52 protein-coding genes and 1 pseudogene (2 of these 53 cut by a window edge) are annotated in these 57671 nt (G+C 67.3%); 40 read left to right on the top strand and 13 right to left on the bottom strand.

Annotated features, from left to right (window positions below; translation table 11 throughout):
• From rpsC to ACPL7H_RS07960, 21 genes are all read left to right on the top strand, one after another.
• Positions 1-52 carry the final stretch of a 30S ribosomal protein S3 gene (rpsC, locus tag ACPL7H_RS08060; protein ID WP_424786300.1) on the top strand. It extends 806 nt beyond the left edge of the window, so 52 of the gene's 858 nt are visible here — the last part of the coding sequence; its start codon lies beyond the left edge, outside the window; its stop codon occupies positions 50-52.
• 3 nt (positions 53-55) lie between these two features.
• A complete protein-coding gene (gene rplP / locus ACPL7H_RS08055) occupies positions 56-475 on the top strand; it encodes a 50S ribosomal protein L16 (RefSeq protein WP_424786299.1) in 420 nt (139 codons plus the stop codon).
• Positions 475-717 (top strand): 50S ribosomal protein L29, encoded by a 243-nt coding sequence (gene rpmC / locus ACPL7H_RS08050; protein WP_424786298.1) that lies wholly within the window; start codon positions 475-477, stop codon positions 715-717. The genes rplP and rpmC overlap by 1 nt, the downstream gene beginning before the upstream one ends.
• Before the next feature lie 14 nt (positions 718-731).
• A complete protein-coding gene (gene rpsQ, locus ACPL7H_RS08045; RefSeq protein ID WP_424796469.1) occupies positions 732-1040 on the top strand; it encodes a 30S ribosomal protein S17 in 309 nt (102 codons plus the stop codon).
• A 91-nt stretch (positions 1041-1131) separates the two neighbouring features.
• On the top strand, positions 1132-1500 hold the full coding sequence (gene rplN / locus ACPL7H_RS08040; RefSeq protein WP_424790410.1) for a 50S ribosomal protein L14: 369 nt from the start codon (positions 1132-1134) through the stop codon (positions 1498-1500).
• A gap of 3 nt (positions 1501-1503) precedes the next feature.
• Positions 1504-1851, top strand: a complete 348-nt coding sequence (rplX, locus tag ACPL7H_RS08035) for a 50S ribosomal protein L24 (protein WP_424796468.1) — start codon at positions 1504-1506, stop codon at positions 1849-1851.
• Complete coding sequence (gene rplE / locus ACPL7H_RS08030; protein ID WP_424796467.1) at positions 1848-2432, top strand: 50S ribosomal protein L5; 585 nt, start codon at positions 1848-1850, stop codon at positions 2430-2432. The genes rplX and rplE overlap by 4 nt, the downstream gene beginning before the upstream one ends.
• A gap of 1 nt (position 2433) precedes the next feature.
• Positions 2434-2619, top strand: a complete 186-nt coding sequence (locus tag ACPL7H_RS08025) for a type Z 30S ribosomal protein S14 (RefSeq protein WP_424790413.1) — start codon at positions 2434-2436, stop codon at positions 2617-2619.
• Between the two features lie 56 nt (positions 2620-2675).
• Positions 2676-3074 (top strand): 30S ribosomal protein S8, encoded by a 399-nt coding sequence (gene rpsH / locus ACPL7H_RS08020; protein WP_424786292.1) that lies wholly within the window; start codon positions 2676-2678, stop codon positions 3072-3074.
• A gap of 16 nt (positions 3075-3090) precedes the next feature.
• On the top strand, positions 3091-3630 hold the full coding sequence (rplF, locus tag ACPL7H_RS08015; protein ID WP_424796466.1) for a 50S ribosomal protein L6: 540 nt from the start codon (positions 3091-3093) through the stop codon (positions 3628-3630).
• A 3-nt stretch (positions 3631-3633) separates the two neighbouring features.
• A complete protein-coding gene (gene rplR, locus ACPL7H_RS08010; protein ID WP_424786290.1) occupies positions 3634-4005 on the top strand; it encodes a 50S ribosomal protein L18 in 372 nt (123 codons plus the stop codon).
• 37 nt (positions 4006-4042) lie between these two features.
• Complete coding sequence (gene rpsE, locus ACPL7H_RS08005) at positions 4043-4771, top strand: 30S ribosomal protein S5 (protein WP_424786289.1); 729 nt, start codon at positions 4043-4045, stop codon at positions 4769-4771.
• On the top strand, positions 4768-4950 hold the full coding sequence (gene rpmD, locus ACPL7H_RS08000) for a 50S ribosomal protein L30 (protein ID WP_424786288.1): 183 nt from the start codon (positions 4768-4770) through the stop codon (positions 4948-4950). Before rpsE ends, rpmD begins: the two co-directional genes overlap by 4 nt.
• A gap of 3 nt (positions 4951-4953) precedes the next feature.
• Positions 4954-5448 carry a 50S ribosomal protein L15 gene (gene rplO / locus ACPL7H_RS07995; RefSeq protein ID WP_424796465.1) on the top strand — a complete coding sequence of 165 codons (495 nt, stop codon included), beginning with the start codon at positions 4954-4956 and terminating at the stop codon, positions 5446-5448.
• Between the two features lie 182 nt (positions 5449-5630).
• Positions 5631-6935: a preprotein translocase subunit SecY gene (secY, locus tag ACPL7H_RS07990; RefSeq protein WP_424796464.1), complete on the top strand. Its 1305-nt coding sequence runs from the start codon at positions 5631-5633 to the stop codon at positions 6933-6935.
• Positions 6932-7546 (top strand): adenylate kinase, encoded by a 615-nt coding sequence (locus ACPL7H_RS07985; protein WP_424796463.1) that lies wholly within the window; start codon positions 6932-6934, stop codon positions 7544-7546. The genes secY and ACPL7H_RS07985 overlap by 4 nt, the downstream gene beginning before the upstream one ends.
• A gap of 11 nt (positions 7547-7557) precedes the next feature.
• The gene (map, locus tag ACPL7H_RS07980) at positions 7558-8400 is read left to right on the top strand and encodes a type I methionyl aminopeptidase (protein WP_424796462.1); all 843 of its coding nucleotides are present in this window, start codon (positions 7558-7560) and stop codon (positions 8398-8400) included.
• A 630-nt stretch (positions 8401-9030) separates the two neighbouring features.
• On the top strand, positions 9031-10467 hold the full coding sequence (locus ACPL7H_RS07975; RefSeq protein WP_424796461.1) for a sugar transferase: 1437 nt from the start codon (positions 9031-9033) through the stop codon (positions 10465-10467).
• A gap of 455 nt (positions 10468-10922) precedes the next feature.
• Positions 10923-12092, top strand: a complete 1170-nt coding sequence (locus ACPL7H_RS07970) for a glycosyltransferase (RefSeq protein ID WP_424796460.1) — start codon at positions 10923-10925, stop codon at positions 12090-12092.
• An 11-nt stretch (positions 12093-12103) separates the two neighbouring features.
• Positions 12104-13906: a hypothetical protein gene (locus ACPL7H_RS07965; protein ID WP_424796459.1), complete on the top strand. Its 1803-nt coding sequence runs from the start codon at positions 12104-12106 to the stop codon at positions 13904-13906.
• On the top strand, positions 13903-15090 hold the full coding sequence (locus tag ACPL7H_RS07960) for a glycosyltransferase family 4 protein (RefSeq protein ID WP_424796458.1): 1188 nt from the start codon (positions 13903-13905) through the stop codon (positions 15088-15090). Before ACPL7H_RS07965 ends, ACPL7H_RS07960 begins: the two co-directional genes overlap by 4 nt.
• Here ACPL7H_RS07960 and ACPL7H_RS07955 read toward each other — a convergent pair.
• Genes ACPL7H_RS07955 through ACPL7H_RS07945 form a run of 3 tightly spaced genes read right to left on the bottom strand, consistent with a single transcriptional unit; the run spans position 15050 to position 20618 of the window.
• On the bottom strand, positions 15050-17251 hold the full coding sequence (locus ACPL7H_RS07955; protein WP_424796457.1) for a glycosyltransferase family 4 protein: 2202 nt from the start codon (positions 17249-17251) through the stop codon (positions 15050-15052). The two genes, ACPL7H_RS07960 and ACPL7H_RS07955, sit on opposite strands and share 41 nt — an antisense overlap.
• Positions 17248-18555, bottom strand: a complete 1308-nt coding sequence (locus ACPL7H_RS07950; protein ID WP_424796456.1) for an O-antigen ligase family protein — start codon at positions 18553-18555, stop codon at positions 17248-17250. Before ACPL7H_RS07950 ends, ACPL7H_RS07955 begins: the two co-directional genes overlap by 4 nt.
• Positions 18556-18581: 26 nt before the next feature.
• Positions 18582-20618, bottom strand: coding sequence for a glycosyltransferase (locus tag ACPL7H_RS07945; protein WP_424796455.1), 2037 nt, complete (start codon positions 20616-20618; stop codon positions 18582-18584).
• A 186-nt stretch (positions 20619-20804) separates the two neighbouring features.
• Here ACPL7H_RS07945 and ACPL7H_RS07940 point away from each other — a divergent pair, with 186 nt between their 5' ends.
• Genes ACPL7H_RS07940 through ACPL7H_RS07925 form a run of 4 tightly spaced genes read left to right on the top strand, consistent with a single transcriptional unit; the run spans position 20805 to position 25149 of the window.
• Positions 20805-21839: an NAD-dependent epimerase/dehydratase family protein gene (locus tag ACPL7H_RS07940; protein ID WP_424796454.1), complete on the top strand. Its 1035-nt coding sequence runs from the start codon at positions 20805-20807 to the stop codon at positions 21837-21839.
• Positions 21839-23089: a class I SAM-dependent methyltransferase gene (locus tag ACPL7H_RS07935; protein ID WP_424796453.1), complete on the top strand. Its 1251-nt coding sequence runs from the start codon at positions 21839-21841 to the stop codon at positions 23087-23089. Before ACPL7H_RS07940 ends, ACPL7H_RS07935 begins: the two co-directional genes overlap by 1 nt.
• A gap of 27 nt (positions 23090-23116) precedes the next feature.
• Positions 23117-23959, top strand: coding sequence for a sugar phosphate nucleotidyltransferase (locus ACPL7H_RS07930; RefSeq protein WP_424796452.1), 843 nt, complete (start codon positions 23117-23119; stop codon positions 23957-23959).
• On the top strand, positions 23956-25149 hold the full coding sequence (locus ACPL7H_RS07925) for a polysaccharide pyruvyl transferase family protein (protein ID WP_424796451.1): 1194 nt from the start codon (positions 23956-23958) through the stop codon (positions 25147-25149). The genes ACPL7H_RS07930 and ACPL7H_RS07925 overlap by 4 nt, the downstream gene beginning before the upstream one ends.
• A gap of 44 nt (positions 25150-25193) precedes the next feature.
• Here the strand turns inward: ACPL7H_RS07925 and ACPL7H_RS07920 are convergent, their stop codons facing one another.
• The 5 genes from ACPL7H_RS07920 to ACPL7H_RS07900 all read right to left on the bottom strand — a co-directional run bounded on the left by ACPL7H_RS07920 (position 25194) and on the right by ACPL7H_RS07900 (position 30983).
• Positions 25194-26360 (bottom strand): class I SAM-dependent methyltransferase, encoded by a 1167-nt coding sequence (locus tag ACPL7H_RS07920; protein ID WP_424796450.1) that lies wholly within the window; start codon positions 26358-26360, stop codon positions 25194-25196.
• A 39-nt stretch (positions 26361-26399) separates the two neighbouring features.
• A complete protein-coding gene (locus ACPL7H_RS07915) occupies positions 26400-27350 on the bottom strand; it encodes a glycosyltransferase family 2 protein (protein ID WP_424796449.1) in 951 nt (316 codons plus the stop codon).
• Positions 27351-27992, bottom strand: coding sequence for a PIG-L deacetylase family protein (locus tag ACPL7H_RS07910; RefSeq protein ID WP_424796448.1), 642 nt, complete (start codon positions 27990-27992; stop codon positions 27351-27353).
• Positions 27993-28114: 122 nt separating this feature from the next.
• Positions 28115-29239, bottom strand: coding sequence for a glycosyltransferase family 4 protein (locus tag ACPL7H_RS07905; RefSeq protein WP_424796447.1), 1125 nt, complete (start codon positions 29237-29239; stop codon positions 28115-28117).
• Positions 29240-29270: 31 nt separating this feature from the next.
• Positions 29271-30983: an ABC transporter ATP-binding protein gene (locus ACPL7H_RS07900; protein WP_424796446.1), complete on the bottom strand. Its 1713-nt coding sequence runs from the start codon at positions 30981-30983 to the stop codon at positions 29271-29273.
• A gap of 198 nt (positions 30984-31181) precedes the next feature.
• Here ACPL7H_RS07900 and ACPL7H_RS07895 point away from each other — a divergent pair, with 198 nt between their 5' ends.
• The 8 genes from ACPL7H_RS07895 (at position 31182) to ACPL7H_RS07860 (ending at position 37160) form a co-directional block, all read left to right on the top strand.
• Positions 31182-32351 carry a nucleotidyltransferase family protein gene (locus ACPL7H_RS07895; protein ID WP_424796445.1) on the top strand — a complete coding sequence of 390 codons (1170 nt, stop codon included), beginning with the start codon at positions 31182-31184 and terminating at the stop codon, positions 32349-32351.
• Between the two features lie 123 nt (positions 32352-32474).
• Complete coding sequence (locus tag ACPL7H_RS07890; protein WP_424790436.1) at positions 32475-32594, top strand: lasso RiPP family leader peptide-containing protein; 120 nt, start codon at positions 32475-32477, stop codon at positions 32592-32594.
• A gap of 100 nt (positions 32595-32694) precedes the next feature.
• The gene (locus tag ACPL7H_RS07885; RefSeq protein ID WP_424796444.1) at positions 32695-33864 is read left to right on the top strand and encodes an asparagine synthase-related protein; all 1170 of its coding nucleotides are present in this window, start codon (positions 32695-32697) and stop codon (positions 33862-33864) included.
• A gap of 186 nt (positions 33865-34050) precedes the next feature.
• Entirely contained in the window at positions 34051-34182 is a 132-nt protein-coding gene (locus tag ACPL7H_RS07880) for a lasso RiPP family leader peptide-containing protein (RefSeq protein ID WP_424796443.1), read from the top strand.
• Between the two features lie 66 nt (positions 34183-34248).
• The gene (locus tag ACPL7H_RS07875; protein WP_424796442.1) at positions 34249-35439 is read left to right on the top strand and encodes an asparagine synthase-related protein; all 1191 of its coding nucleotides are present in this window, start codon (positions 34249-34251) and stop codon (positions 35437-35439) included.
• A 13-nt stretch (positions 35440-35452) separates the two neighbouring features.
• Positions 35453-35857 (top strand): lasso peptide biosynthesis B2 protein, encoded by a 405-nt coding sequence (locus ACPL7H_RS07870; protein WP_424796441.1) that lies wholly within the window; start codon positions 35453-35455, stop codon positions 35855-35857.
• A 181-nt stretch (positions 35858-36038) separates the two neighbouring features.
• Positions 36039-36806 carry a hypothetical protein gene (locus ACPL7H_RS07865; protein ID WP_424796440.1) on the top strand — a complete coding sequence of 256 codons (768 nt, stop codon included), beginning with the start codon at positions 36039-36041 and terminating at the stop codon, positions 36804-36806.
• A 102-nt stretch (positions 36807-36908) separates the two neighbouring features.
• Positions 36909-37160, top strand: a complete 252-nt coding sequence (locus ACPL7H_RS07860; protein ID WP_424796439.1) for a PqqD family protein — start codon at positions 36909-36911, stop codon at positions 37158-37160.
• On the opposite strand, the gene ACPL7H_RS07855 is transcribed toward ACPL7H_RS07860, so the two are convergent.
• Both ACPL7H_RS07855 and ACPL7H_RS07850 read right to left on the bottom strand, forming a co-directional pair.
• Entirely contained in the window at positions 37057-37470 is a 414-nt protein-coding gene (locus tag ACPL7H_RS07855) for a phosphatase PAP2 family protein (protein ID WP_424796653.1), read from the bottom strand. The two genes, ACPL7H_RS07860 and ACPL7H_RS07855, sit on opposite strands and share 104 nt — an antisense overlap.
• Before the next feature lie 525 nt (positions 37471-37995).
• Entirely contained in the window at positions 37996-39048 is a 1053-nt protein-coding gene (locus ACPL7H_RS07850; RefSeq protein WP_424796438.1) for a glycosyltransferase, read from the bottom strand.
• Between the two features lie 293 nt (positions 39049-39341).
• Between ACPL7H_RS07850 and ACPL7H_RS07845 the strand changes: the two genes are divergently transcribed.
• A complete protein-coding gene (locus ACPL7H_RS07845) occupies positions 39342-42386 on the top strand; it encodes a hypothetical protein (RefSeq protein WP_424796437.1) in 3045 nt (1014 codons plus the stop codon).
• On the opposite strand, the gene ACPL7H_RS07840 is transcribed toward ACPL7H_RS07845, so the two are convergent.
• Together ACPL7H_RS07840 and ACPL7H_RS07835 are read right to left on the bottom strand one after the other, a co-directional pair.
• On the bottom strand, positions 42348-43538 hold the full coding sequence (locus ACPL7H_RS07840) for a glycosyltransferase family 4 protein (RefSeq protein ID WP_424796436.1): 1191 nt from the start codon (positions 43536-43538) through the stop codon (positions 42348-42350). The genes ACPL7H_RS07845 and ACPL7H_RS07840 overlap by 39 nt on opposite strands.
• 22 nt (positions 43539-43560) lie before the next feature.
• Positions 43561-44871, bottom strand: a complete 1311-nt coding sequence (locus tag ACPL7H_RS07835; protein WP_424796435.1) for a polysaccharide pyruvyl transferase family protein — start codon at positions 44869-44871, stop codon at positions 43561-43563.
• 298 nt (positions 44872-45169) lie between these two features.
• Between ACPL7H_RS07835 and ACPL7H_RS07830 the strand changes: the two genes are divergently transcribed.
• The 3 genes and pseudogenes from ACPL7H_RS07830 to manA all read left to right on the top strand — a co-directional run bounded on the left by ACPL7H_RS07830 (position 45170) and on the right by manA (position 48512).
• Complete coding sequence (locus ACPL7H_RS07830) at positions 45170-46819, top strand: oligosaccharide flippase family protein (RefSeq protein WP_424796434.1); 1650 nt, start codon at positions 45170-45172, stop codon at positions 46817-46819.
• A gap of 110 nt (positions 46820-46929) precedes the next feature.
• Positions 46930-47058, top strand: a pseudogene (locus ACPL7H_RS07825) (glucose-1-phosphate thymidylyltransferase); the annotation flags it as partial.
• 260 nt (positions 47059-47318) lie between these two features.
• Positions 47319-48512 (top strand): mannose-6-phosphate isomerase, class I, encoded by a 1194-nt coding sequence (gene manA / locus ACPL7H_RS07820; protein WP_424796433.1) that lies wholly within the window; start codon positions 47319-47321, stop codon positions 48510-48512.
• 105 nt (positions 48513-48617) lie between these two features.
• Here the strand turns inward: manA and rfbA are convergent, their stop codons facing one another.
• Positions 48618-49484 carry a glucose-1-phosphate thymidylyltransferase RfbA gene (gene rfbA / locus ACPL7H_RS07815; RefSeq protein WP_424796432.1) on the bottom strand — a complete coding sequence of 289 codons (867 nt, stop codon included), beginning with the start codon at positions 49482-49484 and terminating at the stop codon, positions 48618-48620.
• A 757-nt stretch (positions 49485-50241) separates the two neighbouring features.
• Between rfbA and ACPL7H_RS07810 the strand changes: the two genes are divergently transcribed.
• The 3 genes from ACPL7H_RS07810 to ACPL7H_RS07800 form a co-directional block, all read left to right on the top strand.
• Positions 50242-52722, top strand: coding sequence for a LuxR C-terminal-related transcriptional regulator (locus ACPL7H_RS07810; RefSeq protein WP_424796431.1), 2481 nt, complete (start codon positions 50242-50244; stop codon positions 52720-52722).
• A 78-nt stretch (positions 52723-52800) separates the two neighbouring features.
• Positions 52801-55347 carry a LuxR C-terminal-related transcriptional regulator gene (locus ACPL7H_RS07805; protein WP_424796430.1) on the top strand — a complete coding sequence of 849 codons (2547 nt, stop codon included), beginning with the start codon at positions 52801-52803 and terminating at the stop codon, positions 55345-55347.
• 231 nt (positions 55348-55578) lie between these two features.
• Positions 55579-57671, top strand: partial view of a hypothetical protein gene (locus ACPL7H_RS07800; RefSeq protein ID WP_424796429.1) — the 5' portion only. It continues 1222 nt past the right edge of the window; the window shows 2093 of its 3315 coding nt (coding positions 1-2093); it begins with the start codon at positions 55579-55581; its stop codon lies beyond the right edge, outside the window.

Raw genomic sequence — 57671 nt, 5'->3', positions numbered from 1 at the left:
CGGCCAGGCGGCACCGGCCGCCACCGAGACAGCCACTGAGACGGAGGCCTGAGCCATGCTCATCCCCCGGCGCACCAAGCACCGTAAACAGCACCACCCCAAGCGCTCCGGCGTGGCCAAGGGTGGCACCTCGATCGCATTCGGTGATTACGGCATCCAGGCCCTGGAGCCTGCGTACGTGACCAACCGTCAGATCGAGGCCGCCCGTATCGCCATGACCCGGCACATCAAGCGTGGCGGAAAGGTGTGGATCAACATCTTCCCCGACCGGCCGCTGACCAAGAAGCCTGCCGAGACCCGCATGGGTTCCGGTAAGGGTTCCCCGGAGTGGTGGGTCGCAAACGTCAAGCCCGGACGCGTGCTCTTCGAGCTCGCCGGTGTTGACGAGGACCTTGCTCGCGAGGCGCTCCGCCGCGCGCAGCACAAGCTCCCGATGAAGACGCGGTTCCTGAGCCGCGAGGGTGGTGACGTCTGATGGCGATCGGTTCCAAGGACCTGATGCCCGATCAGCTCGACGGCATGGACTCCGAGATCCTGCTGGGTGAGCTCAAGAAGGCCAAGCAGGAATTGTTCAACCTCCGCTTCTCCTCTGCCACCGGGCAGCTGGAGGACCACGGACGGCTGAAGACCGTGCGGCGCGACATCGCCCGCATCTACACGATCCTGCGGGAGCGCGAACTGGGAATCCGGACCGCGCCGACCGCTGACGCGAAGTGAACGAAGAGGCGACGATGAGCGAAGTCACAGAGACCGGGACGCCACAGGCGCCGGCAGAGGACGCAGCCACCCCGCGCGGGTACCGCAAGACCCGTCGCGGGTACGTGGTCAGCGACAAGATGGACAAGACCGTGGTGGTCGAGGTGGAGGACCGGGTCAAGCACCCGCTGTACGGCAAGGTCATCCGTCGCTCCACCCGGGTCAAGGCGCACGACGAGGCGAACGAGGCCGGCGTCGGTGACCTGATCCGAATCATGGAGACCCGGCCGCTGTCCGCCACCAAGCGCTGGCGGATCGTGTCCATCGTCGAGAAGGCCAAGTGACCATCAGGGATTGATCCCGCTAAGTCCACCAATCCGTTCGGCCAGGCTCGAGGAGTAGTCGAGAACCGGCACGACGACAGGAGTAGAACGAATGATCCAGCAGGAGTCGCGGCTCAAGGTCGCCGACAACACCGGGGCCAAGGAGATCTTGTGCATCCGGGTGGTCGGTGGTTCCGGGCGTCGCTACGCCGGCATCGGCGACGTCATCGTCGCCACCGTGAAGGACGCGATCCCCGGCGGCAACGTCAAGAGGGGCGAGGTCGTCAAAGCGGTTGTGGTGCGTACCCGGAAGGAGCGCCGCCGTAACGACGGTTCCTACATCCGCTTCGACGAGAACGCCGCTGTCATCCTGCGGGCCGACGGCGAGCCGCGCGGAACCCGAATCTTCGGCCCGGTAGGCCGTGAGTTGCGGGACAAGCGGTTCATGCGCATCGTCTCGCTCGCCCCGGAGGTGCTGTAAGCAATGGCAAAGATCAAGAAGGGCGACCTCGTCGTCGTCATCTCAGGACGGGACAAGGGTCAGACCGGCCGGGTACTGGAAGTCCAGGCCGAGACCGGACGCCTGGTGGTCGAGGGTGTGCAGCGCGTGAAGCGTCACTCCAAGGTCACCGAGGCGGGCCGCGGCGGTTCGACCACCGGCGGTATCGAGACCATCGAGGCGCCGATCCACATCAGCAACGTGATGCTGGTCGACCCGGAGACCAAGAAGGGCACCCGGGTCGGCTATCGCAGCGAGCAAGTCGAGCGCGACGGCCGCACGCGCACCGCCCGGGTCCGCGTCGCCAAGCGTTCCGGTAAGGACATCTCATGAGCACCAGTACCGACTCCGCCACCCAGAGCGCAGCCGTGCTGCCGCGGTTGAAGAGCAAGTACCGCCAGGAGATCCTGAGCGAACTGCAGACCGAGTTCGGTTACGGCAACATCAACCAGGTGCCCGGTCTGGTCAAGATCGTGGTGAACATGGGCGTGGGGGACGCGGCCCGCGACTCCAAGGTGATCGAGGGCGCGATCAGCGACCTCACCCAGATCACCGGGCAGAAGCCCCGTGTGAACCGGGCCCGCAAGTCCATCGCCCAGTTCAAGCTCCGCGAGGGCCAGGCCATCGGCGCCAGTGTCACGCTGCGCGGTGACCGGATGTGGGAGTTCCTGGACCGGTTGCTGACGCTGGCCCTGCCCCGGATCCGCGACTTCCGCGGGCTGCCGCCCAAGCAGTTCGACGGGCACGGCAACTACACCTTCGGGCTGAACGAACAGTCGGTCTTCCTGGAGATCGACCCCGACAAGATCGACCGGGTCCGCGGCATGGACATCACGGTTGTGACCACCGCCGACACCGACGACGAGGGACACTCGCTGTTGCGTCGTCTCGGCTTCCCGTTCAAGGAGAACTGACGTGGCCAAGACTGCACTGATCAACAAGGCCAATCGCAAGCCCAAGTACGGCGTGCGCGCCTACACCCGATGCACCAAGTGCGGCCGTCCGCGCTCGGTGTACCGCAAGTTCGGCCTGTGCCGTATCTGCCTGCGGGAGATGGCCCTGAAGGGCCAGCTCCCCGGCGTGACCAAGAGCAGCTGGTAAGACGACTACGTCGAAGGTCCGGGTAGGAAACCACGACGAGGAAGGGCGCAGAGCCCATGACTATGACAGACCCCATCGCCGACATGTTGACGCGGTTGCGCAACGCCAACTCGGCGTACCACGAGTCGGCTGCGATGCCGTACTCCAAACTCAAGGCCCACATCGCCGAGATCTTGCAGGCGGAGGGTTACATCAGTGACTGGAGCGTCGAGGACGCCGAGGTCGGCAAGACCCTCACCCTGAACTTGAAGTTCGGGCCGAACCGGGAGCGCTCGCTCGCCGGTGTGCGGCGCGTGTCCAAGCCGGGTCTGCGGGTGTACGCGAAGTCCAACAACCTGCCCAAGGTGCTCGGCGGCCTGGGCGTGGCGATCCTGTCCACGTCCTCGGGTCTGCTCACCGACAAGCAGGCCGAGAAGAAGGGCGTGGGTGGGGAAGTCCTCGCCTACGTCTGGTGACGGGAGGGATCGGAACATGTCACGCATCGGAAAGGTCCCAGTAGCCGTGCCCGGCGGCGTCGATGTCAGCATCGACGGCGCTGCGGTCACCGTCAAGGGCCCCAAGGGCACCCTGAACCACACCGTGCCGGACCCGATCACGGTGGTCCGGGACGACGACGGCGCCCTGGTGGTGTCCCGTCCGGACGAGGAGCGGGAGTCCCGTGCCCTGCACGGCCTGACCCGGACCCTGCTGGCCAACCTGGTCCAGGGGGTCACGCAGGGGTACGAGAAGAGGTTGGAGATCGTCGGTACCGGTTACCGCGTCGTGGCCAAGGGCTCCACCCTGGAGTTCGCGCTCGGCTTCTCCCACCCCATCACGGTCACCGCCCCCGAGGGCATCACGTTCACGGTGGAATCGCCCACCAAGTTCTCCGTCTCCGGCATCGACAAGCAACAGGTCGGTGAGGTCGCCGCGAACATTCGTAAGCTGCGCAAGCCCGAGCCCTACAAGGGCAAGGGTGTGCGGTACGAGGGCGAGCAGGTCCGCCGCAAGGTCGGAAAGGCTGGTAAGTAAGCCATGGCTGTCTCCATCAAGGGAACCGGGAAGCGGAACGCCCGCGCCCGCCGGCACCTGCGGGTGCGCAAGCGCATCAGTGGCACGCCGCAGCGTCCCCGCCTGGTGGTCAACCGCTCGGCGCGCCACATGGTGGCCCAGTTGGTCGACGACACCACCGGCACCACGCTGGCCTCGGCTTCCACCCTGGAAGCCGACCTGCGCGCCGCGGACGGGGTCAAGACCGACAAGGCCCGCAAGGTCGGCGAACTGATCGCCGAGCGCGCCAAGTCCGCCGGCGTCGAGACCGCGGTGTTCGATCGCGGCGGTAACCGCTACCACGGCCGTGTGGCCGCGCTCGCGGAGGGCGCACGTGAAGGAGGTCTGTCCCTGTGACCGACCGAATCCGCACCGACAAGCAAAGGAATCGATGATGGCTGCACCGCAGCGCAGTAGGAACGAGCGCAGTAGCAGTGGGAGCGCCGACAACCGATCCGAGCGCACTGACTCCCGTGGCGCCGACTCCCGCAGCGGGGGTCGGCGCGACCGCCGCGGTGGCGATGGCCGCCGTGGTGGGAACGAGGAGAAGAACTACGTCGAGCGCGTCGTGACCATCAACCGCGTGTCCAAGGTCGTCAAGGGTGGCCGCCGGTTCAGCTTCACCGCACTGGTCGTCGTCGGCGACGGCGACGGCACCGTGGGTGTGGGCTACGGCAAGGCCAAGGAAGTGCCTGCGGCGATCGCCAAGGGCGTGGACGAGGCGAAGAAGAACTTCTTCCCCGTGCCCCGGATCAAGAACACCATCCCGCACAAGGTGCAGGGTGAGGACGCCGCCGGTGTGGTGCTGCTGCGCCCGGCGTCCCCGGGTACCGGAGTCATCGCCGGTGGCCCGGTCCGCGCCGTGCTGGACTGCGCCGGGATCCACGACGTGCTGTCCAAGTCCCTGGGCTCGACCAACGCGATCAACATCGTGCACGCCACGGTGGCGGCGCTGAAGTCCCTGGAGCAGCCCGAGGCTGTCGCGGCACGCCGTGGCCTGCCCCTGGACCACGTCGCGCCGGCCGCATTGCTGCGCGCCCAGGCCGAGGGCCGTGGGCAGAACGCCGATGATGCGGCCTCGGGTGAAGGTTCGACCGACGCCTCCGCGAGCGTGGCGTCATGAGTGAACTGAAGGTCACCCAGAAGAAGTCCGCGATCGGCGGGCGACAGAGCCAGCGCGACACGCTGCGGAGCCTGGGCCTCAAGCACATCGGTGACACGGTGGTGCAGGAGGATCGTCCGGAGATCCGCGGCATGGTCGACAAGGTGGCCCACCTGGTCACCGTTGAGGAGGTCGAGTAAGCCATGGCCGAGAAGAACGACAAGCAGGCGGGCGAGTCCACCGAGTCGGCGGCGCCGGCGCTGAAGGTGCATCACCTGCGTCCCGCACCCGGCGCCAGGACCCGCAAGCAGCGGGTGGGACGTGGGGACGGCTCCGGTCGCGGCACCACCGCCGGCCGTGGCACCAAGGGCACCAAGGCCCGTAACCAGGTTCCGGCGCGGTTCGAGGGTGGGCAGACCCCGCTGCACATGCGCCTGCCGAAACTGCGCGGGTTCAACAACCCGTTCAAGACCGAGTACCAGGTGGTCAACCTCGACCGGTTGTCCGCCCTGTACCCCGACGGCGGCACAGTGACCGTGGAGGACCTGGTGGCCAAGGGCGCCGTGCGCGGCGGTCACCCGGTCAAGCTCCTCGGTTCGGGCGAGATCAGCGTCAAGATCGCCATCACCGTGGACGCGGCCTCGGCCTCGGCCAAGGAGAAGATCGAGGCGGCCGGCGGCAGCGTCGAGCAGGCTTGAGACGATGCGTGAAGGCGGCGGCATCGGGAGTCATATCCCGAGCCGCCGCGTTCGGCGTCCCGAGGCCCGCTGCCGACCCGGCCAACCCATCATTGCCGATGCGTGATGCCCGGTAGGGTCGTAGTGGAGCACACCGCCACGCCCGGACCGGGCCGTGCGCGGCCGATGTAGCAGGAGGACCATTGCTCAGCCCATTCGTGCGGGCGTTCCGCACACCCGATCTGCGGCGGAAGTTGCTGTTCACGCTGTGGATCATGGCGCTCTTCCGCCTTGGTTCCTTCATCCCCACCCCGGGGGTCGATTACGGCAACGTGCAGGTCTGCATCGCCGGTCAACCCACCGAGGGCGGGGACGTGCTGGGGCTGATCAACCTGTTCAGCGGGGGCGCCCTGCTGCAGTTGAGCGTGTTCGCGCTGGGGATCATGCCCTACATCACCGCGAGCATCATCGTGCAACTGCTGCGGGTCGTGATCCCGCGGTTCGAGGAACTGCACAAGGAGGGACAGTCGGGCACGGCGGTGCTGACCCAGTACACCCGCTACCTGACCATCTTCCTGGCCGTGCTGCAGGCCACCACGATCATCACCGTGGCCCGCACCGGGAACCTGTTCCCGGGCTGTGAGGTCCCGATCATCCCGGACGACAACTGGTCCACCCTGGTCCTGATGATCCTGACCATGACCGCCGGGACCGGGCTGATCATGTGGCTGGGTGAACTGGTCACCGAGCGCGGCGTCGGCAACGGCATGTCCCTGCTGATCTTCACCTCCATCGCGGCCAGCTTCCCCAGTGCGGTCCAGCAGATCGCGGCCGCCGAGGACGGCGTGCTGAACGTGGTGCTGTTCCTGCTGATCTGTGCGGTGGTGATCGTGCTGATCGTGTTCGTGGAGCAGTCCCAGCGCCGGATCCCGGTGCAGTACGCCAAGCGGATGGTGGGCCGCCGGATGTACGGCGGTTCCTCCACCTACATCCCGATCAAGATCAACATGTCCGGTGTGATCCCGGTGATCTTCGCGTCCTCGCTGCTGGCGCTGCCGACGCTGGCGGTGCAGTTCGCCGAGGACCAGACCACCGGCTGGGTGCAGTGGGTCCTCGAGAACCTGCAGGACCCGGCGGCGAACATCCAAATCGCCATCTACACCCTGCTCATCATCTTCTTCGCGTTCTTCTACACCTCGATCACGTTCAACCCCGACGACGTGGCGGACAACATGAAGCGTTACGGTGGCTTCATCCCGGGGATCCGCGCCGGCCGGCCCACCGCGGAATACCTGCGGTACGTGATCACCAGGATCACCACGGTCGGCGCGATCTACCTGGCCATCGTGGCGCTGATCCCCACCATCGCGTTCAAACTGATGGGTGTCAGTTCCAACATCCCCTTCGGTGGGGTCTCACTTCTGATCCTGGTCAGCGTCGGCCTCGACACGGTCAAGAAGATCGACGCACAACTGCAGCAGCGTCACTACGAAGGGTTCCTGCGATGAGCAAGTGCATCATCCTGCTCGGCCCGCCCGGAGCGGGCAAGGGCACCCAGGCGGCCCGCCTGGCGGAGCAACTCAACATCCCGGCCGTCTCCACCGGAGACATCTTCCGGGCCAACGTGGCCGAGCGCACCGAACTCGGCCAGCGCGCCCAGCGGTACATGGACGCCGGTGAGTACGTACCCGATGAGGTCACCAACGCGATGGTGGCCGACCGCCTGGCCCAGCCCGACGCCGCCGAGGGCTTCCTCCTGGACGGCTACCCGCGCACCGGTGTGCAGGTGGCCGAACTCGACCGGATGCTCACCGAGGCGGGCAAGAGCCTGGATGCGGTGGTCGAACTGACTGCGGGCACCGATGAGGTGATCGCCCGGCTGCTGGGCCGTGCCGCCGAGCAGGGCCGTAGCGACGACACCGAGGACGTGATCCGGCGCCGGATGCAGGTCTACGCCGAGCAGACCGCGCCGCTGACCACCGTCTACGAAGAGCGTGGGTTGCTGGTGCAGGTGGACGGTCTGGGTGCTGTCGATGAGGTGACCGAGCGGATCCTGGCGGCATTGAACCCGCGGCTGGGCCAGGCCGCCGGCCACGACGCCGCCGGCCCCCGGGAGTAGGCGCCAGGGGGTTGTTCTCGAACATCGAGTACAAGACCACTGATCAGATCCGTCGGATGCGCAAGGCGGGCCTGGTGGTGGCCGAGATCCACGCGGCGATCCGCGCGGCGGCGGTGCCCGGAGTGCGCACCGCCGATTTGGACGCAGTCGCTGCCGGAGTGCTCGAGCGCGCCGGTGCCGTCTCGAACTTCCTCGGCTACCACGGCTACCCCGCGCATGTGTGCCTGTCGGTCAACGATGAGGTGGTGCACGGCATTCCCGGGCAGCGGGTCCTGGAAGCAGGCGACGTGCTCTCGGCCGACTGTGGTGCCGTGGTGGAGGGCTGGCACGGCGACGCCGCGTTCACCGTCGTGGTGGGAGCCGGCGACGACGACCCCGGAGATCCGGGTGACCACCTGCTGAGCGAGGTGACGCAATCGGCTATGTGGGCCGGGATCGCCGCGCTTGCCAAGGGGCAGCGCCTGGGCGTGGTCGGCGACGCGATCCAGGACGAGATCGAGCGCGTCGCGGCCCGGGAGGACACGACGCTGGGCATCGTGGCCGAGTACGTGGGCCACGGCATCGGGTCGGCGATGCACCAGCCTCCCGACGTGCTGAACATCCGCTCCGCCCACCGGGGACCCAAGGTCCGCGCCGGTCTGTGCGTGGCGATCGAACCGATGATCACCCGTGGCGGCGCCGAGACGAAGGTGCTGGCCGATGACTGGACCGTGGTCACCACCGACGGGTCCCGCGCCGCCCACTGGGAACACACCGTCGCGGTGCACGACGGCGGGATCTGGGTGCTGACCGCACCCGATGGCGGAGCAGCCGAACTGGCCGCCCGCGGCGTAGCCGCCGCGCCACTGGACTGACACTCATGCTGACCGCCCCCTCGCTGAGCGGGGCGGGTTGACCCACCCCGCCCACGTCGTCGGGCATGCCCCTGGTCGGGTTGGACGGGCCGGACTTCCCCCGTCCACGTCGTCGGGCATGCATTACGGGTGACCCGCGCGGGCTGAACGTACCCGAGCGACGTAATCGGACCCGCCCGTGCGACGTCCCCGCACCGGCCCGCGGCCGGGCGCCTCCGTCCCTGGCCCGCCACATCGAGGACGGCCGGTACCCGGCGCACTGACGGTGCGGGTGAGCCGGGGGTGAGGCGGGTTCACCCGCCGGTTGCGCGGAGATTCGCGCCGCCGTCGACCCGTGCTCGGGGCCCGTTGACGCTTCTGATCACCCCGAGTCCACAACCCGCTCGTCCTGCGGCGACGTCGGAGCCTCGCGCGGCTCACCCGGCGTCCGGCCGGAATCATCCGGTCCCGTCCTGGAACCCCGGTGCCGATGAGAGTTGACTCAACAGTGTTCGGGGGAGCGCCCACTCGGTATCGGATCCGGGGCAACTAGGGCCCTCCAGAGGGAATCGGAGGGATCGCGATGGTCGTGTCGACGCGCCGGTCCCCTTGCACCTCCGGCCTCCGGACCCCACCTGCCGGTATGAGTTCATGAGCGTCTACTCGGCGGTTCTGGATCGTTTCGACCTGGTCAACCGGCGCACCGGATGGCTGCGGGAGACGCTGCGGCCACACGCCTCGGTGCTCACCATCGGGATGGCCGCGGTGGACCTGATGGCCGTCTCGATCGCTGTCGCCGTCGTCACCGTGCTCACGTACTCCCCGTTGCACGCCCTGGCTGCCGGAACCTGCGCCGGCGCGGTGATCACCGTTGTGGTCGCACTGCGCGGAGGGTATCGGCGCCACCACTGGGGCCTGGCCCGCCAGGACCTGCGGGCACTGCTCAACGGGATCCTCGTGGCAGCGGCCGTCGCGATGGGGCTGGCCTACTTCGGTGTGGTGGAGATCCCGCAACCACTGCTCCTGTACTCAGTGAGCGTCAGCGTCGCAATGGCGGCACTGATGCGCGGGGTGCACCAGTTGCTGATCCGACGCCTGCGCCGCGACGGCGATCTGGACCGCCGGGTGCTCATGATCGGGGCAACCGACTCCTTCGGTGGGCTCGCTGGTCTGATGCGCGAACACGGCGGGCAGGGCGTGACCATCCTGGGCCGGTGCCGGCCCGGGGGCGCACCGGGCCAGGACGACGACGTGCTCGGCGGCGTGACCGAGGCACCCGGACTGGTGCGGCAGCTCGGTGCGGACACGGTGCTGGTGGCCGCGGACGCCCTCACCGCGGAGGAACTGCGGCAGTTGAGCTGGCGGCTCGAACCGCTCGGTGTGAACCTTCTCATCGCGCCGGACGTCGCCGAGGTCGCCTCACACCGCACCGAACTGGTCTCGGTCAAGGGCACCCCGATGGTCCGGATCGCGCTCGGCCCCTCCCGGGTCACGATGCTGCTGAAGGCGGCGATAGACCGCTGCCTGGGCCTGATGCTGACCGTGCTGGCGATGGCCGTCCTGGTCCCGGCGATGCTGGCAGTCAAGGTGACCAGTCCCGGCGCGGTGTTCTTCCGTCAGACCCGGGTCGGTGAGGACGGAGTGCCCTTCACGATGCTGAAGTTGCGCACCATGTACCTCGACGCCGAAGAGCGTCTGGCCCAACTGGTCCAGCAGAGCGATGGCAACGGCGTGCTGTTCAAGATGCGCGAGGATCCCCGGGTCACACCCGTGGGCAGGATCCTGCGTCGCTTCTCCATCGATGAGTTGCCCCAGTTGTGGAACGTGGTGCGGGGTGACATGTCCCTGGTGGGGCCGCGTCCGCCGCTGCCGCGCGAGGTCGCCGAGTACGATGACCGCGCCTACCACCGGCTGCTGGCCAAGCCCGGGCTGACCGGACTGTGGCAGGTCTCGGGGCGCTCCGATCTTGATTGGGACGAGTCGGTCCGACTGGACCTTCGGTACGTGGACAACCGCAGTGTGCGGGCCGACCTGAAGATCCTCGCCCGCACCGCGGGCGCGGTGGTCGGGGGTCGAGGTGCGTACTGACATCACAAACTGCCGTGCGCTCGCGCCGGCTGGAGGAGGTGCGCCCTCGGACCCCCGACGGGGGCGTACCTCCGCTTGTCGGCACGAGCGGGCGGGTCAGACGAACAAACGTCAGTTCCGTCGCTTCCGCCCCGTTCGCGCCGGCTGGAGGGAGTGCGCTCCCGGACCCCCGTCGGGGGCGCACTTCCTCCTGCCGGCTCGAACGACGCCGAGCCACGTTCGCCCATTCCCCGCCAGACCAGCGCATGGCGCCAGGCGTACCGCGGCGACCATGCAGCTGAGGTAGTCGTCGTGTTCGGGGGCGATGACATGTGCGGCAACCACGTGCACCACGTGGCCATGCCACGGCAATCGCCCGCACGAGCGGGTGGACCCAGGGCGCTGCTGGTCGTTGCCTCGCTGCCATGTGCCGGGGCGTCACGGACGAGTTCGTCAACACTGAAGGGGTGTGCCCGATGAGTGTGCCGGTGGCCCTCGCCCATGATTACGCCACCCAGCGCGGCGGAGCCGAGCGGGTGGCATTGTGGCTCGCTCAGGCATTTCCGGATGCTCCGATGTACACCACGCTGTACGACCCAGAGGGGACCTTCCCGGAGTTCGGCGCGCTGGATTTGCGAACCACCGGATTGAACAGGATCGGAGTCCTTCGCCGGCACCACCGCCTGGCGTTGCCGCTGCTGGCGCCGGCTGTCTCCGCGCAACGCGTGCGGGCCGACGTCCTGCTGACCAGTTCCACCGGCTGGGCGCACGGCTACCGTGGTGCGGAGCGCACCGTCGTCTACTGCCACGCCCCCGCCCGTTGGCTCTATCAGCGCTCCCGCTACCTCAGCGGTCGGGACGGAGCAGGCCTGGCCAACCGCGCCCGCCGGGTCCTGGCGAGCGGAGCGCTGACCGCGCTTACGCCGGCACTGCGCGGGTGGGACCGCAGGGCCGCGGACCGGGCCGACGTGTATCTGGCGAACTCCACCGTCACCGCCCGAGCGATCCGCGAGGCCTACGGGATCGAAGCAGAGGTGCTGCCACCTCCACCGGCAATGCTGCCCGGCGGCGAGGTGCAGCCGGTGGCGGATCTGGACCCGGGCTTCCTGTTATGTGTCGCGCGTCTGCTGCCGTACAAGAACGTCGACGTCCTGGTCGAGGCGATGGGATTGCTCGATGGCCAGACTCTGGTCATCGTGGGTGACGGGCCGGACCGGATGCGACTGCAGAGTATGGCCGAGCAGGTCAACGCCTCCGGTGCGGGGCGTGTGGTGCTGCTTGGCCGGGTTGCGGACGCCGAACTGCGCTGGCTCTATCAGGGCGCCGGTGCGCTGGTTGCTTCCTCCTACGAGGACTACGGGCTGTCGCCCCTGGAAGCCGGGGCATTCGGCAAGCCCTCGGTAGTTCTGGGCGACGGTGGCTACCTGGACACCGTGATCGATGGCGTCACCGGAGTATTCTTCGCCGCTCCGGAAGCCGAAAAGATTGCAGTTGCTGTGGCTGATGTCACAGCCCAAACGTGGGATACTGAGGTGATCAGAGCGCATGTCGCGGGGTTCGGGCTCGACCGGTTCATCTCCCGGCTGCGCACCGTGACGCTGGAATGCGTTGACTCTTCGGGGGCGAAGCGGCCCCGGGCAGCCTGAGGAGGCCCCGGATGACACTACGCGAGTTCGGCCGGGTTATTCGGGCTGGGTGGTACCTGGTGCTACTCGCCATGGTCGTTGCCCTGACTGGCGCCTGGTTCTACCTTGACCGTCAGATGCCGATGTTCGAGTCCGTGACAAGGCTCGAGTTGCAGGAGGACCTGGCAACTGAACTGAGCGAGGGGACCTCGGCTGGTGCGGGCTCAGAAGGTGATGTCAGCGCCAGTTTCCGCTCGAGTTCTGTGGCCGAGGCGGCCGCGACACTGCTGGACAGTTCAGCACCGCCGACGTTGCTGGCCTCGATGGTCTCCGCGGAACAGTTCGGTCCCATGGTGGACGTCACGGCTGAGGGGTTCAGCCCGGAGCAGGCGATGGAAATAGCCGATGCGTTCGCCCAGGCCTATATCGACAATCTCGCCGGGTATCGGACTGCTGAGATCGAGTATGTCGAGGAACGGCAGGAGGCGCTCTCCGAGCAACTGACCGACGTGACCGACCGTCTCAACGTCAATGAGGACGATGCCCTGGCCCTGGCAGAGCAGAACCTGATCGTGGAGGAGTACACGGCCCTGTCGGTTCGATTGAACACCCTGCAGGCGACCCCGGAGTTGGCTGTCATCACCAGTCCGGCCGAGTCCGCCGCTCCTCAGGGCATGCCCGATGTCCAGGTGATCGCCCTGGCGGGGCTCGGCGGGCTGGTGGCGGGGGTGGGCTTGGCCTTCTTGCGTCGGAGTCTCGACCAACGCCTCCGTATCGATGGCGAGGTCGCCGAACTAGCGGGCGCACCGGTGCTGGCGCACATCTACGGTCTGCGTCAGGCGACCAGGGACTTCCGTGCCACCCGCATGCTCCCGGTGACACGGCATGTGGCCACCCCGTTCACCGAGTCGATCCGGGAACTGCGCACCGCCGTCGCGGTCACCATGCCATCGGAGCAGCATCAGGTTGTGGTGGTGACCGCGGTCGACGGCCACGGTTCGCGCTCGTTCGGCGCGGCGAACCTGGCGGCATCCTTCGCCCTGAGTGGCCGCAGCACGATTGCGCTGTCCGGCGACCTGCGCCAGCCTGACTTCGATCGACTCTTCCAATCGGTCGGCGCCAGCAGCGAATCGGACCCACAGCGTAGTGAGATCGCGAATCTCTCGGTGCGAACACTGCCGCTGCAGCGACTCGACCCGGCGGACTATCTGGCCACCGACGGGGTCCGGGCGATGATCGAGGAGTTGCGCAGCGCCTGTGAGGTGCTCGTGATCGATGCACCTCCGGTACTGGCGGCGGCCGATGCGACGATTCTGGGCCAGTACGCCAGCGGTGTGGTGCTGGTGGCAACGGCGGGGAAGACCGAACGGAATGCCCTGACAGAGGCGGTGGACCGGTTGCGAACGAATCAGGTTCCGTTAGTAGGCATCGCGCTGGTCGGCGTGGCCCGGGACCGCCGGATTCTGTATGCGTCCACCTACGGCAGCGATGAACTGACGGGACGTGGCGGGAAGTTGCGCCGATTGTTCTCTCGCCGCCGTCGCAGCGAGCACCCACAGGCGGGGACGGTTGGGACCACCGAAGCCGCCGTGCAGGTCGCCGGAACCGAGCGGACCACTGTGAAGACCGCTGGGGCCGATCAGGTCGCTGCGAAAGCGCAGGCGCCGGGGCCCGGCCCGGCCGGGTCGGCCCCCCCGGCCGCGACCGCAACGAGGCCCGAGAACCCCGCGACACCGAGTAGCCCGCCCTCGGCGGCCGACGTGACAGTGCCGTCGAAGGGCGTGTCGCGACGGGAGGTTCAAAGCGGGGTGGGTAGCCCGGCCGGGCGGTCATGAGCACGGGTGCCCCCGAGGCCCCCAGTGGAGGAGACCGGCCGCTGCGGGTGCTGGTCCTGGACCATACCGCCAGCCTCGGCGGGGCAGAGTTGGCGCTGGAACGCCTGTGCAAGGTACTGGACCGCAAGGTCGTCGATCCACGGGTTCTACTGTTCGAGGACGGCCCGCTTCAACAGCGCATTCGGCGCACCGGTATCCCGGTGGGGACCGAGCCGGTGCCACCCGCGCTCGGTCAACTCGACCGGGTCAGCACCGGGCGGTTCTCCCGGTGGCCGCGGACGGCGGTGCAGGCCGCCCGCTTCACCGTCCGGTTGACCAGGCGGGTGCGGCGGCTGCGACCGGACTTGATCTACACCACCTCGCTCAAGTCCGACCTGATCGGCATCGTGGTGGCCATGCTGACCCGGCGGCCGCTGGTGTGGCACGTGCATGACCGGATCAGCCCCGACTACCTACCGGTGGTGATGGTGCGGCTGGTCCGCCTGCTCTCCCGGGTGCCCGCCGCGGTGATCGTAAACTCCCGGGCTACGGCGCGGACCCTCCCAGGGGTGCCGGTGGTCCTCGCTTACCCCGGCTTCGAGGAGGCCCAAGTCCTGGCAGCACCGCACCGGAGGTCCGACGGCCGGGTGGTGGGGATGATCGGACGGATCAGTCCGACCAAGGGTCAAGCCGAGTTCGTGGCTGCCGGCCGCCTGGTGCTCGAGGAGTATCCCGATGTGCAACTCCGGATCGTCGGCGCGCCGATGTTCGGTGCGCAGCACTACGCCGAGCAGGTGCGCCGCCATGCCGAAGACTTGGGCGACCGGATCGCGTGGCTGGACTTCACCGATGACGTCGGCCCGCAGTTGGACGCACTGGACGCCTTCGTGCACGCCTCGCCGGTTCCTGAGCCCTTCGGGCAGGTGGTCGTCGAGGCGATGATCCGGGGCGTGCCGGTGGTGGCCACCCGTGCCGGCGGTGTGCCGGAGATCCTGCGGGACGACGGTCAGACGCTCGGCGTCCTGGTAGAACCGGGGGATGTGGCGGACCTGGCCCGGGGGATCAGCGAAGTGCTGGCCGATCCCGACGCTGCGGCGAGGAGGGCGGAGCAGGCATGGGCGTCGGCCCGGGAGCGGTTCTCGGTGGACCGGACGGCCGCCACGGTCACTGCGACGTGGCGCCGTGCCGCCGCAAACGTGCGATGACCTCACCCATGAGGATCGCCTGATCCCGCCAGGTCGGGACTCCGGCGGGCGGGTCCGCGGGCGGGTCCGCGGGCGGGTGCTGACGTCCCAGGAGACGGGCGACCGCCTGCGGGAAGTGGTGGGCGTCCACTGCGGTGATCAGAGGGTCCTCGCTGTCCCGGAACACCGCGACAGGTGTGGCCACGATCGGGCGACCGACAGCGCGGTACTCATAGAACTTGATCGGATCCAGGCTGTCGGTGAACTCGTTCACGAGGTGCGGAACCAAGAGCACGTCGGCGTGCTGCAGATAGGCCGGTACCGAGCGCCACGGTCGTCCGCCGAGGACGACGACCCCGGCCTGCTCCAACCGGGATCGTTCGGCGGCGCTGATGTCCACTATCGGTCCAACCAGCACCAGCGTGGCTGATTTCCCGACCGCACGAGCCGTTCGCGTAGCCAGTGGTACATCGAAGCGGTCCGGGTGCACCGTGCCCAGGTAAAGGGCGACCGGTCCGGCCGGGAGGTCGTCTGGGCGCGGCTGGGGCCGGCGGTACCGGTCCAGATCCACAGCGTTGGTGATGAGCGTGACCGGTCGTTGCTCTCCCTTGGTCCGGGCCAGGTGCGCGGAGCATACGGTGACCTCCTCGCAACGAGCCAGCAGGATCTGCTCACTGGCGACGAGCCGCTCGTGCTCGGCGGCGTCCCGGTCGGCGGCCAGCCAGTCGTCGGTGATGTCGTACAGCGATGGCCAGGGCGTGCTCGTGATCATCGCGGAGGCAGCCGGGTCGTTGAGCCACAGCATCGGGCTGCGAAACCCTGCCCGGTGGCTGGCCCGCTGCACGGCTTTCGCGAGCCGCTGGTCAGCGTGCCGGTCAATTCTGCGCGGTAACACCTTCGTCGGTTGGAACAGCAGAACTCCGCCACCCCTCTGGTCGTCCGTGGCCCCCTGCAGCGGGCGCAACCCGGCTCCCCACCGGGGAAGTCGCCTCCGGGAGAGTTGGAACAACGGGTCGGCAGGCGGCTCCACGAAGAGCACGCGCAGGCCGGGGTCGGCACGCACCAGCTCGGCGAGCAGGTACTGGTTGCGGCGCCAGATCTCATCCCATGCCTCAAGTGAGATCACGACGAGTTCCGGGCTCGGTGAGGAACCGTGCAGGACCGACCGGTACACGTCCTCGGTGGCCCGGGACTGTGCTGCCGGGTTGAATCGCTCCCGTTGGGCCGAGCGGGCGGCGGCTGCGTATGCGTCCCGCCGCGCCGGGTCGGCCGCCAGCGCCGCCAAGGACTCACCCGCTGCGCGTGGATCCGTCGGTGGGTACAGGCCCAGCGGATCCAGGCCGGAGAGCAACTCACGATGCCCGCCGGATCCGGCCGCGACCACCGGCAGCCCGTGGACCATCGCCTCCAGCACGCTGAGGCCCAGACCTTCGATGGCGCAGGGGGCCAGCAACATGCCGGCGCTGGCCATCCGGCCGGGAACGTCGTCGAGGTGACCCAGGAACTGAACCTGCGAGGTCAGGCCGAGGTTGCTGACCATGTCCTCCAGCGCCGTCCGCTGGGAGCCGTCACCAGCGATCTGCAGTGACCACCCGGCCCGCGCAAGCCCGGAGGCAGCGAAGGCGCGTACTCCCAGATCGGTTCGTTTCTCGGCCTCCAGCCGCTGGGCGATGAGGACCACGGCTTCGCGGTCACGCGCGGGCCGAATCTCCGGTCCCGACGGGATGCCCGGATACACCACCACGCTGGCCCCGTCGACATGCTCGGCCACGTAGCCGCTGACCGATATCTGAGCACTCAGCCGCCGGCTGGCCAGGGCCGCCCGCAGTGCTTTCCCCACGCCGCTGCCCCGAGTCCTGGCGAAATGGCGCGTGGTCACCACGGGAGGGAAGTGGCGCCGGCCGACAGCGGCGAGAGTCACGGCGATCTCGGCGGCGGTCATGTGCACGTGCACGATGTCGGCACCGGGTGCTGCCCGACGTAACCGGCGCACCACCTCCAGGGTGGTCTCACCGGGCCAAAGCCGCACCGCGTGTCCGACCACCTCCGCACGCATGGACTGTTGCCGTCCTCCGATGATCGCCACATCGTGTCCGGCTCGGGCTTGAGCCCGGGCTAGTCCGGCGACGTGACGCTCCACCCCGGCGAACGCGCCGGACCGAATGGCGTGCAGCACCCTCACCGCGTCGCTGCTTTGCTCACCGCAGGTCCCTCATCAGTCGCCGGCCGGACACTCACGGGAGGCGGACGGCCGACCTCGGCTGCGCGGTCCTGCTGTGCTTGCGCGTAGGCATGCGCCCCCAGACAGACACCGACGATCAGGAACGGCACGGAGGCCTGGACGGAGACCCAGAACAGGTCGAACTGCCCCTGCACGAAGCGCATCAGCACCATCGTGAAGGCGAGGGTGCCGAAGCGGGGGTCGATACGCCAGAGCACGACCAGGCTGGCGCCGAACAGCACGAGGAAGCCGGCCAGGCCGATCACACCGGCGGAGGCGAGCATCTCGAGTTCGGCGTTCGGGGGCTGGAAACCGAACTCCGTCCGCCCCGCTGTCCAGTACCGCAGCCCCATCCCGACCCACGGGCTGCGCCGCCACACCTCGATCGCGTCGTCGTACCAGGCGAGCCGTTGGAACGCGGAGTTGAAGGGGTTGTCCTCGGTGAGTTGCTCGTGCGCCGCGCCCCCGACGTAGAAGATGGCCGGGATGATGGCCAGCAGGACCACCTTGGACCGTCTGCGCTCCGGGTCCGGCCGCAGGATGACAACGAGGATGGCCGCCGCGAGGCCGATGAGCGCCTGACGGGCCCCGGAGGCGAAGACCCCCAGCGCCAACAGCAGGAAGGTTCCCTGTGCGAGCCGGTGGGGCCAGTCCAGCCAGCGGGGATTGATATAGGTGACCAGAGCCGCGAACGCGAGGACCGTGCCGATGAAGTTCTTGTGCATGTCGAAGAGGTAGACACCGGCGTAGCCGGTCCCGAATTGTTGCCCCGCGGTGATGAGGGTCATGACCGCAATCGCGATGCACGGGAGTAGGAACAGCGTCAGCCCGAGGCGTGCGCGGCCGGCCCGCCCCACCGCCCATCCCACCACCAGGGCACCGCCGACCAAGAGCCATGCGTGGAACCACTCGACCGTGTTGGCCAGGAACGGGTTGGCGATGACCGTGAACAGGGTGGACACCTGGTAGATGCCCGAGATCCACAGCATCGAGCGCATCGGCCTGGAGAACGGCCGTGGCGCGAGGAACAGAGCGGCCCAGAAGGCTCCGAACAGCGCGAAGTCGGACACCGACAGGTCCACACCCCCGCCACCGACCCGCTGGATGATCACCGAGGCCGGCATCGCCAGGATCGGCAGGGTCGCCGGCTGACGTGCCGTCAGCCCGATCAGCAGGACCAGCGCCGCCATGCCGATCGCCATGAGTGAGTTTCCCGGCACCAGGAACCCGATCACCAGCAACAGGACAGCACCGACCCCGGTCATGACCAGCCAGCCAGTGGAACGAACGATCACAACGATGCCTCCGCCCGGACCGGGCCTGTCGCGTAGGTCCGCAGGCGCCATCGAGCACGCTGCGCCGCAGCGCCGCGCAGGAGGATCGAACGCGCGAGGGCACCAGCGAGCACCCCCGCTCGGGCGACCTGCCAGTTCCACCCCCCGAAGTGCTTGCGCAGGTAGCGCTCCTGGGAGGCGTGGAAGTGGATGTCGCGACGATGCGGGTCGCTGCTCGTGCCGCCCCCCAGGTGCAGTGCCGTGGCCGCGGGTACCAGCGCGTGCCGCCAGCCCAGCCGATGAGCTCGGAAGGCCCAGTCGGTCTCCTCGGCGTACAGGAAGAAGTGCTCGTCGAAGCGCCCGACCTGGGCGATCGCGGCGGCCTTCAACATCAGCACCGAGCCGATGACGAACGACCTGCTGGGCCTGACCCGACGCAGCCGCGCGAGCCCGATTGTCTGGATCCACACCCCGGCCGGGGAGGGGAAAGGCCAGGTCACTGTGGCCGCTACGCCGTCATCATCGACCTGGCTCGGCCCGGTACTGGCTAGTTCCGGGTCGGCGTGCAGCGCCTGCTGCAGGAGGGTGACGTCATCGGGGGAGATGATGGCGTCGGGGTTGAGGAGCAGCACGTCCCGCTCCGGGTGGTCCCGCCGGTCCAGGGCGTAGTTCACCCCGGCGGCGAACCCACCGTTGCGGCCGGGATCCAGGTACCGCGCCCCGGAGTCGATGGCGATGCTGCGGATTTCCGGCATCGAGGAGTTGTCCACCACGGTCAGCGGAAAGTGTCCCACCAGCGGGGCCAGCGCGGAGCGCACCATGTCCGGAGCGCCGTAGGCCACCAGCACCACCTCCGGGCGGAGCGCTTCACCGCTCCGTTCCCTCGCGGATGCAGCGGATGCTGAGGTTGGGCGCTGCGGGCCCGTGATGCAGTGCTCGTACAACTCGCGATACCTGCGCGCCACCTCCGGCCAGGCACACTCGCGGGCGCGCGCGGAGCCCGCGGCTCGCAGCTGTTCGGCCAGGCCCGGTGCGTCCGCCACCGTGACCAGGGCATCTGCCAACGCGCGCGAATCACCAGGAGGGACGAGCAACCCGGCGTCTCCTACGACGTCGGGCAAGGCTCCGGTGTCGCTCGCCACAACAGGGATGCCGCACGCCATCGCCTCGACGGCCACCCGTCCGAACTGCTCGACCCAGCCCGGGGTAGGCAGGGACGGGACCGCGAGCATGTCCAGGGAACGGTAGAAGGAGGGCAGTTCCTCCCCGCTCAGTGCGCCGAGAAACCTCACCCGGTCTCCGAGGCCCGCAGTTCGGGTGCGCAACTGGTGCTCCAGCGGCCCGGCCCCGGCGATGCGCAGGTGGAGGCGCTCGTCGTCCAGGGCGGCGCGCAGCAGCACATCGACACCCTTGTGTTCGGCCAGCCGGCCGGCGTAACCCACCACGACTTCACCGCCCGCTGTGGCCTCACCATCGGGGGGGCGAGCCTCCTGTTCCTCGGGCGGGGGAGCCTCCCGGTCCTCGGGTGATGGACCCGGAGCAAAGATCTCCGGGTCCACTCCGAGCGGAATGACTTCGATCCGCCCCACCATGCCTTTTGACCGAAGGATCCTTCCCGCCTCTCGATTACAGACCGAGAGAGCCGAGGCGTGGCGTAGAGCGCGTCCTTCGAACGTCCGAAAGGGCCAGGGGTAGCGTTTCTCGATGTTCTGCGCCGAGTACAACATGTACGGCGATGGCGGGTTCATCCGGGAACGAGGCAGGATTCGCTGCAACGTACGCATGAACAAGATCTGCGCGGTGGCCAGTGCATAAGGTTCTTCGTGAATATCCAGCAGATCCCAGCCCTCGCCGAGAGTGCGCCACAACCGGCGGAACTCATACACGAACAAGGCCGGGTGAGAACCGAACGTGGCCAACCCCCGGACCTTCTCGCCAGGCTTGGGCTGCAGCCGTACCTGAGTCCCTCCCTCGTTCCACTCTCGGGCAGAAACCAGCCGCACATCGACCCCTTGGGAGAGCAGCACCCGTTCCCGTTCTCGCCATGCATCCACGACCGCACTGTGCGAGATGCGAAGCACCTTCATAATGCTGATTCTCCCGCACGTTGGCGGGGTTTGTCTCGCATGTGGCGGGCTTATCGAGCCCCTTCTCAGAATCTCCCCAGGACCAGAACACGACAGCCTTGAATAGGAGTATCTTCGACTCCAGGGGATCTCTCACGCGGCGAAGGGTGCACGATGCGCATACTGGTCGACGGCGACCGCGGGTACCTTGGTTCCGTCCTGGTGCCATTGCTCCAGCGCGCCGGACACGAGGTTGTCGGGCTCGATATCGGCTGGTACGACGGTTGCGATTTCGGGGCACAACCGCAGGGGTATGAACAGCGCACCGGCGATATCCGCGACGCTCAGCCGGCGGAGTTGCGCGGCTTCGACGCGGTGGTTCACCTCGCGGCGATCTCCAATGATCCGATCGGTCACCTCAACCCGGCCGCCACCTTTGACGTCAATACCGAGGGTGCGATCCATATGGCTCGCACCGCCAAGGAGGCCGGGGTCGCGCGCTTCCTGTTCTCATCGTCATGTTCGCTCTATGGGGCAGGCGGTGCCGGGCCGATCGATGAGACTGGTGAGTTCCGTCCGGTCACCCCGTACGGCGAGAGCAAGGTTCGGGCGGAGGAGGGCATCGCCCCACTGGCCGATGATGACTTCTCACCGACCTACCTACGCAACGCCACGGCTTATGGGTCCTCGCCCAGGCTTCGCGCGGATATCGTCGTGAACAATCTCACGGGTACGGCCTTCACCCGCGGTGAGGTGCGCCTGGAGTCCGATGGGACTCCGTGGCGACCCCTGGTCCACGCTGAGGACATCGCCCGGGCTTTCCTGGCAGTGCTGCAGGCTCCCCGTGACCTCGTGCACGACCAAGCCTTCAACGTGGGCCGCGATGAGGACGTCGTGCAGATCCGTACCATCGCCGAGCAGGTGAGCCGGATAACCGGGGCCCCTGTGACCTTCGCTGCTGACGCTGGCCCGGACACGAGGAACTACCGGGTCGATTTCACGAAGATCCGCAGTCTCCTGCCCGAGTTCAAGCCACAGTGGACCGTTCCCGCCGGGATCCGCGAGATCTGGCGCGACGCCAAGACACGGGGCCTGACCTCCGAAGACTTCCAAGGTCCCAGGTTCGTGCGTCTGCGCCGTATCCAGGAACTGGCAGAAGCCGGTCAACTCGACCTGACGACATTGCGGATGAATGAAGTTGCCCGCTGATGCCGGCCCCACGTTGCCGGCTGTGCAGAGCGGAACTCGATCACACGTTCGTGGATCTCGGGATGTCGCCCCTCTGCGAGAATTTCCTCCGATCGGATCAACTCGACCAGCCCGAGACGTTTTACCCACTCCACGTGCGGATCTGTGGCGAGTGCCTACTGGTGCAGTTGCCCACCTACGTTCCTGCCGAGGAGATCTTTACCGACTACGCCTATTTCTCGTCGTACTCCGACTCATGGGTGGCGCATGCCCGCCGGTTCGTTGACGACAGCGCAATCACACTCGGTCTCGGTCCGGAGTCGTTCGTGGTCGAGGTGGCGAGCAATGACGGGTACCTGCTCCAACATGTCACCGCACGCGGGATCCGCTGCCTCGGCATCGAGCCGGCCGAGAACGTGGCGCAAGCGGCTATTGACCGATCGATCCCCACTCTGGTGGCCTTCCTCGGCGAAGAGACAGGCAGCCAGGTTGCCCGCGAGCACGGCCGTGCTGACCTGGTCGTTGCCAACAACGTCTTCGCGCACGTGCCGGACATCGTCGACTTCGCCAGAGGGTTGCGTGCGATGCTGTCCGACGAAGGCCGGGTGAGCATCGAAGTTCCGCACCTGGCGCGCCTCATCGAGGACAACCTGTACGACACGATCTACCATGAGCACTTCTCATACCTCTCGCTGCTGACGACCCAGCGGGTCCTCGCCGCTGCCGGGCTGACGGTGGTCGACGTCGAGGAACTGCCGAGCCACGGTGGCTCGTTGCGGACATGGTCGGCGCCGACCGAGCACGCCCCTACGCCTACCGCTGCAGTGACCCGCGTGCTGGAGGTCGAGGAAGCCGCTGGCCTGCACACCGTCGCGGGGCATGGTGGCTTCGCCGCTGCGGTGGCCGCCGTCCGCAACGATTTCCTCGAGTTCCTCATCGCCCGCGAACGGGAAGGTAGCACCGTCGTCGCCTACGGTGCACCCGGGAAGGGCAACACTCTGCTCAACCATTGCGGGGTGCGCTCCGACCTCATTTCCTTTGCCGTGGACCGCAATCCGTATAAGCACGGCCGGTTCCTGCCCGGAACCCACATTCCGGTCCATCCGGTTGAGGCCCTGGAATCTGCCCGCCCCGACTACGTGGTGATCATGCCGTGGAACTTGCGAGCAGAGATCAGCGCGCAACTCGAATATGTCGCTGCTTGGGGTGGCAAACTCGTCGTCGCCCTGCCACACCTCGACGTTATCGAACCCGGGAGCCCACCGGGCTGACGAGGAGATCGATCAAGGTAAGGAGGCATGGTGAAAGTCGTGTTGTTCTGTGGCGGACTCGGCATGCGGATTCGTTCCAGTTCCGAGTCACAGCCCAAGCCGATGTTGCCGATCGGGTCTCGCCCGGTGCTGTGGCACATCATGAAGTACTACGCCCACTTCGGTCACAAGGACTTCATCCTCGCCCTGGGGTATGGCGCAAACGCGGTGAAGGAATACTTCCTCAACTACGAGGAGACCCGGTCCAACGACTTCGTTCTGACCCATGGCGGACGGCAGGTCAACCTGCTCTCCAGCGATATCAGCGACTGGCGGATCACATTCGTCGATACCGGCATGGACACCGCCATCGGTGAACGGCTGCGTCGCGTCCGCCCTCATCTGGACGATGACGAGGTCTTCCTGGCGAACTACGGGGATGTGTTGACCGACTCGCCCTTGGACGAGATGATCACCGACTTCCTCACCACTGATGCAGTCGGCACCCTGCTGGCGGTGCCCCCGCCGGATTCGTTCCACGTCGTGCAGATGACCGAGGAAGGGAAGATGACGGGTCTTGAGGCCGTCGGCGGCCTTCAGATGCGAATCAACGGTGGTTACTTCGTGCTCCGTCAGGGCATCTTCGATTACCTCAACGAGGGCGAGGACCTCGTCATGGATGCCTGTGTGCGGGCAGCGCGGGACGGCAGGTTCCGTGCCCGGCCGTATGACGGATTCTGGGCACCGATGGATACGCTCAAGGAGCGGGCCTACCTCGAGGACATGAACCGCAGGGCAGACCGGCCGTGGGCGGTATGGGAGTCTGCGCCGGCAACGAAGCGGGCTAACGGTCTCCCGGTGGTGACCGTGCCGGGCGTGACACCGGTATGACGCGGCCGCAACCACCTCCGCGGGTGGGCGTCGCCGGCTTGTTCGGCACGGGGAACTTCGGTAATGAAGCGACTCTCACCGCAGCACTGGAACGGCTGGGCGATGAGCACGAGGTCGTCGTCATCGCCGAAGGCGCGGCCCGGGTGCACTCCGATCGAGGGGTGCCGGCGGTCGCGCTGAGCACGGTAGTAGCCCCCCGACCGGGCTCGAAGTGGGTTCGGTTGGCTGTTCTCGCGAGGAACCGGATCGGAGTGCTGCTGCGAGCGATGAAAGTATTGGGCGGCCTGGACGCAGTCGTGGTCGCCGGCACTGGAACGTGGGAACGGTATGGCGCAGGACCGTTCGCCCTGACCTATGAACTGTGGGCGCTTGCTCTCGCGGCAAAGGTCCGTCGGCGTCCGTTCCTGCTCTGGAATATCGGAGTGGAAGTTCAGGATCGAGTGATGGCTCGCTGGTTCATTCGCCGGAGTGCGGCATGGGCGGATTACCGCTCGTTCCGGGACGTGGAGTCGCTGCGGGCGATGAGGCAGATGCGGGCAGCGCTCGACTCCGACCCCGTCGTCGCCGATCTCGCCTTCGGGTTCGCGGCCGACGGGGCTCCCAGCGGCTCGGGCGGCGGTGGTCGGGAGGCGACCGTCATCGTGGGTGTGATGACCTACTACGGCCTCGCCGATGACCCGAAGACGAACGAGGACGTGCAAGGGTCCTACCGTCGAGGCACGACTGAACTGGTGCGCGAACTGCGCAGGCGCGATTACGGCGTCGTGCTCGTGGGCGGCGACGAGGACGACCTGCGCACTGCGGTTGACGTGCGGGATTCTCTCGCAGACGATGCCGTGCGGGTCGACACTGTCGGCACGGTCGCCGGGCTGACCGAGTTGATGACGTCGGCGAGCGCGGTGGTGGCGCTGCGATACCACTCACTCGTCATGGGTGCGCTGGCAGGAGCTCCGCTGGTTGGCATCGCCTACGGTCAAAAGCAGCAGAGTCTCATGACGATGCTGGGTAACCCCGAGCGGGTGCGACACGTCGAGTCCTTCCAGGTCAACGAGGTGGCTGACCTGGTCGAGGACGCCATAGCTGATGCGGCCGGCCGTGAGCGCGCGGCCGCTGCGGTGGCCGATGCGGCGGCGCGGCTGGAGGAGGAGTGGATCCACGTCCGGACTGCACTTCGCCGAGGTCGTGGTTGACACCTCAGCCGGCATCCGCCGGCCCATCCTCCGATAGGTTCTGATCAGCGAGGGCGGTCAGGTTGCACATCGGTCGGCACTGGGTCGACGATGACCCAACGGCCGCCGGAGGCTTCGATCTCGGGTAGTGCCGCTCGCACCTCGGGCAGGAGGTCGGAGATGAAGAGCAGCACACGGTCGGGCCGGGCTCCGGCAAGGTCATGCGGCGCGATGATGGGGATACGGCTGACCGGCATTGTGCGGCCGTGTTTAGCGGGTGAGGCATCGGCGATCATCGCCAGGTCCTCCACCGTCACACCTGCGGAGGTGAGCAACGCCGCCGTGCGAGAGGCTGCGCCGTAGCCTGCGAGGGTCAGACCGTCAACCTCCGCGCTATCCAGGTAAGCGCGGAGCGTATTCGCCGAGTGGGTGAACGCCGTGTGGAGCGCCGATCGCAATCGTCCCGGCTGGAGGACACCGAGTTCCGCCTCTTTCCTCACGAGCTCAGTGACTGACGTCGCCTGGGCGTTACCCAGAGGTCCGTCTGCTTTGGCGAATGCCAGCATCGTGGTTCCGTGGTGGTATAGTGGGTACGACCACGCACCAATGGCCGTAAGTCCGATCTCGTGACCCATGCGGACGAGTGAGGGCGTGGTGTAGTAGGCAAAGTGCCCGCTCTTCAGCGTGTTCCACATGCCCTCGCGCACCATGGCAGAGGCGTTGTGGATCATGAACAGGAGCACCCCTCCGTCGGTGAGGCGGTCCCGACGTTCGAGGAACGCCCGTTTCTGGTCCGGAGCGTGCATCATTCCGTGCACGTCGACGATGAGGTCAGCGTCGCCGGTCTCCACGTCGGTAAGCCCGAATGGTTCCAACTGTCTATGCCATGACCCGCCGTGGGGGCTGGGGTAGTGGATCACGCGGGTTCCGGGGCGGATCAGACCGGCAGTGACGGCATCGGCGACGCACATCTCGGCCTGTCGTACCAGCGCCGCAGGTTCGACTCCCACGATCTCCTCCGGTGTGGTCGGGTCATGCTCCAGCTGCAGCAGGCCGCTGGTGCTGCCGAGGACCATGCGGAGCGGGTACCGGGGGTCGGGGAGGGGGTCGGTAGGCCACGGGAAGAGATCCGACGGCGGCTGCTCCCCGATATCGAGGACGACGACCCCCTCGGGCGAGCCCGACCACCGATCTCGCCAACCCTCGACCGGTTCGACGTCGCCGGTGGTCATGGCGCATCCTCGCGTGCCCGCGTGCGCCGGATTCGTCGACTATGCAGATCGGCGTTCATCGGATCCTGGCGTCTGGCGGGCGGCGGACTGGGCTTCCTGCTGTGCTCGCAACCTGCCGGCGCTCGGCTTGATGCCGATGGCGTTGGCCACATCACGGGCCATCGCCCGCCATCGTGGAAACACCCATGACGGCCCGACGGTGGCACAGGTTCGGACCTTCTCGGCGAACGGAAGGTCGATGTGCAGCACGCCTCGGTAGATCTCGATGTTCGTGCGCGTTTCGGCGAACGAACGATGCCCGCGCTGCCCGGGTGCGAACCACCAGGAAGCCTCGGACCCCTGTACCGAAACCTGGGTGTCATGACGGCGCTGCAGGAATGCTTGCTCGTCCGCCGTGGCCATCCCGCCCAAGCACAGCAGTTCGGTCAGGAGCACGATGTCGGGACCGAGCAGCGATCGGAACCCGCGGGTCTTGCGCAGTTCGGACATCCTGATGACGCCGTACATCGGCTGGGAGGCCTGGGCACGCAACATGTTGCGCACACGTTCGTGTGCGCTCAGCGCATCCATCCCCAGGTCGGCGTCGTTGAGGTCCTCATAAACAGTCCCCGCACCGTCGATGAGCCGTGTGCGGGGGTAGGAGAACACAGTGCCCGGTCCCGCGTTGTCGAGAGCGCGAAGGGCTGCGCTGGAGAACGCCGGGAGTTTGATGTCATCGGCGGCCATCCAACTGAACAACTCGGTGTCGCACAGCCGTGCCACGTTCTGGAAGTTCCACGTGCCCCCGCGATTCTGTTCGTACCTGTAGTACCGGATCCGGTCGTCCTCTGCGGCCGCCGCACGGCAGATGGCCTGGGTTCCGTCGGAGGAGCCGTTGTCGGAGATGATGATTCGGATGTCGGATATGTCCTGCTCCTGAATGGAACGCAACGCAGGTGCGAGATAGGGCTCGCCGTTGTAGACGGGGATCCCGAAGCTGAGTCGAGTCATTCATTCTCCTAAAGACATCAGAATCTTCGGCCCCGTGAACGCTTCGGCATAGCGACACTGGGCCTGGACGCCCCGGAGCCGCATCAGCGCGAAGAAGAGTTCGTCGTCCCACCAGTGACAGTCGTGTTGTGAGGGGTAGCACTCGTTGAGGAGAGCAACTTTACGCGCGGCGATATCGGGACGAAGTGGCAGGTAGAGGTTGGGCTGGCCGGTGTCTCCATCCCATTTAGGGATCTCGTAGTGAAGAATGAGCGGCCCGCGCCAGACGGTGGGAGCCATCCGTCCCAGCAGTCGATGGTCTTGGTGTGCGTCGTCAGCGCGTGGCACCAGTACGAGATCCGGCGTGGGGTTGTCGGCGCGGAATGTGGTCAGCGCCTCCTTCACCTCTCCCCAGTGCTGTGGCAGGTGTGCGTCGGGTAGGCCTGCGAAACGGGGAGGATGAGCAGCTCCGAAGGCGGTGGCCGCGTGCGTTGCCTCCTCACGGCGTTCAGCGGTCCCGGTGAGTACGAGCGTGCGAATGTCGGCTGTGTTGCGCTCGGCAAGCGTCAGGAGTGCGCCTCCGCACCCGATTTCGATGTCGTCCGGGTGTGCTCCCACAGCGAACACGACCAGGGGGCCGTCAGGCATCAACAGCATTGTCATGAGCGTCTCGTTCTGTGGCCAGTGGACGGTCCACCTGGGGCCAGCCTACAGATCAGTTCGTCTCCGAGTGTGGTATTCCGACCGCCGGCTGGGAGCCGTACCGCCATGGTTCTGGTGTGAGGTCAGATCCCGGCCAGCACCTTGTCGAGGCGCTCGCGTGAGTGGGCCCAGGTCATGGTCCTGGCGCGATCGCCCCCGGCGTCCTGGGTGCTCGCGAGCAGCCCCGGGTCGTCAGCCAGTGCGCCTAGAGCAGCAGCGAGGGAGGTGACGTCGCCCGGCGGGACGAGCATGCCGGCGGCGCCCACCGCTTCCGGGAGCCCGCCGACGTCACTGGCGATCAATGCCGCACCGGAAGCCATGCCTTCGAGGGCGGTGAGGCCGAACGGCTCGGGCCACACCGAGGGGACGACGAGCACGTCCACGTCACTGAGCGCTGCCGGCAGAGTCTGCCGGGGCAGGAACGAGGCGAAGGACACCGCAGCCGTCGACGCTGCCGCCAACATCCGCAACTTCCGTTCATACCTACTCAGCGGAGCGTCGGCCGCGAAGCCGGGTCTGCCGATAACCGTGACCTCGATGTCGGGCCGGGCCAGGGAGTTGACGGCCTCCAGCAGGACGTGCACACCCTTACCGGGGATCACGCGCCCCAGGAAGCCCACGCGCAGTCGGTCTGCGCGAGGGTGCCTGACCTCGCTGAAGAACGCGGTGTCCACCCCGTTGTGGACTACCCGGACTCGTGGCCGAAGGTGTTGCGGAAGAAGATCGGTGGTCTGCTGAGCAAGGTGTTCGCTGACGCAAATGATGGCAGCGGCTGCGTCAAGCGTTCGGCCACTCTCCCGACGGGAGTAGGTGCGCAGGAGCTGGTTATGGGCATACAGCACGGCCTGATGCCTGGCGTCGACCAGCGGGATCGCCTGCGGGGCGTTGTGCGCCAGGAGCGTCGCCTGTTCCCACCTTCGCTGCGAACGCAGCGAGGCAGCGTAGGTGCGTCGACTCGGTCGTCTCACCCCGAGGCGTCCGGCGATCACGTCGAGGTGCCCGTCGAAGCGACGGGCAGGAGCCTGGTCGTACTCGATGATCTCTGCGCTCTGGTAGCGGTCCGGGTAGGTGCCCCGCGCCAGGAGCACCGCGGGCCGGACTCCGGTCGGGCAGGCGGCGCCCGCCAGGCCGTGCACCACGGTAGGGATGGCGCTGCCCGTTCGTGGGGAGAAGTGGTCGCCCGGGGTGATCAGGTGGATGTGCCGCATCTGTACTCACTCACAGGTCGTGCCCACGTGTTCAGGCATGGCCGTCGGTATAGGCCGAGGCCTGCAGCGTGAAGAGTTCGGCGTACAGGCCCTGGTTGCGCATCAACTCGTTGTGTGAGCCGTGCTCGACCACGCGCCCCTGATCGAGCACATAGATCCGGTCGGCATTGCGCACGGTGGAGAAGCGGTGGGAGATGACCAGGGCGGTTCGACCTTGCAGGGTGTGGCGCAGGTTGGAGAACAACTCTGCCTCGGCGCGTGGGTCGAGGGCGGCGGAGGGTTCGTCCAGGATGATCAGCGGCGCTGCCCGATAGAACGCCCGAGCGATCGCCACGCGTTGCCATTGTCCGCCGGACAATTCGTGCCCATCGTCGAACATCCGGGACAGGTTCGTCCCGAACCCGTGCGGTAGCGCCTCCAGGAAGTCGTGGGCACCGGCGGTCCGGGCCGCGTGGCGGACACCGTCCTCATCCGGTGGTTGATCGGGCCTCGAGATGGCGATGTTCTCAGTGCCGTCGAAGGCGTACCGGACGAAGTCCTGGAAGATCACCGCCATTCGCGAGCGCAACTGGTTCTGGTCGAACGAGTCGGTGTCGACGCCGTCCCAGAGAATGGCCCCGCTGTCGGGGCGGTAGAGGTTCGCGATGAGTTTGGCCAACGTCGTCTTCCCGGAACCGTTCTCACCGACCAGGGCGACCAACTCACCTCGGGCGAGGTCTACCGTGACGCCGTTGAGGGCGGCCTCCTCGCGGCCGGGGTAGGTGAAGTGCACGTCTCGGGCCGTCAGGGTGGTGAAGTCCGGGGGAGCGCTGCTGGTCGAGCCGGGCAGTTCGGGCGCCGGTGCGATCCGCATGAACTCCTCGAGGTCGTCGATGAATAGCCCGGACTCGAATATGGTCTGGGTGCCGCCGAAGAACGCCTGGACCTGGCCGGCGAGCATCCGGATCGCCACGATCGCCGCACCGGCACCGGCGACGGTGACCTCGCCCCGAGAGATCAACCAGACGACCAGGAAGAGGGTCAGTCCCAGCATCACCGCCGAGCCGATATTGCCCGCGGCGTTGTACAGTGCGCGGATTCGGATGTGGCGGCTCAGGTCGGTCAGGTACGCCCGGTACAGCCCGTCGAACCGTTCGCGCAACATCCTGCCGATCCCGAACGCACGGATCTCCTTGGCGTCGTCACGCTGGGTGAGCAGGAAGGAGATGTAGGTGCGGCGCCTGTTCCGGGGCGTTTGGGCGACATTGAAGTTGAACTCCAGGCGGGATTCACGCCGACTAGTGATCAGTAGCGGGATCCCGCCGAGGACGAGCAGCGGGATGAGGGCCGGGTGGATGAGGAACAGCGCGCCACCGACGCCGATACTCGCCGCCAGTGCGCCCAGACAGGCCAGCACGCCGTTGGTGACCTGGAACGGGCGTGTGAGGGCGAGCGACCGGACCCGCTCCAAGCGGTCGTAGAAGTCTGTGGACTCGAATTGCTTGAGGGGTACCGTGGTGGAGACTTCCAGCACACGGTGCCACATGCTGAGTGCGACCCTTTCCCCGACCAGGCGGCGCAGTGATCCCTGCAGCGAACCCAGTAGCGCACCAAGGGCGGTGAGCAGCGCGAGCAGTCCCACCGGCAGCAGCAGCGCAGCCAGGCGGCCACCCTGGTCGATGTCCAGGATCGCGTTGAGGGTCATCTCGATCGTGAGGACCTGGCCGGCCAGGACCCCGCCGGCCATGAGCTGCAGTGCCACCATCCAGCAGAATGGTGCGCGTGCGGCAGCCCACACCAGCCGAATGCTGTACCGGATGAGGGAAAAGAATCGGCCGAGGGATTTCGGGGGAGTCGGGGCCGCACCACCATTGGACGTCACCTCCAAATCGTATCCGGATATCGTTCCCAACTGTGGTGAATGGCCGCATTCCGGGCGGGGATTACAGGTACCGTGTGGTCCGTGACAAATCCGCGGCGCCCATTAGCGCAGCTTCTCATCGAGAGTGTCTTCGACTCGAGTTCTGCCGTCCTGCCGCCACGCGTCCTTGAGCATTCCGTCGAGGAGGTGCTCGAGGCCGGCGGCCTGCACAGGATCACCCCTGCCGTGATACGGCGGCTACGTGCCGCGGAGGGTGTGCCGGCGCACTGGGTCGAGCAATTGTCAGCGTTCCGAGAGCGTCAGATCCTGCGGCACCTGCTCAACCTGACCGACCTCCGCGCGGCCACCGGCGCACTGCGCACCGCGGACATCCCGTGGGTGGTGGCCAAGGGGCCCGTGGCCTCTGAGGTGCTGTGGCCGAGCCCGGATATGCGCGAGTACTACGACCTGGACGTTTTCGTCCACGGGAGCCGGTTCCCCGCAGCCCTGGCCACGCTGGAAGATGCCGGGTTCACACTGGCGGACCATAACTGGGCGTTGATCCGCAAGACCATGCGCGCCGAGGTGGCGCTCATCGGACCCGCGGGCACACACCTGGACCTGCACTGGGACATCGCAGTACCCAAGCAGTTGCGTCGTGCCTATAGGACGGACCCCGCCGGCATGCTCGAGCGACGGGTGGAGGTGCAGTTCAGCTCCGGTGATGTCGTGCCCACCTTCGATGCGGTGGACACAGTCCATCACCTGGCGTTCCACGCTGCGCAGGCCGGAGCGAACCGCCTGATGTGGCTCGGCGATCTGCACTTCGCCACACACCGGCTCGGATTCGACCCGGTGGAATTGCGCCGCCGATGTCTGGCGGCCCGTACCGCCGTACCGGTGGTGCTGGTGCTGGAACGCGTTTCGAGGGTGTCCGGTGCGCCGATGCCACCAGGCCTCAGCGCGCGGCGCGGGCGTGTGTGGTCGCACCTGGCCGCCCGGCGCGACCATCGATATGAGTTCCCCGGTCTCCCACACGATCGCAGTATCGGTGGCGGGTTGTATGCCAGCGCCCGGGGAAGTCTGGCCGGATCGGGCGTGGAGTTGGCACGTCAGATGGTGATGGCGCGGGTGCACGAGGCTCGCGTCCGACGACACGGTAGCCAACCGCGAGCCCTCTCCGCTGATATCGGAGGTGAGCGCGGACGGCGCGACTACCTCGCCGCCGTGACGGAGGTCGCAGGCGGATCGCGCGCCACCCGACGAGGGTGAGGCTCGGCCTCACCCTTCGACGGAACCTGGAGCGCGTGAATTCACCCGGTTGCCGTCGGCGCAGGACGTCGCAGCCCCGTATTCTTCGAGGTGCTTAACCTCATCAAGGATGGAGATCCTCCAATGTATGAAGCACCACGAATCACTGAGGTCGGCTCGGTCCACGACGTCACCCTCCAAAAGGGCGTCTACTACGGCGATGGCAATAGCCACATGGGATGGCCTGAGACGCCCACTTCCTGAGCCTCAATTCTCGAGACTCAATTTTCCGACGGCTGTGGCCCGGTTCGTTTCGAACCGGGCCACGGTGGGAGTGTGAGACGTGGACTATTACCGTCCTGACGTGACGGAAACGAGTCGCGGTTTCGTCACCGGGAACCAGCGACGCAGGCGATTTCCCAGGTCGAGTGTCGGGCACCCGTTCGAGGCACTGAAGACTGTCATCGAACGTGCGGCCGATGGTCGATCCGTCTACGTCACTTTTTCCGGGGGCAGGGACTCCTCCGGGATTCTCGCGGCAGCCACCAGCCTCGCCCGCGAGGGTCGAATACCGGCCGCTGTCCCGTTCACTTACGTCTATCCCGGGTTGACCGAGACTCACGAAGGTAAGTGGCAGGACTTGGTTGTCCGCCACCTCGGCGTCGCGGAATGGATGCGCATCGAAGTTCGTGAGGGCGACAACGAGTTCCTCGGCCCCAGGGGGACTCACAGTCTTCAGCGGCGGGGCCTGGTCTTTCCCGCCACCGCTCATCTCTGGGCGGACATGTTCGACCGCACCAGGGGTTCATTGGTCTTGACCGGTGAGGGTGGCGACGAGGTCTTCTCCCCGAAGCGTGCCGGTGCCCTGGTCCGGGCCGGGCGGGGACGTTTCGGTGCCGGGACGCCCCGCCGGGAGGCGCTGTGGTCCCTGGCCCCCGAGCGGCTCCGCTTTCGGAGGGCTAGCAACCGTCCTCTGATGGACATGCCATGGCTGACGGACGCGGCTGCGCGTGAGTTCTGGAACGATTTTCTGCGTGAGGAGGTGCACGAGCCGCTGTCCTTACGGAGCAGTCTCGAGGTCCAGTGCAGTGCGCGGACACGTGCGGCGCTGGCGCAGACCTACGCAGCCATGGCCACCGAGTACGGCTCGACCGTTGAGGATCCGTTCTGGCACGGCGAGTTCCTGGATAGTTACATCAGGCACGCCCCGCGTTACGGCTATGGCGACCGTACCGAGGCGATGACAGCGGTCTTCGGCCAGGTGTTGCCGAAGGAGATCCTGCGCAGATCCAGCAAAGCACACTTCAACTCCGCGTACTTCGGGCGTTCGGCTCAGGAGTTCGCCAGGCAGTGGGACGGTACGGGAGTGGACGCCGACGTCGTGAACGTCGAGGAACTGCGACTGGCCCTGCTCCACGATCCCGTCCCGGCTCCGGTGGGTCTGCTCATGCAACAAGCCTGGCTCGCGCAACAGTCCACCTGCCCGGACAGCCGGACGGCGGGGGAGAGCGGTCACGCGCGCGAGGCGGTATGAGACCGCTGCGCGAGCCGAGATGAGTGCCATCTCACCCCCAGGGCGATCCACTCACCCTGACGTGAGTCACCCGGCCGGGGCGAGATTCACCCGGCTGAAGCATGCACTTTGCTCCGCAGGGCGGGCGTCGGCTCCCTAGCCTGAGAAGGCTCAACCGCAATTGCGCCGCTACTGGAAGGAAGTGTCATGTACGAAGCACCACGAATCACCGAGGCCGGCTCGGTCCACGACGTCACCTTGGCTAGGGGGAAGGAATTTGCTCTGGACTTCGACGGTACGTTCCCCTTCATCCTCCAACGGGACGCGCCCACCTCCTGAGCACCTTCGACCATCAAGGCGCGGTCCGGCCGGCTCGGCCGGACCGCGGCCTGTAAGGGGATCGGCGTGAGCTACTACCGGCCGAATGACAAAGAGATCAGCCGCAATGTGGTGACTGGGCTGCAGAGGCGCAGGCCGTTTCCGCGTTCGGCCGCTCGCCACCCCTTCGAGGCCCTGAAGTCCACGATCGAACGCGCGGCCGATGGAAGGGTCGTCTACGTCACGTTCTCGGGTGGCCGGGACTCCTCCGGGATCCTCGCAGCAGCCGTGAGCCTGGCCCAGGAACGTCGTATCCCCGCCGCGGTCCCGTTCACCTACGTCTACCCGGGTCTCGACGAATCCGATGAGACTGAATGGCAGGAGCTGGTGGTCAAGCACCTCGGTGTTCAGGATTGGATGCGCCTCGAAGTCGTCGACGGCGAGAACGAGTACTTGGGCCCGCGCGGTTCCCAGAGCCTCCTCCGCAGAGGGCTCGTCTTTCCAGCGGCTGCTCACCTGTGGGCTGACATGTTCGAACGCACCGCAGGTGGGCTGGTGCTCACCGGCGAGGGTGGCGACGATGTGTTCCTGCCTAAACGCGCGAGTGCGCTGGTTGCTGGCGTCCGGGGCCGATTCCGTCCCGGGAGTCCCCGACGGGAGGCACTGTGGTCCTTGGCGCCCGAACGAGTGCGACGTCGCAGAGCCAGAGGCGCCTCGATGCTCGACATGCCCTGGCTCACCGATTCGGCACGCCGGGAGTTCCTGTCGGACGCGCTGCGGGACCAGGTGCACGAGCCCCTATCTCTTCGGGGGGGCTTGGAAGTCTTGTGCAGCGCGCGGTTCCGGGGAGCCTATGGGCAGACCATGACCACCATTGCTGCTGAGTATGGTTCTGTCGTCGCGGATCCGTTCTGGCACCCGCAGTTCCTGGCCAGTTACAGTCGGCACGCGCCCTACTTCGGTTATGCCGACCGAACTGAGGCGATGACCGCCGTCTTCGGCCGCGTGCTGCCCGGTGAGGTCTTGAGCAGAGCGAGCAAGGCGCGGTTCAATACTGCATACTTCGGCCGTTCGACTCGAGAGTTTGCCCGGGACTGGAATGGAACTGGCGTCGACTCGGAATTGGTCGATGTCGAGAAGCTGCGTCAGGCCTGGCTGGCCGATCTGGTTCCGGCCCTCGTGGTTCTGCTGTTGCAGCAGGCGTGGCTCGCGCAACAGACGGGGGTACCATCGGCAGATAGGGGCGAGGAGGGCCGACGTGCACCACAGGTTGCGTGACTATGGCACTGCGATGCGCTTGCTGCTGTTGTGGCTGGCCGTGGAGTTCAGCCTGCGGACCACGTCCGTCGACGTCGTCGCGCGGCGATTCGGCGCGCCTCTCGTCAGGGAGCGGAGGAGTTCGCAAGCACCGGTGTCGCCGACGACCGAACTCAGCGTCCGCGAAGTGCGCCAGTTGCAGATCCAACGCCGGGTTCTCGCTCTGCCGTTCATCAACGGGACCTGTCTGCGGACTTCGGTGATGACCGGGTATATCTTGCGCGAGCGGTGTCCGGAGCTGGTGATCGGCGTCCGGAAGACGGACGGCAAAGTCGAGGCACATGCCTGGATCCGCGTCGACGGAGCGGACCTGGACCTGGAACGCCAGGCCGGATTCGAACCGCTCGCCTTCAAGGCTCTGGAGGCTGGACGTGAGTGACCTGCAGGAACTTTACGGCCTCGTCGTCTCCTCCGAACGACCCTTGTGGCAGGCTAGGCCGGCTGCTCCTGGCGCGAGGGTGGATGTCGAGGTGCGGTGGGGCGCACCTCGGGCTGAACCGGCCTTGCCCCCGGTTGGGGAGCCGTTGCTGACATATACCGCGCGGCGACGGTGGCAGGACGTGGTTCGGCGACCGGATGGGGGCTACACCTACCGGTGCTATACCGCGGCGGACTTCGAGATCGACGCCGACTTGACGTCGGTGACGGCATATCCGTTCGAGGGAGCCGACCCGGAACTGTCCGTGGTGCTGCTGGCCGGCTCGGTGCTGTCGTTCATTCTGCACATGCGAGGCCACGCGGTCCTGCACGCCAGCGCCGTGCAGGTGCGTGATGAGGCGATCGCATGTGTCGGGTTCTCCGGGATGGGTAAATCCACCGTCGCGACCCTGCTGTGCGCTGCCGGTGGCGCACTCATCACCGACGACGTCCTGCGGGTCGACTTCGATGAGGGCAAGGCACTGGCCCGGCTAGGTGCGACCGAGCTGCGACTGCGCAAGGGTGCCGAAGCGCTCTCGACGAGATTCACCGTCCCGCTGGCACGTAGGGAGACGGTCGATGCTCGCCAGGTCCTCAGCCCCCCGGAGCGGGCCACCGACCGGATGCCGCTGCGGGCGATCCTCATCCCGATCCCCGACCGGGAGGCCGACGAGGTCCGACTCCATCGTCTCTCCGGGGCGATGTCAGTGATCGAGTTGTTGCGGTTTCCACGTCTGCTGGGGTGGCAGGACCGCCGGATTCTGGCGCAACTGACTGAGAACGCCGCTGCGGTGGCCGGTAGAGTCCCGGTCTTCCGTGCGCAGATCCCGTGGGGGCCCCCCTTCGCCGACGATCTCGGCTCGCGGGTCCTGAGTGCTGTGGACGCGGGTACTGCCTTGGCCCGCGCCTGATCCCGGGATCGTGGCAATGTGCCGCGCCAGGCCAGATACGCTTGTCTCGTTCCGGGATCCGACGGCGGGTCGTGAGGAACTGACGCGGAAGGTAGCGAACCAATGAAGTTGCGCATGGACGATCTGACCTGGCAGGAGATCGACGGGGAGTTGGTGATCCTTGACCTGCAGGGCTCGGTCTACCTGACCACCAACGCCGCTGGGGCCTTCTTGACGAAGTTGCTCACCGAGGAACGGTCGGAGGGTGAGCTCACTGATGCCCTGATTGCCGAGTACCGGATTGATCGGGAGACGGCCGAGCGGGACGTCGACGCCTTCGTTGCCCAGTTGAAAGACCAGGATCTCCTCGCCTGAACCAGTCCCCGGATGAGGGCGGCGGGGTCGATTCCGTCGACGGAACCACGACGGCTCTCCGCATGACTCGGGGCGCGGCGAGCGGGCCACCCAGAGCCAGCGCAGCGCACGTGACGGCACCGGTGAGCAGCACAGAGGCGACGACGTCACTGGGGCGGTGCGCGTGCGCGACCACGGACGCCAGGCTAGCCGTCGCCAGCAGGACGCCTGCGACGACGATGGGCCAGCGCGCGCGGGAGGGCCAGAGGATCATGATGGCGACCGCCAGAGCAGCGCTGAGGGAGACATGCCCGGAGGGCAGGGTGTTCATCACAAAGGCGTGATCACCCAGATAGGGCCGGTCGAAGACCTCATCGCGCAGCCACAGGGACGCTACGGGGGTGGCCGCCGCGACGGTTAGCGCGGCGGCGACCCGGTGCCAGTCCCGCGCTCTGAGCGCCAGCGATACCAGGACCAGGCAGGCCACGAGAAGCGGCACGTGCAAGTTGGAGCGGAGGGCGCCGCTGAGCCCGCCGCCGTGATTCAGCCCATGCGACCATCGGTACACGGTCACATCGACGACCTGGCCGGTATGCGTCCGAACCGCCACCGTGTACAGCCCCAGCAGCGCACCTGCGAACAGGATCGAGAGCCCAGCGGCCCAGTACCGAAACCGGGTCTCGAACGGCCGCACTCGCGCTGCGTGGCGGCCTTCGTCGACCATTCCTCACTCCCAGCGGTTGTGTACCCCCGAGAGTTCACGCGATGTGATCCGGCCAGCCTACAAGAGGCGCGTCCTGGTGGACAGCGCCTTCGAGCGGCTTTGTGGCTTGGCGGCCTCGCGGCCTGTCGGTATTCAGCCTCCCACGCTGCGCCATACCTCCGCGTGCCCCTTCGCACTGCGCTCCCAGGTGAACGGGGCAGCGTGCCTGCGCCCAGCAGCGACGTACCGGTCCCGGGGAAAGTCGGACCCGAGCACGTAGTCCAGTCCTTCGGCGATCTCAGCGCCGGTGGTGCCCACCATGACACCTGCCTCAGCAGCCACCTCAGTAAGCGAACTGGTCGCAGCCACCACGACCGGAGCCCCCGCGGCCATCGCCTCCAGGGCGGGCAGGCCGAACCCCTCATGATGTGACGGCACCACGACGGCCTGCGCCCCGGACATCAGTGGGGGCAGCACGTTCTCAGGAAGACGACCAACGCGGATCGCCCGGGGCAGGTCTCCGAAGAGATGGTCCCGGCGCGGGTGCTGTGGGCCCGACAGCACCAGTGAGACATCGGGGTGGCTGCCGTGAAGCAGGTCCCACGCTGCGGCCAGTCCCTCGAGGTTCTTTCGCGCCGCGGCCCCTCCGGCGTGCAGCAGGTAGCGTCCATCGATGCCCAGAGCAGCGAGTTCGGCAGAGGTCAGTGGTTCGGCACCGCGGAACCGGTCATCCACCCCGTTGTGCACCACGTGCAGGCGATCCACACCGAACCTCTCGGCAATGTCCTCGGCGGTGTAGCGCGAGACGCAGATCACCGCTGCGGCAGCCCGAAGCTCCTCGGCGGCAGCGGCGACCGGCTGACCCTCGTCGGGGTAGCGCCACGCAACGGTGTCGTGCATGGTCAGCACCTCGTGCCTCGCCGGCGGCAGCTCCAGTTCCATCCGGTGCAGCAATGCATCGCGCGGGTAGACCACGCTGCCGATGGCGCGGCGCTCGCGGCGCCCGGCGTGACGCAGTCTGCCGAAGGGCAGACGGGCGGTCCCGGGTAGCGGGGAGCGCAGCGAGCGCGCGATGAACCGATCAACCGTCCATCCCCCGCCCGTGGCTTCGAGCGCCTCAGCGGCGCGGGCCGCGACCTCTTCCTGGTACACCTGGGCCCCCATAGGCGCCGACGTCGCCGTCGTCGCAATGACCAGACGCTGCATCGGCGCTCCCCTTCCTCGGATGGCCTCGCCGCCACCGCGATCACTGTATCGGGCGGACTGCGACAAATAGCTGGGAGTTCCCCGATCGTGACCGACTCACAAGGTACTCTGGGCCGTACTTCCAGGAAAGGCGTGCCATGGCTCGACGCGCGTGGATTCTCGGGGGAAGTGTCGTCGCGGTCGTGGGACTTGTGGCGGGAACCGTGCTGGTTGTCACCGGCGGGAACACCGAGCCCGCTGCCCAGCATCCGGCTCCTGATCTCACGCCGGTATGCGGTTTCGAAGGACGCCTGGTGGAAAAGATCACCGCCGACCGGCCGAGCGATGAGGAACCGTTCGCACCCGAGTACTGGACCGTGAGCCCGGGTGAAGGCGGGGTGTGGGGAATCGCGGCCACTTCCGAGGCGATCCTGGTCGAAGGAGAGGGAGCAGACGGCGAGACCATCCTGGAGCGATTCGACCATGATGGTCGCAGCCTGGACACGACCCTGTTTGAGCACGAACGTGACCAACCGCGGCACAACAACGGCTCGCCCGCCGTGTCCCCGGATGGGGCGGTCTATGCAATCGACACCTACGACGGGCGCCGCCAGGTCGCCCAACTCGACGCTGACGGCAGTACCTCGTCGTCGTTCGAGGTGCCACCCGGTGCGGAGAGCACCGGGCATCCGCTGGACCTCAAGGGCATCCACTGGGTCGCGGATCTCGGCGGGGCGCCAGCGCTCCTGATCGGCGAGGGAGAACGCACGGTGCACGGGTTCCGCGAGAATGGTGACTACCTCGGCGTGCTGCCGGGCCTCCCAGACACCCTCTTGGGGTCGGTGGGCAACACGAGCGTCGCCGGTCTCACCGTTGATGGCGGCACCGCCCACCTTCGCGTCCACGATCTCGCCACGGGCGCCACGGTGCTGCACGTGCCCTTCAGCCTGGCTGACCGTGAGTTCGCTGTCTCCGGCCCCCCACGCATCGAACGGCCGCGCGGAGTTACCCCTGGCCCGCGGGGAGAGGGGTTCCTGGTGGCGAGTGCCGATGGGATCCAATGGGTCGACGCCCACGGGGTACGCCAGGGCTTCTGGATGAACGGCAGCGGGGGGATGACCTTGGCGGAGGCCGGTCGCCTGATCGAGCGGGACGGACACTACTGGGTGCTGTCCTTCCTCGAGGGGGAATACCGGGTGCTGTCGTTGAGCAGCGAGGAGATGCAGGCGATGCTGCTGGGCCCGGTGGAGCCGAAGGCCTCCCGGGAGGCGTCCCTGGCGCGACTGGGAATCGGCATCGGACCGACCACGGATAGGCCGTTCAACCATTTCGACGCCGGGGAAGTCCCCGAGGTCTTCATCGAGACGGAGGAGGGTTGGGGAGTCAGCGACGCAGGGAACTCGGAACTGCAACTGCACTACACCGTCACCGGTGATCCGACGCTGGCGGAGCCTGTCGTGCAGGAGCAGCGCCGGGCCGAGATTCCCCTCGGCGGCGGCCGCAGTGCACTGGAGTTACCGGAGCGCCGACCCGGGGTGTACGAGGTGAGTCTGTGGCTCGTCGAGCCCGGCAGCACCGAGCCGCTGTCGGGTGCCTGCCTGCGTTACAGCATCAGCCCAGAGGCGTCCCCGCTCCGTCTGGGGACGCTGAGCGATGGTGCCGACTGGGGCGGGCCGGGGCCGTTACGCGGCGTGGAGATCGCCGCACGGTTGGGCATCGGCAGCCATCGAGTGCAACTGGACTTCGCGTCCCTGGTGCCCGACCCGGCTGCTGAACCCTCGCCGTCGGGCATCAGGTGGCAAGGCTTGCCCGGCGCGGGGGAGGAGGACGACGACGCCGGCGCCTTTGGCCAGCTCCGTGCAGCCGCGCAGGTTGCCACCCAGGAAGGGGTGGATCTCATCGTCCAGCTCGGCCAGAACGGTGAAGCTGAGCGTGCCGCAGTGGATTCGGGTACCTGGGAGGGGTGGTCGGAGTACATCGTGGCCGGCGTGGCCGAACAGGTGCCCGAGATCATCCTGTGGTCGCCGTGGAACGAGCCGAACATGGCATTCGACGATGGCGCCGAGTACGCCGAAGACGTTGAGATCCCGTTTGCGTTGGCGGCGCACCGGGCTAATCCCGGGGCCCAGGTGCTGGCGGGAAACAGCCTGGGATTCGCCTTCGACTGGTGGCGTTCGGCAGCGACCACGAACCTCTGTGAGCATGTCGATGCCATCGCGGTCCACCCGTACACCGGCTGGAACCGATCCTGGGAGGAGGAGGGCTTCATCCAGGAGGGCTCGGGTTTCGACGAGTTACGGGACGCCCTCGGTCCGGAGTGTGCGGCGCTGCCGGTCTGGGACACCGAAACCGGCTGGACCTCCGATGGCGCACTGTCGCTGTGGTCCCAGGGTGCGAACGTGGCGCGCAAACTTCTCTGGTACACCCGTGAGGACCTGGCGGGGTGGACGTACTTCTTCAGTGAGGGCGGGTGGGGCGAGTTCAACCTGAGTTGGTCGCTCATTCAGCACCAGTCGTACGTCAAGCCGGGCGCACTGGCGTTCGCCACCACCTCGAGGCTGTTGGCGGACTCAGGCGCACCCGAGGTCGTCGAGACGCCCATACCGTTCAGTCACGCGATGCGGCTGGGCGGTGCGGTGGAGACCGTAGCCATCTGGACCGATGGGATGCGGCTGGAGGCGGTGGCTCGAACCGATGCGGCCGAACTCACCGTCATTGACCATTACGGCCACGAGCGATCACTCCCGGTCGAGGACGGCCGGGTCACGGTCACCCTGACCGGTGCGCCCCAGTTCTTCGTTGCCTCTGCCGGGACGATCGAGTTCCAGCCGGTGGAGGAGTTCGGCCCCGACGTCCTGGTCGGCGCAGAGGTCCAACCGAGTTCGACTCATGAGGAGGCAGACCCTCAGGTCATCACATCGGGGACGGTGAACCCGCACCGGCCATGGCGCTCCGGGCGGGTCGGTGGGGCGGTGGACCCGAGCCCGCATGTGGATATCGCATTGGAGGAGCCCACCGTGATCGACCGGGTCGCGGTGGCCAGCGGCAGTATCGTCTGCTGCGAGGCCGGCCTGCGCGACTACACGGTGTCGGTGCAGACCCCCGACGAGCAGTGGGTGGAGGTCGCGCAGGTCGAGGACCAGTTCTGGGATCGGGTGGTGTTGGTTGAATTCGACCCGGTCGAGGCAGTGTCCATCCGAATCGAGGTGCCGTGGCGGACCATTCGCGGGGTGGAGATGCTCAGCGTGAACTACACCGACCTGGCCGGTGGTCACCCACCGCCGTTCATGGGGTTGCAGACGGAGAGTGACTACGTGGTGTCAATCGCCGCTGTGTCGGCGTGGGAGCCTGCTCGGTGACCGAGGACGGCTCGGACCGTCGGCGCCCACTCGATCCAGCACCGCCTGATAGCGGTTGGATACCGCATCCCATGTGAACGGGCCGAAGGCGGCGCTCCCGGCACGAGCGAGGTGCGCCGCGCCGACCGGGTCGCCGAGCAGGGACAGCATCGCGGTGCTGAGTGCCGCGGCGTCGAACGGATCCACGAGCAGGCCGTTCACCGTGTCCTGGACGAACTCCGCGGCGCCACCGCGGGAGGTGGCGATGACGGGCGCTCCGGCCCGCCAACCTTCGAGGATCGCGATCCCGAAAGCCTCGACGTGGCTGGGCACCACCAGCATCTCGGCGTGCTGGAGCAGTTGGTGGACCTGCCCGGCCGAGAGTCGGCCGAGGAGTCTGACCTGCTGGGTCAGGCCATGCCGGTCCGTGAGCTCCTCGAGGCGTTGGCGGTCCGGCCCGTCGCCCGCGATCACCAGACCCACGTCGCCGTTTTCTGCGGCGACGGGGGCGAAGGCTGCGATGAGCTCACCGAATCCCTTGTTCGGTACCAGGCGCCCGACTGCGGCGATGAAGCGGGGGGGAAGCGGCGGCATCGTCGCCGGACGGGGCGGGGCGCGGTCGACGCCATTGAAAACGATGTGCACGGGCGGTGTTCGAGCGGCGAACCTGAGTAGATCATCGGCAGCGAACCGGGAGCAGGCGGTGATCGCGCTGGAGCGCCTGATCCCAGCCGCCAGTGCTCGACGGATCAGCCTGGAGGAGGTGAAGATGTCGTCGGCGTCGCCGGACGTCTCGCCGTGAGCGCTGTACACCAGCGGGATGCCGGAGAACCTGGAGAGGACGGTGGCGTAGACGCCGTTCGGCCCGAAGCACTGGACGTTGAGGATCTGCGGGCGGTCGGTCCTGACCGCGCGCCGCCATGCCCTGATTGCCGCCGGGAGCCTGCGCAGGAACTTCACGAGGCTGCCGAGGTCGCGGGCGGGAAGTGGACAGGGCAGGTAGCGCAGCGGAATCCCGTCGACCGACGAGGGCACCTCATCGCCCTGGTCGACCGCCCAGATAGTCACCTCGTACCCCCGGTCCCGCAGGCCCCGGGAGACTTCGAGGACGTGGCGCTCGACCCCACCGAATCGAGGCAGGAACGAACTGACGATGAGGGCAACCCGGTTCATGGCCCGCCACCTCGGCTCGCGGTCACGGTGTGGCCAACAGGTCGATCAGGGTCTCCGACACCATGTGCCGGCCCCTCCGGGTCAGCCGGGAGATCCGTTCGTGGGTGACTGCCAGGGCTGCCTCGTCCGCCAGGTAGTCCACGAGGAACCGTGCGGCGCGCCGCCCGCCACGGCGTACATCCCGGCCGGCGACGAGCAGTCCCGTCGCCTCGATCTGGGAGTACAACTCGGCCCTCTTGTCCCGTCGCGCACCGGCCGAGCCGGAGTTCACCGACCACGTGCCGGGCTCGTCCAGCACAGCGATGGTGGGGATACCCATCCGCCAGGCGTTGATAGCGAGGTGGTAGGTATCGGTGAGGACCACATCGCACTGGGCCAACTGCGTGATGAGTTCGTCGAAGGAACGCTGTGCCGGCCCGAGGCGCACACCCCGCCCCACCTCGCTCAGGGTCCGCGCCCGCAGAGCCCATGACGGCGAGCGTTCCCGATGCTCCAGTCCCGGCCAGGCGGCGCGGAAACGCCGGCGGTCGTCGATGGGCCAGAACCCGGGCTCATGACCCCAGGGCAGCCAGACTGGCCGTAGGCCGGTCTGCGTGGTGAGCGCTCTGCCCAGTTGCGCCAGTGCCTCCGGCGGCAGGGCCGAGCGCCCGAAGAACACCCCCAGGTTCCCCGCGGGGCGATGCCTGACCTCAGGCTCCCAGAGGAACGCCGCGTCGGTGCCCTTGCTGAGCCGTTCGTCCGAGGCGCGCGCGAGTTGGGACACCCAAGCCGAGTACGTGTCGCGGAACCAGACCCGGCGGGCGCGCGATAGGAAGGCGTCGAGTGCCGGGCCGTACTCGCCGGCGTAGTCAGCGGGAGTGTTGAAACTCAACGTGGTGCCGTAGGAGATCACTCGGGACAGATGCTCATCCGCCACCCCGCGAAGCAGCAGGGTCCGGTACACGTGGTCCCGTGCCTCGGCCACGTCGCTGATCAGCCCCGTCTTGTTGGTGAGGATGTCGACGTTGGACTCCACATAGAAGGCCATGTGCAGGAAGTCGCCCCAGTAGACCACTGCATCGGCATCGAGGAACTCATCGAATCGCCCACGCAGGTTCTGATAGGTGATCTGGGTGCTGTCGTCCAGGAAGTCGCCATCCGCTGTCGGCTGTGAGCCGCCGACGGGTGTGATCCACTCGCTTTGATCCCACAAGCGCCAGTACTGCACACGCTCGAGACCCAGTCGCTTCGCCACCGAGCCGAAGGCCAGGTCTACGCTCGTCATTCCGGCGTTCGGTGCCGCGGGGGGTGCGCACAGCACGTTCACCGTCTTCTCGCGACCCACCCGCGTCATGCTGGACCTCCTGATTCGGGCCGGGGAACAGGTCGGCCGGCCGGGTCCTGCTTGCCCGCGCGTGTGTGCCACACCGCAACCCCACGATAGTCGATCCGCACCCCTTCTAAGGCCGATCGCGAAGGATGTTCGAGCGGGCTGGGGCTGATCCTCATGCCTGCCGAGAAACGCCGACAACCCACCGAAAGCCGCAGGTGCGGCAACTAGGATCGCCTTATGGTAATTGCCTGGTCTCGATGTACCCGGGGCGGAACGGCCCCCCTGGAGTCGATTCAGCAACGCGCCCAGAACCTCGAGTATGGATAGCCCTCCCGCGGTGGGTGATGAGCCCGGATCGGACGACGTCGATCCCGCAGCGGGCGTCGAGCCTCCCGCACCAGACGTCGGGTTCGCTGCGGAGACCGCTCAACCGCAATTCTCCCGGGGACAACTGCAACGATTCGCGGTCCGAGGCGCCTACTGGACGTTCCTGCACACCCTGATCTCGCTGCCGATCGCGTTTGCGGTCAACATCGTCCTCGCTCGCACGCTCGGCGCGGTCGACTACGGCCGGTTGGCGTACCTGACCTCGATCATGGCCATCGTCGGGAGCATCATCTCGATGGGTGTGGGAACTGGGGCGGTCCAGTACGGCGCGAAAGCGCACGCCACGGGACGAGGGCAGGAGGTCAAGGACCTGTTGTCCACCTCGCAGGCCATCCGGATGTTGACGGCCGCGCCGGTCATGACCTTGGTCGTGGTCAGTATCGCCGAAGTCGGTCCGGTGCTGCTGCTGGTGGCCGTGCTGTTCGGGGTCTTCCTACCCTCTGTGCTGGGCAACGCGACCTACTGCTTCGCCATCGAGAACAAGACCGCCGAGGGCGCCAAGCACGCCATGATCGTCAACCTGCTGACGCAAGGAGCGGTCCTCGTGGCGATATTCACCGCCCAGACCGCAGACGCGGTCTGGGGAGCGCGGTTGGTGATGGGTGGAATCGGTGCGGCTCTCGCGATGTTCTGGGTCGCACCCGCCTACCGCAGGGCAGTGCTGCGGCCGCGGCTACGTCGCCTCCCGAAAGGCTTCTGGCGGTTCACACTGCCTGCCGGCGCCGCCGCCGCAGTGGGCGCCATGGTCATGTCCCGGGTCGAGGTGATCGTCCTGACCTGGATGTCCGCAATGGAGGCGGCCGGGATCTTCGCGCTCGCGTTTGGTCTGGCGGTGCATTTGTTCAGCCCGGCCCAGTCGTTGGTGGGACCACTCATCCCGGCGGTCTCCGGATTGCACGAGGTCGACCGGCCCGCGGTGGCGCGGGCCCTGACCCGGACACTACGCGCCTCCTCGACCGCATTGGCCCTCATTGTGGCGGGCCTGGTGCCGTTCTTTGCGTTCCTGACCCCGGTGCTCTATGGAGAGGAGTTCCGGGAGGCCTCCGAGGTGTTGCTCGCGCTGGGGATCGCCGGCGCATTGGTGGTGATCGTCGGTCCGCTGAAGGCATTCATCATGGCCCGGCTCCACGGTGTTCGACTGCTGGTGTTCAACGTGGTCGCCCTGGCGGTCAACATCACCTTAATGCTGATCCTGGTGCCCCATCTGGGGGTCTGGGGTGCGGTCATTGGTAACGCGGGCGCCGCGCTGACGCAGATCGTCCTGGTGCTGGGCGGTGAAGCCCGCATGCTCCGGCTCACCTTCGGTCAGGCCCTGGCGGGGATCGCGCCGTACCTCCTGGGCGCATTGGTCAGCGTCACGGTGTGGTTCGCGGTATCGGCGCTGGAGTGGAACCCGGTTCCTTCGGCCATCACAGCAGTGGGTACGGGTCTGGTCCTGCTCGTGGTTGCACTGCGACTCCTCCGGGTGGGCCTGACTTCGGCTGACACCGAAGTGATCGTGACAGCCCTTCCCAAGCCCGTGCGCGGCGTGGGTCGCTTCATGCTGAACCTGTGTGCGGGCGCGCGGATGACCGAACTGTGAAGGACCGGCCCGGCGGGGAACCCGGCAGAAGCCAAGACGGTGGGCGTGTGCCGGGGGATGAACTTCTCCGCGTGTTGCCATGGGCCACGGTTGTTCGAGCAGTTGGAGGAGAGCCGACCAGACCCAGATCGAAGGACGCGGTGCCGGGTCTGTACTTCTACGACAACGACGGCGTGGCCATAGCCCGGGGACTGCCTCCCTCGCCACGCGGGCAGTACCAGATCACCGACGTTACGAGGCCTACCTGGACGAGGCCGCCTGCGCGGAGACGCGGACAACTGAGTGACGACGCCCTGGAACCTCCCGCCCAACCGTTGCGGAAGTACGCAGAATGTCTGCTGGATCTGCTGACGATCGCGGCCGAGGAACGTGGCCTGCAACGGGCTCAGCCCGAACCGCACTGAACCACCTGTTCCCGGACCAGGTCTCGGCGCCCAAACCCCGGGCGGACGTCCTGTGGCCGGACTACTCTGAAGCGTCTGGTGGTAAGGAGGCGCCGGTGCTTATCCAACTTCGCGGAAGCGGCCAGCACTATGCCTGGGGGTCGACCACCGCCATTCCTGACCTCCTCGGCTGCCCGCCCGACGGGCGCCCGCTGGCGGAACTGTGGTTCGGCGCCCATCCGGCGGCGCCCTCCAGGCTGGCTCCGGGCGGTGCCCTGGACCTACGGGAGCATCTGGACACCGATTCGGGGCGGGAACAGTTAGGGGAGCAGGTGCTGGCACGGTTCGGCCCGCACCTGCCCTACCTGCTCAAACTCATCGCTCCTGTGGCGCCACTGTCGCTGCAGGTGCACCCCAACCTCGAGCAGGCACGAGCCGGGTTCGACAGGGAGGAGGCCGCCGGCATCGCGCGTGAGGCGCCCGAGCGGCTCTACCCCGACCCGAACCACAAACCCGAGTTGCTCTACGCCCTGACCGAATTCCGGGCGCTGTCCGGGTTCCGCACCCCCCGCCGAGCACTGGAACTGGTCAACGGCTTGGATGTGGTGTTAGCCGATCGATTGGCGCAGATCCTGCAGACCGACCCCACCGCCCATGGCGTACGCCGGGCCGTCACGATGCTTCTCACTCCGGGCGAGGTCAGGGCCGAGGAGGTGAGCGCCGTCGTCGATGCCTGCGCGCAGCGCATGGGGACCCGGGGTGCCTCGTTGCGCATCGACCGCACCGTTGCCCGCCTCGGACAGGCCTACCCCGGTGACCCGGGCGCCGTCGTCGCGCTGCTGATGAACCCGGTGCTGCTCCAGCCCGGGGAAGCGATGTTCGTCCCGGCGGGGTCTCCGCACGCCTACCTGGACGGCCTGGGCGTGGAGGTGATGGCGAACTCCAACAACGTCTTGCGTGCCGGATTGACGCCCAAGCACATCGACCCGGAAGGCTTGCTGGAGGTGCTCGACTGCGTCGCTGCTCCGCCCGTGCGTATCGCGCCGGAGGTCGTCGGTCGCACCCGGGTGTTCTATGCCCCGGTGGAGGACTTCGAATTGTCGGTGACCACGCTGACCGACGAAGGCTGGACGGACTTTCCCGGCCACGGACCGCGGTTGGTGCTCGTCATCTCCGGAGCGGGTCGATTCCGCACCAGCGAGTCTGAAACGGTTGAGGCTGGGGCTGGCGACGCATTCTTCGTTCCCGCCACCGCCGAGCCGGTGCGGGCTATGGGCAGGGCGGAAGTGGTGCAGGCCACCGTTCCCTGACTGCCGACGGCGTACGTGGGCCCGGGTGATGATGGTCAAGGCCGGGCAGTACCCGCACGAGAGGTAGCGCGAGCCCGCGGGTTCGGCAGGAGGGTCGGGAAGGTATCAGGGGGAGTCCAGCAACCCCAGGAGATAGTCGCCGTAGGTGGACTTGCGAAGCGGCTCCGCGCGTTCGCGCAGTTCCTCATCGCTCAGGAAGCCCCGCCGCCACGCCACTTCCTCCGGCGCCCCGATCTTCAATCCCTGCCGGTGCTCGATCGTGCGGACGTAGTCCGAAGCGGCGAGCAGTGAGTCGAAGGTACCGGTGTCCAGCCAGGCGGTACCCCGCGGCAGGACGTGGACCTGGAGCGATCCCTGGCTGAGGTAGGTGCGGTTGACGTCGGTGATCTCGTACTCGCCCCTGGCGGAGGGCTCCAGGTTCCGGGCGATCTCGATGACGTCGTTGTCGTAGAAGTACAAGCCCGGCACCGCATAGTTCGACTTGGGACGAGCAGGCTTCTCCTCCAGGGAGAGCGCCCGGCCGTCCTCGTCGAACTCCACCACCCCGTAGGCCGTGGGATCGGAAACCCGATAGGCGAAGACAGCGCCGCCCTCGACTCCTTCGAAGCGGCCCAGCTGGGAGCCGAGTCCGGGCCCGTAGAAGATGTTGTCGCCCAGGACGAGGGAGACGTTCTGATCGCCGATGAAGTCGGCACCGAGGACGAACGCTTGCGCCAAGCCGTTCGGTTCGGGCTGAACCGCGTAGGCAATGCTGATACCGAACTGCGAGCCATCCCCGAGCAGCCTGTGGAACTGGTCGGCGTCGTGCGGGGTGGTGATGACCAGGACATCCCGGATCCCAGCCAGGATCAGCGTGCTCAGTGGGTAGTAGATCATCGGCTTGTCGTACACCGGGACGAGTTGTTTGCTGACTCCCAAGGTGATCGGATGCAGGCGTGTGCCGGACCCGCCGGCCAGGATGATTCCGCGCATGTGTTCAGTGTTCCGTATGTGGATCGGTGGTGTCCTTCGTACTGACAGCGAAGTTGGACGGAGTCCGGAGGTCCCCACCTGCTCCTCCGCAGGTGCTCGACGCAGGCGCGTACGCCCGCGACTCGCGCCGGGGTGAGCGCCGATCATCGCGCCTTGGTGCTCCTGGGACCAAGTCGAGGCCGGCCCGTCAGTGGTAGCGGGTGATCCGCTTCCTCACCCCGGTTCACCCTCCTCGCCCTGCGGGTTCACCCTCATGTTGGCTCGGATTCACCCTCAAAACGTGACGACGCGCACCCGCAGCACTAACGGAGGCAATAGAATCAGTCAAGGATCGTTGGCGGAGTGTCTGCCGGCGGTTCGATGTGAGTGGAGCGTGTCGCGCATGCATCGGTTCAAAGGAATAGACCGCGGTAGCAGTGGGCCACATGTGGCCCACGGGATGGCGCGCCGCAAGTTTCCGGACGAACCGAAACTGCCGCCATGGTCGGAGAGGGGCGGTTGAGCGCGGAATGAGAGCGTAAAGATGTTCTTCGGACTGGGCAATAACCCTTGCTTTACGGTCAAGGGCGGCAGATCATAGCAGAGAGTGACCTTGTTTGCAGGGTCGCGAGCGAACGAGGAACACATGAGTATCGGGGGTAGGACCATCACAACATCGGCAGCAACGGCCCGGAATCGGCGGTCTGCTTCGGCGGACCGGCCGCGGGCACGGTGCTGCTCGGAATCGCCGGCACCACGGCAATCAGGGGTGTGCTGAATGTCCACTCTTGGCACGGCCTCGAACGTCTTCGGTCGGTTGCCGCGGGTGACCGAACCCGCGATGGTCAGCGACATCGCACTGAAGACGCTCCAGCAGGCCCAACCGTTGACGGTGCTACGAGCCGCGCGCGGCTTCGGAAAGACCGCGGTGCTGGTGTACTGGTTGCGCAACTACACCGACGCGGCCACGGCTGTGTACTTGTCCTTGGACGACCGCAGCAACACCGAAGCCGACTTCTGGGCCGTCCTCGAGAGGGCATTGCGCGGTGCCGGCGTGCTCCCCGAAGGGACCGGTGCGCATGAGGCGCGCAGCAGGGTGCTCGATGGGATCAGCGCGCTGCGCCAGCCGCTGCGCCTGGTGCTGGACAACTTCCACGAGGCCGGGTTGACCGAGGGTGCTACCCAGATCGACGACGACCTGATCGAACTGGTGCGCAACAACGACCAGTTCTACCTGGTGGCCGCCGGGCGTACCCTCCGGACGCTCGAGACGATGGGGAGCCTGTCGGTCGATGGCAGCATCGTTGGTCCCTCCGATCTACGCACGCGTCCTGAACAGGTGCAGCAACTGGCTGCCATGGCCGGCCTGGACTTCTCCTGGGAACAGGCCCAACAGATCAGCACCGATTTCGGCGGCTGGCCGGCGGCGATTCGGGCCGGTTTGCGGGGCGCCACCGTCGAGGGCGGTATCGACGAGCAGTTGATCCAGGGGTACATCGGCGCGATGGTCCTGGACCTGCGGTTCAGCGATATTCGCACCTTTCTGCTGCGCACCGCGGTTCCGGCTTGGTTCGACATCGACATGCTCCGGGTGATCACCCCCAAGACGGAGGACGGCACTTCGGAGCAGGATGCCGCCGCGATACTCGCCCACATCCGGAACACCGGCCTGCTCTGGGAGGATCGGGACAAAGGTGCCGTCCGATATGGCTATCCGGCTGCGATTCGCCGGGCACTGCTGCAGGTGATGACCGAGGCCGCGCCGGACATCGGGCGGCAGGTGCACCGGGCGTTACTGACCGCCCCCGGTGCCGAGGAGGACCCCGGTGAGGCGTTGACGCACGCCGTCAATGCCCAGGAGTGGTCCACCGCGTTGGACGTCATCGACCGACAGTGGTTCCACTTGCTCACCGAAGCGCCGCAGACTCTGGTCGAGGCCATACACCACCTCCCGATGCCGCACGGTCAGCACGACCCCTGGATCCGCGTGGCCCGCCAGCACCTTGCGGCGATGCACGAGCGCCTGGTCAGCGGACACACCTGGGTCGTGCCCGAGGCACTGCTCAGCCGTTCCGGCGTGATCAGTGAGGCAGGCGGCGCTGCCGACCCTGCCGACGCGGAGTCCATCGTGCTGATCCAGTGGGGTGTGGCCGCGATGCTGAGCGGCCACCACGACGCCGCGATCTACGCCTTCGGTCAGGCACGTGAACTCGGTCTGGACGGTGGCACGAAGGCGACCACGTTGGGTGCATCCGGTGTCGCCCTGGTGCACGCGCTGGCCGGCGAGCCGGACCTCGCGCGCACCGCCCTGCAGGACGCCGCGTTGCAGCCGTACCTCGCCGATGGTCACGTCGTTGATCCCAGTGACCTGGCTGGCGTCGCCGTGCGGCTCGCGGAGGCGTTGATCGCGGTGGACGCAGGCGCGCCGGACGCGTCGTTGCGCGTGGCCGCGATCGTCGAGCCACGCCACCGCACCGAGTTGTGGGTGGTGGGGGAGTTCGCGCGTGCCCACTATGCCGCCTTCGCCGATGACCCCGAGGAGGTTTTCCGCCAAGCCAACAAGTTGCGGGCAGCGCTGCGGCACGTGCCCAGGAACTCCCTTGCGGACGCGGTGCTGCAAAGCGTGCTGGTCGAACTGCTGTTGATCGCCCGGATGATCGGCGTAGCCGGTGAGGTCGCCGACCACCTCGGGGACAATGCCATCGGCTGGTCCGCTCAGGCGAAAGTGCACAACGCCCGACAGGACTACCGCCAGGCCGTCGAACTGGCCAGGCGCGCACTCTCGGCCCCGGGTAGTTCGCTGCGCTCGCAATTGGAATCCATGGTGATCATTGCCAGTGCCCTGCACGCCATGAACTCCCAGAGCGAGGCGCGCAAGGCCTTCCAGAGCGCCGTTCGCCTGGCCCGGGCGACCGGGCAGCGCCGCCCCTTCCAACTGATGCACAGGTACGTGTTCGACATGCTCGCCGACGGTGTGCCCGGCGCCCACGGGTTGTGGCCGGGCACCAACCCGAACGCGGTCAAGGCCGATGTGGCCGATGTGGCGGACTTGCCGACGCTGACCATGCGGGAGGCGCAGATCCTGCGGGCGCTGGAGCGGCACGCAGGGCCGGTCGGGATCGGCCGATCCCTCAACCTGTCGGCCAACACCATCAAGACCCATCTGCGCTCGATCTACCGCAAACTTGGTGTCGCGAGCCGAAACGAGGCACTGGAAGTCGCCGGCCGGGGTGGCATCCACGCCGAGCACGAAGGCTGATCGCGGTTGATGCCCATGCTCCAGCAAGAAGCACCAACCCCCCAGCCACCCCGCCTTCCGCGTGTTGCCTCCACCATCGTGCTCAGCCGCGCTCTGCGCGAGACAATGGAGAAGGCCCCGGCGATCACGGTGCTGTGCACCCCGCGGGGATTCGGTAAGACCAGCGCGGTCGCCTCCTGGATCCGCGGGCAGACCGGGGCACACACTCGCTACGTCTGGGTGGGCCTGCCGATGCACGCCACCGCCCCACAGCAGTTCTGGACCGAGGTGCACCTCGCCCTGACCGGGACGAGCACGCCGGCCGGGGCCGACCCGTTGACGCTCATCTATGCGGTGCTCGGCCGTACGCTGCAACCCACCACCCTCGTGCTGGACAACTTCACCTCCGTCAGCGCCGAGAGCGTGGACGATGAGTTGGGGGAGTTGCTCAACCAGTTCGAACGGCTGCGCCTGGTGGTCATGGTGCGGATGGAGCGGGCCATTGTGGCGATCGCCAACGCCCACGCGGAGTCCGTCGTCTTGCGGATGCCCGAACTCGGTCTGGACGCGCGGGGTGTCGCCACCATGGCCAACGAGGCCGGTTACACGATGACCCGCACCCAGGCCCACGAACTCGCCCAGGCAGTCGTCGGCTGGCCCGCGGTGGTCCGCGCACTCCTGCGTGATGGATCACGCGACGCCGAGGGTGCTCTGGTCCCGGACTGGCACGGCATCGAGCGGTACTGCCGGATCGTGTTGGAGGATCCGGACATGCAGCGCTTCCGACCGCTGCTGGCGGCGCTCAGTTGCGCGGAAACCTTCGGCCCTGACCTCGGCCGGAAACTCATCGGCCAGGACAACTGGCAGACCGCCTTCCCGGTGATCCACCAGGCTGGGATCGTCGAGCCCGTGCAGACCGGTGGCCGGGAGACCTATCGCGTCCGTCCGCGACTTCGCGCCGCCGTCCAAGCGGTCACCCGCCGCCATGACCCGGTGAACTACCGCCGCAACCATCGAATCCTGGCCGACTGGTACGACCGGCGGAACATCGCCGAGCCCGCCATCTCTCATTTCGTCGAGGCCGAGGACTGGGAACGAGCTGCGCTCCTCGTAGAGGACTACTGGCTGGAATTCGTCACCGGTTCTACCGATGACGCCAGGCGGATCATGCGCAAGTTCCCCGACCAGGTGGTGCGCGCCAGCGCCAGACTCCTGGTGGTCCGGGACTACATCCTGAACGTCGATACGACCCAGCGTGCCTGGCAAGCGTTCCGGTCCGGACACATGGAGGTCGACTTCGCCGCGCGCTATGAGAACCAGCGGCTCACCCTCAGCCAGACCCTGCAGATGCGCGTGTCCGGGGAGTACGAGGCGTTCCGGCAGGTGATGGAGGAGTCCGGTCAGGGGGTTGAGCGTTCGGCGTGGGCAGACAGCGTGCTGGAGCAGATGCCGGAGATGCTGCTGCAGTGGAGCATCACCCTGCTGCTGACCAGGGATGTGCCCAGCGCCGCCTATGTCTTCAGACAGGCCTACCAGTGGGCCCGGGAGCGGGGGATGACCGGAGCCAAGCGGGAAGCCGGAAGCGGACTCGCGCTGTGCCTAGCGATGCTCGGCCACCTCAACTCCGCCGACAAGTGGCTCGACCGGGTGGCCGGGCTTCCTTCCAGAGGCGCCCCGGCTGATCTGGAACGCCTGGCGAGCGTGCTCGTACGGGGGCTCATCGCCGGGGACCGACTCGAGGCCGGTGACACCGAGCCCGCACCGGTCGATGACGTCCCAGCGCTGCCCGGGCTGGATGCGATCCAGCAGTATCTGCACGCCGGATACGCGCTGCACCGGGGGGATGCGCGGGTGCAGGAAGAGACCCTGTCGATGCTGGAACGCTCGCTCGCGACGTTGACGCCTCACCGCCACGGAGCCCGGATCACCGGAACCGCGGCCCGCAACGCCATCGTGGACCTGTGCATTGCTCGTAGCCAGTTCGAGCGCGCCTACCGGGCGCTGGAAGGCGTCGACGCCGAGCAGGTCTGGGCGATCGTATGCCGGGCCCGGCTCGCCTTGTTCGAGGGGCGCTATGACGCAGTTCTGGCGATGACCGAGCACATGGATGGACTGTCGGTCGCCGACATCCGGCACAGTCTGCAACTCCACCTCATCCGAGCCTGCGCAGCGCGTCGCCTGCACCGGATGGACGTTGCTGGCGACGAACTCCAGGCGGCGGCCAGCCTGGCCGAGATTTCCGGCATCGTGCGGTTCTTCGCGCTGGTGCCAAGGGCCGACCTGGTGAACTTGGACCAGGAGTTTCCCCACGTGGTCCCGCCGGGCGTGTTGCAGGCCGTGACCGCCGGCGCGGAGGTCTTCCCCGAGCCGCGCGAACCCGTCCGGCTCTCCGAACGAGAACTGGAGGTGCTGCGCCAGATCGCCACCGGCGTGCCGCTCAGCCAGGCGGCCCGGCGTCTGTTCGTCTCGGAGAACACGGTCAAGTCCCAGGTGCGCAACATCTATCGCAAACTCGGGGTACACAACCGCGAGGATGCTCTCCAGCGCGCGAACTCACTGGGACTGCTCACCGATGACGACGACGGGCGCCCGGGTGGATATCCGGACGCCGCGGATGCCCAGCCCCGGCGCACGGCGGTCATCTGAAGCGACTGTCGCCGTCGCCGGTTGGGCCATGACGACCCTGCCGGTCGCCGCCGCCCGGCGTCCGGCGTCCGGCGTCCGGCATCCGTGACCATCCTGTGACCTTCATTCGGCACTGAGGGTGGGACCCGGGCCATTAGCCTGTGTGCGATCCGTGGTGCGCCGCTGCCCTCACCCCTGGCCGGCGTCACCGGCGCCCGGCAACACCGCCGGGTGCGTGAGGAAAGGACACAGATGTCACACCGATCGGCCCCTCCAGCACGCGGCAGAGTCCGCACGTTCCTGGCGGCACTGTTGTCGCTGCTCCTGCTCGGCATCGGGATCACCACGGCGTCGGCCGATGTGATCGACGACGCCGAGGCGACCCCGGCGCAGCAGGGCACCTGGGAGTTGTCCCAGCAGGCTGCCCCCACGTCCGGCGCCACGGTCGAAGCAGGTGAGCAGATCACCTACACCCTCAGCGCCGCCGCGCTCGACACCCGCCCGGTGCAGGGGATCACGGCCACCGTGGACCTGTCCGGTGTGCTGGCTCACGCGAGCCTGGTCGAGCCACTGCATCGCGAGCTGAGCCTGACCGGTGACGAGCTCACCTGGGATGTGCGCAATCCGGTGCGCATCAACAGCCCCGCCTCGGTGTCCTTCTCCGTGGTGGTCGACTCCGATGCGTCCGGCGTCACGCTGACCTCGGTGGCCGCGCCGCAGAGCAGCGGCGGGACCTGCACCGACTGCACCATCACCCACACAGTGCCCGGCGAGCCTTCCTGGGACCTGAGCGTGACCCCGAATGAGGAGCCCGGGTCAACCCTGCTGACCAACGCGGCGATCGTTCCGTCGATGACGGCCACGAACACCTCCGATGTGACGGTCTCCGACGCGCAGGTGGTGGCCGACCTGACCGGGATGGGCCAGCACTGGGACCTGGGGACCCTCCGTGAGGGCGTGAGCTATGACGCTGAGACCGCACTGCTGACCTGGGACGTCCCCGAGATGGAACCGGGTGAGTCCGTCACCCAGCGCTTCCAGGTGCGACTGCGGGCCCCCGCTCGTGGGAGCGAGGTCTCGCTCGACTTCACGGCCCAAGGGGCCGGTGGGGAGTGCGTGACCGGGTGTGAACTCGGCTACCACGTGTTCGGGTTCGACGCCTCGGTCACAGCCGACCCTACGGCCGGTGAGGTGACCGCCGGTCAGCAGATCACCTACACCTGGACAGCGCAGAACATCTCCGGAGGTGAACTCACCGGAGCGCACATGCGGGCGAACCTGCGACACCAGGCCGGCCCGTTCCTCGATGCCGCGGATCTGGTGGAACCGCTGGATGAGGCGCTGGAGATGTTCGGATCCGTGCTGCACTGGAACATCCCGGACCTGGACCCGGGGGAGAGCGCGCAGATCTCCTTCGTCGCGCAGATCCACCAAGACGCGACCCCGGGCGATGCGGTGCGGATGGGGATCAGTGCCGGGACGGCCCGCCACGGCGGGTCGCTGGTGGACCCCGCCACCCTGGTGCACACCGTCGCCGAGCCCACCTGGGAGTTGTCCCACAGTGCCGAGCCGGCTTCCGGATCCGCGGTGGCACCGGGTGAGCAGATCACCTACACCCTCACCGCTGCGGCGCTTGATCTGCGCCCCGTGACCAGGGTCGCGGCGAGTGTGGATCTCTCGGAGGTACTGAGCGGTGCCAGCCTCGTCGAGCCGTTGCCGGCGGGGTTGAGCCTCGACGGGGATGAACTGACCTGGACCGTCCGCCAACCGGTGCACCGCAACCATCCCGCGTCGGTCTCCTACACCGTGACCGTGGACGACGACGCCTCCGGGGCCACCCTGACCAGCGTGGCGACGCCACAACGAACTGGCGCGCTGTGCACCGACTGCACGCTCACCCACACGGTGGCTGAGCCGGCGTGGGAGGTGAGTGCGCGGGCGGCGCAGGCTAATGGGGTCACGATCCCGAATGAGGGGACGGTGCGCCCGAATGGTCAGTTGAACTATCACTTGAGTGCCGAGAACACCTCCGGTGTGAGGGTCTCTGATGGGGTGGTGGTCGCCGATGTGTCGGGGCTGGTGGCGTATGCGAATATCGAGGCGCTCGGTGAGGGCGCGGAGTTCGATGCCGATGCCGGGGTGGTGCGGTGGTCGGTGCCTGAGCTTGGAGCGCAGGAGTCGGCGTCGGTGCGGTTCCGGGCGAACTTGCGGTTCGCGGACGCCCCGAATGCGGTGTTGCCGTTGTCGGTGAGTACCGAGGGTGCCGGTGGGGAGTGTGTGAGTGGGTGTGAGTTGGTGCATTTCGCTACCGGTTTTGAAGCCTCGATGACCACTGATCCGCCCGC

Origin of the sequence: Pseudactinotalea sp. Z1732, assembly GCF_049724975.1 — a bacterium.
In the GTDB taxonomy this organism is placed as follows: domain Bacteria; phylum Actinomycetota; class Actinomycetes; order Actinomycetales; family Beutenbergiaceae; genus CALKWS01.
Note: the sequence above shows the minus strand (reverse complement) of the source record. Positions and strands in the feature narration are given on the sequence as shown.

Excerpts from the sequence above, each read along its gene's own strand:
- ACPL7H_RS07880 (WP_424796443.1), top strand. The coding sequence starts at position 34,051 with ATGTACGAAGCACCACGAATCACCGAGGCCGGCTCGGTCCACGACGTC.
- ACPL7H_RS07965 (WP_424796459.1), top strand. The coding sequence starts at position 12,104 with ATGACACTACGCGAGTTCGGCCGGGTTATTCGGGCTGGGTGGTACCTG.
- ACPL7H_RS07905 (WP_424796447.1), bottom strand. The coding sequence starts at position 29,239 with ATGCGGCACATCCACCTGATCACCCCGGGCGACCACTTCTCCCCACGA.
- ACPL7H_RS07830 (WP_424796434.1), top strand. The coding sequence starts at position 45,170 with ATGGATAGCCCTCCCGCGGTGGGTGATGAGCCCGGATCGGACGACGTC.
- ACPL7H_RS07915 (WP_424796449.1), bottom strand. The coding sequence starts at position 27,350 with ATGACTCGACTCAGCTTCGGGATCCCCGTCTACAACGGCGAGCCCTAT.
- rplX (WP_424796468.1), top strand. The coding sequence starts at position 1,504 with ATGGCAAAGATCAAGAAGGGCGACCTCGTCGTCGTCATCTCAGGACGG.
- ACPL7H_RS07860 (WP_424796439.1), top strand. The coding sequence starts at position 36,909 with ATGAAGTTGCGCATGGACGATCTGACCTGGCAGGAGATCGACGGGGAG.
- ACPL7H_RS07835 (WP_424796435.1), bottom strand. The coding sequence starts at position 44,871 with ATGACGCGGGTGGGTCGCGAGAAGACGGTGAACGTGCTGTGCGCACCC.
- ACPL7H_RS07890 (WP_424790436.1), top strand. The coding sequence starts at position 32,475 with ATGTATGAAGCACCACGAATCACTGAGGTCGGCTCGGTCCACGACGTC.
- ACPL7H_RS07870 (WP_424796441.1), top strand. The coding sequence starts at position 35,453 with ATGCGCTTGCTGCTGTTGTGGCTGGCCGTGGAGTTCAGCCTGCGGACC.
- rplE (WP_424796467.1), top strand. The coding sequence starts at position 1,848 with ATGAGCACCAGTACCGACTCCGCCACCCAGAGCGCAGCCGTGCTGCCG.
- rplF (WP_424796466.1), top strand. The coding sequence starts at position 3,091 with ATGTCACGCATCGGAAAGGTCCCAGTAGCCGTGCCCGGCGGCGTCGAT.
- ACPL7H_RS07855 (WP_424796653.1), bottom strand. The coding sequence starts at position 37,470 with ATGAACACCCTGCCCTCCGGGCATGTCTCCCTCAGCGCTGCTCTGGCG.
- ACPL7H_RS07810 (WP_424796431.1), top strand. The coding sequence starts at position 50,242 with ATGTCCACTCTTGGCACGGCCTCGAACGTCTTCGGTCGGTTGCCGCGG.
- rpsQ (WP_424796469.1), top strand. The coding sequence starts at position 732 with ATGAGCGAAGTCACAGAGACCGGGACGCCACAGGCGCCGGCAGAGGAC.
- ACPL7H_RS07975 (WP_424796461.1), top strand. The coding sequence starts at position 9,031 with ATGAGCGTCTACTCGGCGGTTCTGGATCGTTTCGACCTGGTCAACCGG.
- rpmD (WP_424786288.1), top strand. The coding sequence starts at position 4,768 with ATGAGTGAACTGAAGGTCACCCAGAAGAAGTCCGCGATCGGCGGGCGA.
- rplN (WP_424790410.1), top strand. The coding sequence starts at position 1,132 with ATGATCCAGCAGGAGTCGCGGCTCAAGGTCGCCGACAACACCGGGGCC.
- rpmC (WP_424786298.1), top strand. The coding sequence starts at position 475 with ATGGCGATCGGTTCCAAGGACCTGATGCCCGATCAGCTCGACGGCATG.
- ACPL7H_RS07930 (WP_424796452.1), top strand. The coding sequence starts at position 23,117 with ATGGTGAAAGTCGTGTTGTTCTGTGGCGGACTCGGCATGCGGATTCGT.
- ACPL7H_RS07850 (WP_424796438.1), bottom strand. The coding sequence starts at position 39,048 with ATGCAGCGTCTGGTCATTGCGACGACGGCGACGTCGGCGCCTATGGGG.
- ACPL7H_RS07925 (WP_424796451.1), top strand. The coding sequence starts at position 23,956 with ATGACGCGGCCGCAACCACCTCCGCGGGTGGGCGTCGCCGGCTTGTTC.
- rpsH (WP_424786292.1), top strand. The coding sequence starts at position 2,676 with ATGACTATGACAGACCCCATCGCCGACATGTTGACGCGGTTGCGCAAC.
- rpsE (WP_424786289.1), top strand. The coding sequence starts at position 4,043 with ATGGCTGCACCGCAGCGCAGTAGGAACGAGCGCAGTAGCAGTGGGAGC.
- ACPL7H_RS07950 (WP_424796456.1), bottom strand. The coding sequence starts at position 18,555 with ATGACCGGGGTCGGTGCTGTCCTGTTGCTGGTGATCGGGTTCCTGGTG.
- ACPL7H_RS07970 (WP_424796460.1), top strand. The coding sequence starts at position 10,923 with ATGAGTGTGCCGGTGGCCCTCGCCCATGATTACGCCACCCAGCGCGGC.
- rplR (WP_424786290.1), top strand. The coding sequence starts at position 3,634 with ATGGCTGTCTCCATCAAGGGAACCGGGAAGCGGAACGCCCGCGCCCGC.
- ACPL7H_RS07960 (WP_424796458.1), top strand. The coding sequence starts at position 13,903 with ATGAGCACGGGTGCCCCCGAGGCCCCCAGTGGAGGAGACCGGCCGCTG.
- rplP (WP_424786299.1), top strand. The coding sequence starts at position 56 with ATGCTCATCCCCCGGCGCACCAAGCACCGTAAACAGCACCACCCCAAG.
- ACPL7H_RS07920 (WP_424796450.1), bottom strand. The coding sequence starts at position 26,360 with ATGACCACCGGCGACGTCGAACCGGTCGAGGGTTGGCGAGATCGGTGG.
- ACPL7H_RS07940 (WP_424796454.1), top strand. The coding sequence starts at position 20,805 with ATGCGCATACTGGTCGACGGCGACCGCGGGTACCTTGGTTCCGTCCTG.
- ACPL7H_RS07910 (WP_424796448.1), bottom strand. The coding sequence starts at position 27,992 with ATGACAATGCTGTTGATGCCTGACGGCCCCCTGGTCGTGTTCGCTGTG.
- ACPL7H_RS07985 (WP_424796463.1), top strand. The coding sequence starts at position 6,932 with ATGAGCAAGTGCATCATCCTGCTCGGCCCGCCCGGAGCGGGCAAGGGC.
- rplO (WP_424796465.1), top strand. The coding sequence starts at position 4,954 with ATGGCCGAGAAGAACGACAAGCAGGCGGGCGAGTCCACCGAGTCGGCG.
- ACPL7H_RS07900 (WP_424796446.1), bottom strand. The coding sequence starts at position 30,983 with ATGGTGGCACTGCAGCTCATGGCCGGCGGGGTCCTGGCCGGCCAGGTC.
- ACPL7H_RS07935 (WP_424796453.1), top strand. The coding sequence starts at position 21,839 with ATGCCGGCCCCACGTTGCCGGCTGTGCAGAGCGGAACTCGATCACACG.
- rfbA (WP_424796432.1), bottom strand. The coding sequence starts at position 49,484 with ATGCGCGGAATCATCCTGGCCGGCGGGTCCGGCACACGCCTGCATCCG.
- ACPL7H_RS07840 (WP_424796436.1), bottom strand. The coding sequence starts at position 43,538 with ATGAACCGGGTTGCCCTCATCGTCAGTTCGTTCCTGCCTCGATTCGGT.